The 54987-nt window shown below is 65.4% G+C and carries 61 protein-coding genes (2 of these 61 running past the window's edge); 33 read left to right on the top strand and 28 right to left on the bottom strand.

The features are described 5' to 3' along the window. From ACFB49_RS09540 to ACFB49_RS09515, 6 genes are all read left to right on the top strand, one after another. On the top strand, positions 1–590 hold the 3' portion of the coding sequence (locus ACFB49_RS09540) for a nucleotidyltransferase family protein (RefSeq protein WP_380878843.1). 175 nt of this gene lie to the left of the window's left edge; the window shows 590 of its 765 coding nt (coding positions 176–765); the start codon falls outside the window, past its left edge; its stop codon occupies positions 588–590. Further along, positions 587–3571 (top strand): double-strand break repair protein AddB, encoded by a 2985-nt coding sequence (gene addB, locus ACFB49_RS09535; protein WP_380878841.1) that lies wholly within the window; start codon positions 587–589, stop codon positions 3569–3571. The genes ACFB49_RS09540 and addB overlap by 4 nt, the downstream gene beginning before the upstream one ends. Further along, positions 3571–6966: a double-strand break repair helicase AddA gene (gene addA, locus ACFB49_RS09530; protein ID WP_380878839.1), complete on the top strand. Its 3396-nt coding sequence runs from the start codon at positions 3571–3573 to the stop codon at positions 6964–6966. The genes addB and addA overlap by 1 nt, the downstream gene beginning before the upstream one ends. 80 nt (positions 6967–7046) lie before the next feature. Then, entirely contained in the window at positions 7047–7367 is a 321-nt protein-coding gene (gene trxA, locus ACFB49_RS09525) for a thioredoxin TrxA (protein ID WP_380878837.1), read from the top strand. A 198-nt stretch (positions 7368–7565) separates the two neighbouring features. Then, entirely contained in the window at positions 7566–8072 is a 507-nt protein-coding gene (locus ACFB49_RS09520) for a PEGA domain-containing protein (protein WP_380878835.1), read from the top strand. 95 nt (positions 8073–8167) lie between these two features. Continuing rightward, complete coding sequence (locus ACFB49_RS09515) at positions 8168–8524, top strand: thioredoxin family protein (protein WP_380878833.1); 357 nt, start codon at positions 8168–8170, stop codon at positions 8522–8524. A gap of 3 nt (positions 8525–8527) precedes the next feature. On the opposite strand, the gene ACFB49_RS09510 is transcribed toward ACFB49_RS09515, so the two are convergent. Together ACFB49_RS09510 and argJ are read right to left on the bottom strand one after the other, a co-directional pair. Continuing rightward, entirely contained in the window at positions 8528–9139 is a 612-nt protein-coding gene (locus ACFB49_RS09510; protein ID WP_380878831.1) for a glutathione S-transferase family protein, read from the bottom strand. A 4-nt stretch (positions 9140–9143) separates the two neighbouring features. After that, positions 9144–10367, bottom strand: a complete 1224-nt coding sequence (argJ, locus tag ACFB49_RS09505) for a bifunctional glutamate N-acetyltransferase/amino-acid acetyltransferase ArgJ (protein ID WP_380879907.1) — start codon at positions 10365–10367, stop codon at positions 9144–9146. A 364-nt stretch (positions 10368–10731) separates the two neighbouring features. Here argJ and ACFB49_RS09500 point away from each other — a divergent pair, with 364 nt between their 5' ends. From ACFB49_RS09500 to secA, 3 genes are all read left to right on the top strand, one after another. Beyond that, complete coding sequence (locus tag ACFB49_RS09500; protein WP_380878828.1) at positions 10732–11418, top strand: pentapeptide repeat-containing protein; 687 nt, start codon at positions 10732–10734, stop codon at positions 11416–11418. 167 nt (positions 11419–11585) lie between these two features. Next, positions 11586–11978 (top strand): hypothetical protein, encoded by a 393-nt coding sequence (locus ACFB49_RS09495; protein ID WP_380878826.1) that lies wholly within the window; start codon positions 11586–11588, stop codon positions 11976–11978. Positions 11979–12097: 119 nt separating this feature from the next. Continuing rightward, entirely contained in the window at positions 12098–14833 is a 2736-nt protein-coding gene (gene secA / locus ACFB49_RS09490) for a preprotein translocase subunit SecA (RefSeq protein WP_380878824.1), read from the top strand. Between the two features lie 375 nt (positions 14834–15208). Here secA and ACFB49_RS09485 read toward each other — a convergent pair whose 3' ends face one another. The 4 genes from ACFB49_RS09485 to ACFB49_RS09470 are packed head-to-tail and all read right to left on the bottom strand — an operon-like array spanning position 15209 to position 18135. Continuing rightward, positions 15209–16222, bottom strand: coding sequence for a DUF2891 domain-containing protein (locus tag ACFB49_RS09485; RefSeq protein WP_380878822.1), 1014 nt, complete (start codon positions 16220–16222; stop codon positions 15209–15211). Continuing rightward, on the bottom strand, positions 16219–17175 hold the full coding sequence (locus ACFB49_RS09480; RefSeq protein ID WP_380878820.1) for a DUF979 domain-containing protein: 957 nt from the start codon (positions 17173–17175) through the stop codon (positions 16219–16221). Before ACFB49_RS09480 ends, ACFB49_RS09485 begins: the two co-directional genes overlap by 4 nt. After that, a complete protein-coding gene (locus ACFB49_RS09475; RefSeq protein ID WP_380878818.1) occupies positions 17172–17843 on the bottom strand; it encodes a DUF969 domain-containing protein in 672 nt (223 codons plus the stop codon). The genes ACFB49_RS09480 and ACFB49_RS09475 overlap by 4 nt, the downstream gene beginning before the upstream one ends. A gap of 58 nt (positions 17844–17901) precedes the next feature. Next, complete coding sequence (locus ACFB49_RS09470) at positions 17902–18135, bottom strand: PilZ domain-containing protein (protein ID WP_380878816.1); 234 nt, start codon at positions 18133–18135, stop codon at positions 17902–17904. Between the two features lie 263 nt (positions 18136–18398). Between ACFB49_RS09470 and fghA the strand changes: the two genes are divergently transcribed. Both fghA and ACFB49_RS09460 read left to right on the top strand, forming a co-directional pair. After that, positions 18399–19244, top strand: coding sequence for an S-formylglutathione hydrolase (gene fghA, locus ACFB49_RS09465; RefSeq protein WP_380878814.1), 846 nt, complete (start codon positions 18399–18401; stop codon positions 19242–19244). A 268-nt stretch (positions 19245–19512) separates the two neighbouring features. After that, positions 19513–20418, top strand: coding sequence for an alpha/beta hydrolase (locus tag ACFB49_RS09460; protein WP_380878812.1), 906 nt, complete (start codon positions 19513–19515; stop codon positions 20416–20418). A gap of 516 nt (positions 20419–20934) precedes the next feature. Here ACFB49_RS09460 and ACFB49_RS09455 read toward each other — a convergent pair. The 5 genes from ACFB49_RS09455 to ACFB49_RS09435 all read right to left on the bottom strand — a co-directional run bounded on the left by ACFB49_RS09455 (position 20935) and on the right by ACFB49_RS09435 (position 26914). Further along, entirely contained in the window at positions 20935–22344 is a 1410-nt protein-coding gene (locus ACFB49_RS09455) for a cytochrome P450 (protein ID WP_380878810.1), read from the bottom strand. Between the two features lie 23 nt (positions 22345–22367). Continuing rightward, positions 22368–23780 carry a cytochrome P450 gene (locus tag ACFB49_RS09450; protein WP_380878808.1) on the bottom strand — a complete coding sequence of 471 codons (1413 nt, stop codon included), beginning with the start codon at positions 23778–23780 and terminating at the stop codon, positions 22368–22370. 83 nt (positions 23781–23863) lie between these two features. After that, positions 23864–25288 carry an aldehyde dehydrogenase family protein gene (locus ACFB49_RS09445; protein WP_380878806.1) on the bottom strand — a complete coding sequence of 475 codons (1425 nt, stop codon included), beginning with the start codon at positions 25286–25288 and terminating at the stop codon, positions 23864–23866. Positions 25289–25301: 13 nt separating this feature from the next. Then, complete coding sequence (locus ACFB49_RS09440) at positions 25302–26180, bottom strand: SDR family NAD(P)-dependent oxidoreductase (protein ID WP_380878804.1); 879 nt, start codon at positions 26178–26180, stop codon at positions 25302–25304. 65 nt (positions 26181–26245) lie between these two features. After that, positions 26246–26914, bottom strand: a complete 669-nt coding sequence (locus tag ACFB49_RS09435; protein ID WP_380878802.1) for a TetR/AcrR family transcriptional regulator — start codon at positions 26912–26914, stop codon at positions 26246–26248. Positions 26915–27208: 294 nt separating this feature from the next. Between ACFB49_RS09435 and ACFB49_RS09430 the strand changes: the two genes are divergently transcribed. Both ACFB49_RS09430 and ACFB49_RS09425 read left to right on the top strand, forming a co-directional pair. Next, complete coding sequence (locus ACFB49_RS09430; RefSeq protein ID WP_380878800.1) at positions 27209–27589, top strand: hypothetical protein; 381 nt, start codon at positions 27209–27211, stop codon at positions 27587–27589. Positions 27590–27629: 40 nt separating this feature from the next. After that, a complete protein-coding gene (locus tag ACFB49_RS09425) occupies positions 27630–27881 on the top strand; it encodes a hypothetical protein (RefSeq protein WP_380878798.1) in 252 nt (83 codons plus the stop codon). A 48-nt stretch (positions 27882–27929) separates the two neighbouring features. Here the strand turns inward: ACFB49_RS09425 and ACFB49_RS09420 are convergent, their stop codons facing one another. Further along, complete coding sequence (locus tag ACFB49_RS09420) at positions 27930–29147, bottom strand: NADP-dependent isocitrate dehydrogenase (RefSeq protein WP_380878796.1); 1218 nt, start codon at positions 29145–29147, stop codon at positions 27930–27932. A gap of 299 nt (positions 29148–29446) precedes the next feature. Between ACFB49_RS09420 and ACFB49_RS09415 the strand changes: the two genes are divergently transcribed. Then, complete coding sequence (locus ACFB49_RS09415) at positions 29447–30256, top strand: TorF family putative porin (protein ID WP_380878794.1); 810 nt, start codon at positions 29447–29449, stop codon at positions 30254–30256. 51 nt (positions 30257–30307) lie between these two features. Here the strand turns inward: ACFB49_RS09415 and ACFB49_RS09410 are convergent, their stop codons facing one another. Continuing rightward, on the bottom strand, positions 30308–30607 hold the full coding sequence (locus ACFB49_RS09410) for a hypothetical protein (protein WP_380878792.1): 300 nt from the start codon (positions 30605–30607) through the stop codon (positions 30308–30310). A gap of 219 nt (positions 30608–30826) precedes the next feature. On the opposite strand from ACFB49_RS09410, the gene ACFB49_RS09405 reads away from it, so the two are divergent. Further along, on the top strand, positions 30827–31582 hold the full coding sequence (locus tag ACFB49_RS09405) for an SDR family oxidoreductase (RefSeq protein ID WP_380878790.1): 756 nt from the start codon (positions 30827–30829) through the stop codon (positions 31580–31582). A gap of 8 nt (positions 31583–31590) precedes the next feature. Further along, positions 31591–31998 (top strand): hypothetical protein, encoded by a 408-nt coding sequence (locus tag ACFB49_RS09400; RefSeq protein ID WP_380878788.1) that lies wholly within the window; start codon positions 31591–31593, stop codon positions 31996–31998. Positions 31999–32022: 24 nt separating this feature from the next. Here ACFB49_RS09400 and ACFB49_RS09395 read toward each other — a convergent pair whose 3' ends face one another. Next, a complete protein-coding gene (locus ACFB49_RS09395) occupies positions 32023–33585 on the bottom strand; it encodes a murein L,D-transpeptidase (protein WP_380878786.1) in 1563 nt (520 codons plus the stop codon). Positions 33586–33593: 8 nt separating this feature from the next. Continuing rightward, positions 33594–33857, bottom strand: coding sequence for a hypothetical protein (locus ACFB49_RS09390; RefSeq protein ID WP_380878784.1), 264 nt, complete (start codon positions 33855–33857; stop codon positions 33594–33596). A 214-nt stretch (positions 33858–34071) separates the two neighbouring features. Here ACFB49_RS09390 and ACFB49_RS09385 point away from each other — a divergent pair, with 214 nt between their 5' ends. Continuing rightward, entirely contained in the window at positions 34072–34806 is a 735-nt protein-coding gene (locus ACFB49_RS09385) for a phosphatidylserine decarboxylase (RefSeq protein WP_380878782.1), read from the top strand. Continuing rightward, complete coding sequence (locus ACFB49_RS09380; RefSeq protein WP_380878780.1) at positions 34803–35603, top strand: CDP-alcohol phosphatidyltransferase family protein; 801 nt, start codon at positions 34803–34805, stop codon at positions 35601–35603. Before ACFB49_RS09385 ends, ACFB49_RS09380 begins: the two co-directional genes overlap by 4 nt. Here the strand turns inward: ACFB49_RS09380 and ACFB49_RS09375 are convergent. Further along, complete coding sequence (locus ACFB49_RS09375) at positions 35542–35760, bottom strand: hypothetical protein (protein ID WP_380878778.1); 219 nt, start codon at positions 35758–35760, stop codon at positions 35542–35544. The genes ACFB49_RS09380 and ACFB49_RS09375 overlap by 62 nt on opposite strands. 246 nt (positions 35761–36006) lie before the next feature. Between ACFB49_RS09375 and rpsB the strand changes: the two genes are divergently transcribed. The 11 genes from rpsB (at position 36007) to fabZ (ending at position 46881) form a co-directional block, all read left to right on the top strand. Next, positions 36007–36762, top strand: a complete 756-nt coding sequence (gene rpsB / locus ACFB49_RS09370; protein WP_380878776.1) for a 30S ribosomal protein S2 — start codon at positions 36007–36009, stop codon at positions 36760–36762. 99 nt (positions 36763–36861) lie between these two features. Further along, positions 36862–37785, top strand: a complete 924-nt coding sequence (gene tsf / locus ACFB49_RS09365; protein ID WP_380878774.1) for a translation elongation factor Ts — start codon at positions 36862–36864, stop codon at positions 37783–37785. Positions 37786–37906: 121 nt separating this feature from the next. Further along, a complete protein-coding gene (gene pyrH / locus ACFB49_RS09360; RefSeq protein ID WP_380878772.1) occupies positions 37907–38629 on the top strand; it encodes a UMP kinase in 723 nt (240 codons plus the stop codon). A 2-nt stretch (positions 38630–38631) separates the two neighbouring features. Beyond that, positions 38632–39189, top strand: coding sequence for a ribosome recycling factor (gene frr / locus ACFB49_RS09355; protein WP_380878770.1), 558 nt, complete (start codon positions 38632–38634; stop codon positions 39187–39189). After that, positions 39186–39929 carry an isoprenyl transferase gene (locus ACFB49_RS09350; RefSeq protein ID WP_380878768.1) on the top strand — a complete coding sequence of 248 codons (744 nt, stop codon included), beginning with the start codon at positions 39186–39188 and terminating at the stop codon, positions 39927–39929. Before frr ends, ACFB49_RS09350 begins: the two co-directional genes overlap by 4 nt. Further along, complete coding sequence (locus ACFB49_RS09345) at positions 39926–40759, top strand: phosphatidate cytidylyltransferase (RefSeq protein ID WP_380878766.1); 834 nt, start codon at positions 39926–39928, stop codon at positions 40757–40759. The genes ACFB49_RS09350 and ACFB49_RS09345 overlap by 4 nt, the downstream gene beginning before the upstream one ends. Beyond that, a complete protein-coding gene (locus ACFB49_RS09340) occupies positions 40756–41916 on the top strand; it encodes a 1-deoxy-D-xylulose-5-phosphate reductoisomerase (protein WP_380878764.1) in 1161 nt (386 codons plus the stop codon). The genes ACFB49_RS09345 and ACFB49_RS09340 overlap by 4 nt, the downstream gene beginning before the upstream one ends. After that, positions 41913–43052 (top strand): M50 family metallopeptidase, encoded by a 1140-nt coding sequence (locus ACFB49_RS09335; protein WP_380878762.1) that lies wholly within the window; start codon positions 41913–41915, stop codon positions 43050–43052. The genes ACFB49_RS09340 and ACFB49_RS09335 overlap by 4 nt, the downstream gene beginning before the upstream one ends. Before the next feature lie 157 nt (positions 43053–43209). Next, the gene (gene bamA / locus ACFB49_RS09330; RefSeq protein WP_380879905.1) at positions 43210–45822 is read left to right on the top strand and encodes an outer membrane protein assembly factor BamA; all 2613 of its coding nucleotides are present in this window, start codon (positions 43210–43212) and stop codon (positions 45820–45822) included. After that, a complete protein-coding gene (locus ACFB49_RS09325; RefSeq protein WP_380878760.1) occupies positions 45822–46394 on the top strand; it encodes an OmpH family outer membrane protein in 573 nt (190 codons plus the stop codon). The genes bamA and ACFB49_RS09325 overlap by 1 nt, the downstream gene beginning before the upstream one ends. A 16-nt stretch (positions 46395–46410) precedes the next feature. After that, positions 46411–46881: a 3-hydroxyacyl-ACP dehydratase FabZ gene (gene fabZ, locus ACFB49_RS09320; RefSeq protein WP_380878758.1), complete on the top strand. Its 471-nt coding sequence runs from the start codon at positions 46411–46413 to the stop codon at positions 46879–46881. Here the strand turns inward: fabZ and ACFB49_RS09315 are convergent. Next, positions 46847–47500, bottom strand: a complete 654-nt coding sequence (locus tag ACFB49_RS09315) for a molybdenum cofactor guanylyltransferase (RefSeq protein WP_380878756.1) — start codon at positions 47498–47500, stop codon at positions 46847–46849. The two genes, fabZ and ACFB49_RS09315, sit on opposite strands and share 35 nt — an antisense overlap. 15 nt (positions 47501–47515) lie before the next feature. On the opposite strand from ACFB49_RS09315, the gene rpmE reads away from it, so the two are divergent. Continuing rightward, positions 47516–47749 (top strand): 50S ribosomal protein L31, encoded by a 234-nt coding sequence (gene rpmE, locus ACFB49_RS09310; protein ID WP_380878754.1) that lies wholly within the window; start codon positions 47516–47518, stop codon positions 47747–47749. A gap of 49 nt (positions 47750–47798) precedes the next feature. Here the strand turns inward: rpmE and ACFB49_RS09305 are convergent, their stop codons facing one another. After that, positions 47799–48083: a hypothetical protein gene (locus ACFB49_RS09305; RefSeq protein WP_380878752.1), complete on the bottom strand. Its 285-nt coding sequence runs from the start codon at positions 48081–48083 to the stop codon at positions 47799–47801. Positions 48084–48140: 57 nt separating this feature from the next. Here ACFB49_RS09305 and ACFB49_RS09300 point away from each other — a divergent pair, with 57 nt between their 5' ends. Both ACFB49_RS09300 and ACFB49_RS09295 read left to right on the top strand, forming a co-directional pair. Next, on the top strand, positions 48141–48497 hold the full coding sequence (locus ACFB49_RS09300; protein ID WP_380878750.1) for a teicoplanin resistance protein VanZ: 357 nt from the start codon (positions 48141–48143) through the stop codon (positions 48495–48497). Positions 48498–48611: 114 nt separating this feature from the next. Then, a complete protein-coding gene (locus ACFB49_RS09295) occupies positions 48612–48803 on the top strand; it encodes a hypothetical protein (protein WP_380878748.1) in 192 nt (63 codons plus the stop codon). A 6-nt stretch (positions 48804–48809) separates the two neighbouring features. On the opposite strand, the gene ACFB49_RS09290 is transcribed toward ACFB49_RS09295, so the two are convergent. The 5 genes from ACFB49_RS09290 to ACFB49_RS09270 all read right to left on the bottom strand — a co-directional run bounded on the left by ACFB49_RS09290 (position 48810) and on the right by ACFB49_RS09270 (position 51950). Beyond that, on the bottom strand, positions 48810–49214 hold the full coding sequence (locus tag ACFB49_RS09290) for a hypothetical protein (RefSeq protein ID WP_380878747.1): 405 nt from the start codon (positions 49212–49214) through the stop codon (positions 48810–48812). Positions 49215–49217: 3 nt separating this feature from the next. Next, positions 49218–49601, bottom strand: coding sequence for a hypothetical protein (locus tag ACFB49_RS09285; RefSeq protein WP_380878745.1), 384 nt, complete (start codon positions 49599–49601; stop codon positions 49218–49220). Positions 49602–49663: 62 nt separating this feature from the next. Further along, a complete protein-coding gene (locus ACFB49_RS09280) occupies positions 49664–50206 on the bottom strand; it encodes a demethoxyubiquinone hydroxylase family protein (RefSeq protein WP_380878743.1) in 543 nt (180 codons plus the stop codon). Next, positions 50185–50646, bottom strand: coding sequence for a disulfide bond formation protein B (locus ACFB49_RS09275; protein WP_380878741.1), 462 nt, complete (start codon positions 50644–50646; stop codon positions 50185–50187). Before ACFB49_RS09275 ends, ACFB49_RS09280 begins: the two co-directional genes overlap by 22 nt. A 74-nt stretch (positions 50647–50720) precedes the next feature. Then, the gene (locus ACFB49_RS09270; protein WP_380878739.1) at positions 50721–51950 is read right to left on the bottom strand and encodes a S41 family peptidase; all 1230 of its coding nucleotides are present in this window, start codon (positions 51948–51950) and stop codon (positions 50721–50723) included. A gap of 28 nt (positions 51951–51978) precedes the next feature. Here ACFB49_RS09270 and ACFB49_RS09265 point away from each other — a divergent pair, with 28 nt between their 5' ends. Then, positions 51979–52128 (top strand): hypothetical protein, encoded by a 150-nt coding sequence (locus ACFB49_RS09265; RefSeq protein ID WP_380878737.1) that lies wholly within the window; start codon positions 51979–51981, stop codon positions 52126–52128. A gap of 71 nt (positions 52129–52199) precedes the next feature. Here ACFB49_RS09265 and ACFB49_RS09260 read toward each other — a convergent pair whose 3' ends face one another. The 5 genes in view from ACFB49_RS09260 to ACFB49_RS09240 are tightly spaced (at most 8 nt apart) and all read right to left on the bottom strand, a layout consistent with a single transcriptional unit that may run on beyond the window. Beyond that, positions 52200–53384 (bottom strand): murein hydrolase activator EnvC family protein, encoded by a 1185-nt coding sequence (locus ACFB49_RS09260; RefSeq protein ID WP_380878736.1) that lies wholly within the window; start codon positions 53382–53384, stop codon positions 52200–52202. A gap of 3 nt (positions 53385–53387) precedes the next feature. After that, positions 53388–53810, bottom strand: a complete 423-nt coding sequence (locus tag ACFB49_RS09255) for a 23S rRNA (pseudouridine(1915)-N(3))-methyltransferase RlmH (RefSeq protein WP_380878734.1) — start codon at positions 53808–53810, stop codon at positions 53388–53390. A 5-nt stretch (positions 53811–53815) separates the two neighbouring features. Beyond that, on the bottom strand, positions 53816–54232 hold the full coding sequence (gene rsfS, locus ACFB49_RS09250; protein ID WP_380878732.1) for a ribosome silencing factor: 417 nt from the start codon (positions 54230–54232) through the stop codon (positions 53816–53818). An 8-nt stretch (positions 54233–54240) separates the two neighbouring features. After that, positions 54241–54885 (bottom strand): nicotinate-nucleotide adenylyltransferase, encoded by a 645-nt coding sequence (locus ACFB49_RS09245; protein WP_380878730.1) that lies wholly within the window; start codon positions 54883–54885, stop codon positions 54241–54243. Continuing rightward, on the bottom strand, positions 54882–54987 hold the final stretch of the coding sequence (locus ACFB49_RS09240) for a glutamate-5-semialdehyde dehydrogenase (protein WP_380878728.1). 1184 nt of this gene lie beyond the right edge of the window; 106 of the gene's 1290 nt are visible here — the last part of the coding sequence; its start codon lies beyond the right edge, outside the window; it ends in the stop codon at positions 54882–54884. The genes ACFB49_RS09245 and ACFB49_RS09240 overlap by 4 nt, the downstream gene beginning before the upstream one ends.

Raw genomic sequence — 54987 nt, 5'->3', positions numbered from 1 at the left:
ATCTGCGCGCGGCCGGCATCCAGCGCGCGGTGGTCAATGTGCATTATCTGGCGGACGCGCTGGAGGCGCATATCAAGCGTAAGTCGTCGCCGGGCATGGAGATCATCATCTCCGACGAGCGCGATCTGCTGCTGGAAACCGGCGGCGGCGTCACCAGGGCCTTGCCGCTGATCGAGGACGATCATTTCCTGGTCGTCAACAGCGACAATCTGTGGGTCGATGGCCCGGTCGATGCGATCCGCCTGCTCGGCCAGCGTTGGGACGATGCGAAGATGGATGCGCTGTTGCTGCTGGTGCCGCAGGCGCGCGCCAACTGCCATTCGGGGCCGGGCGATTTCCATATGGATGCGAATGGGGTGCTGGCGCGGCGGCGGCCGGGCAAGGTCGCGCCCTTCGTCTTCACCGGGGTTCAGCTCGTTTCCCGGCGGCTGTTCGCCGATGCGCCCGAAGGGCCGTTTTCGACCAATATCCTGTGGGATCGAGCGATTGCGGCAGGCCGCGCCTTCGGCGTAGTCCATCAGGGGCTGTGGTTCGATGTCGGTTCCCCGCCCGCGATCGCGCGGACCGAAGCGCTGCTGGCGACGGAGTGACCGCGGCCCCGGCTCCCGCCGTCTTCACCATCCCGCCGCATCGCGGCTTCGCCGACGCGCTCGCCGCCGGGCTGATCGCGCGCCATGGCGGCGATCCGCTGGAACTGGCGCGCGGCATCATCCTGCTGCCCAACAACCGCGCCGTCCGCGCGATGACCGACGCGTTCGTGCGTCGGGCAGAAGGGGGCCTGCTACTGCCCCGGCTGGTCGCGATCGGCGATCCCGAGCTGGGCGAGAAGCTGGCGGGCCTGCTCGACCCCGCCGATAGCGATCCCGTGCCGCCCGCGATCGAGCCGATGGAGCGGCTGATGATCCTGGCGCGGCTCGTGGCCGACGTCCGCGCTGCCGCCGGCGATCCTGCGCCCACGGCCGAGGCGGTGCGGCTGGCGGCCGAACTCGCCCGGACGCTCGACCAGCTTCTGGTCGAGGAGATCGCGCCGGGGCGGCTGGCGCAACTCATCGACCCGGCGGTCGACCCCAATCTTGCGCGCCACTGGCAGACATCGCTGGCGACGTTCGAGACGGTGCTGGCGCGCTGGCCGGCGGAACTCGCCGCCCGTGGGAGGCTGGACGCGACCGATCGCCGCAACCGGCTGATCGATCGGGCCGCGCGGCGTTGGGCCGATGCGCCACCGGCGGCGGGGTTCGTCGTCGCGGCCGGCATGACCACGTCGGCGCCGGCCATCGCGCGGCTGTTGCGCGTGATCGCCACCCTGCCGGGCGGGGCGGTGGTGTTCCCTGGTCTCGACCTGCAGATGCCGCAGGACGCGTGGGATCTGCTCGGCCCGCACGATCCCGATCCCGAAACCGGTCGGCGGCCGCGTGCCATCGAAACCCATCCGCAATTTCATCTGAAGCTGCTGCTCGATCGCATGGGCGTGGGCCGGGGCGAGGTGCAGCTATGGCGGCGTGGTGGCGGCCATGATGCGCCGGCCGCGCGCACCCGCGCGATCGGCCATGCGATGACGCCCGCCGCCTTCACCGGAAGCTGGGCGACGCTGAAACCTGCCGAGCGCCGGCTGACCGGTGTGCGCGGACTCGAACTGGATGGCCCCGCCGAGGAAGCACAGGCCATCGCCATCGCGCTACGACAGGCGATCGAGACGCCGGGGCGGACGGCCGCCTTGGTAACGCCGGATCGGGTGCTGGCGCAGCGCGTGTCCGCCCATCTCCGCCGCTGGGGGATCGAGGCGGACGATTCCGCCGGCCGCCCGCTCAGCGCCACGCCCGCTGGCGGGCTGCTGCTGGCGCTGGCCGAGGCGGCGGCTGAGGGTTTCGCGCCGGTGCCGCTGCTGGCGCTCGTCAAGCATCCGCTGGTGCAAGCGGGCGAACAAAGGCTGGCGTGGTTGGACGGCGCACGCCGGCTCGATCGCGCGCTGCGTGGGCCGCGCCCGGCGGCCGGCCTCTCCGGGACCACGCGCCATTTGCAGGAAGGCGAGGGCCGGGAACGCAAGGTGCGCCTGCCCGCGCTCGAATGGTGGGAGGGAGCAGCGGCGCTGCTCGCGCCGCTGGAGACCGCCTTTGCCGAAAGCGCGACGCCTGCCGCGATGGTGGCGGCCGTGCGCGACGCGGCAACGGCGCTGGGCGGCGATGCGGCCTGGAGCGGACCCGACGGCCGCGCCGCCGCCGACCTGATCGCCGCGCTGGAGGAAGCGCTTGCCGCCGGCCCGCAGAGCGCCACCGCGGACGACATCTATCGCATCCTGCGCCAGTTGATGGAGAGCGAAGCCGTACGGCCGCCGCAAGGCGGGCATCCGCGCATCTCCATCTGGGGGCTGCTCGAAGCGCGGTTGCAGCAGGCCGGGCTCGTCATCCTTGGCGGGTTGAACGAGGGGACATGGCCCGCCGCCCCGTCGCCCGATCCCTGGCTGGCGCCCGCCGCGCGCGCGGCGCTGGGCCTGCCGGGGCTGGAGCGGCGGATCGGCCTTGCGTCCCATGATTTCGCGCAGGCGCTCGGCGCGCCGCACGTGCTGGTGACGCGCGCGCGGCGCGATGCACGGGCACCCGCCATTGCCTCGCGGCTATGGCTGCGGCTGGAGGCGATGACCGGCGGCATCACCCGCGCGCCGCGTTTCAAGGGCTGGGCGCGGGCGCTCGATCGGCCGGCCGGACCGACCACGCCCGCCGATCGTCCCGCGCCAAGCCCGCCCGTCGCCGATCGCCCGAAGAAGATCGCGGTCACCCGGCTCGATCGGCTGAAGGCGGACCCCTTCGCTTTTTATGCCGATGCGATGCTGGGCCTGTCGCGGCTCGACCCGGTGGATGCCGATCCCGGCCCGGCGTGGCGTGGCAGTGCCGTTCACCGCATCTTCGATGCCTGGTTGAAAGAGGATGGCTGCGACCCCGCGACCCTGCTGCCGCGCGCGCGGGCCATGCTCGATGCGACCGCCGCGCACCCCGTGCTGCGCGCGCTGTGGACGCCGCGGCTGATGGAGGCGGTGGATTGGGTCGGTAGGACGGTTGCCGAAAATCGCGCTGACGGGCGCGAGCCGATCGCCGCGGAAATCTATGGCGAGACCGAGTTGGACGGGATCACGCTCTACGGCACCGCCGACCGGATCGACCGGCTAGCTGACGGCAGCCTTGCCATCGTCGATTACAAGACCGGCAAGCCGCCCGGATCGGCACAGGTGGCGGCGGGCTTCGCCATGCAATTGGGTCTGCTCGGCGTGATCGCCGAGATGGGCGGGTTCAAGGATGTGGACGGCGTGCCGGCCGCATTCGAATATTGGTCGCTGGCCGCGAAGGCCGGCGAACTTGGCCACGTCGCCAGCCCCACGACCGGCCGCGCTGCCAAGATCGATCCGGCGGACTTCACCGGCGTCGCCGCGGGCGTTTTCCATGACGCGGCTTTGCGCTGGTTGATCGGGGACGAGCCGTTCGTGGCTAAGCTCCACCCTGAACATGCGCCTTATGCCGATTATGACCAGTTGATGCGGCTCGACGAATGGCAGGGCCGCGATAGCGGGGCGGCGGACTGATGGCCAACCGCCTGAAACCGTTCAGCGAATTGCGCGGCGAACAGCGCATCGCATCGGACCCGCGCGAGCTTGTCTGGCTCTCCGCCTCGGCCGGCACCGGCAAGACGCATGTGCTGAGCGCGCGTGTGCTGCGCCTGCTGCTGAGCGGTGTGCGGCCGGAAACGATTCTCTGCCTCACCTTCACCAAGGCGGGGGCGGCCGAGATGGCCGAGCGCGTTCATGCCCGGCTCGCCTGGTGGGTGCGGCTCGACGAAAATGCGCTGAAGAAGGAATTGTTCGCGCTCGGTGCCGCGCATGATGCCGATGCGGTGGCCGCGGCGCGATCCTTGTTCGCCGCCGTACTCGACGCGCCGGGCGGCGGCCTGCGCATCCAGACGATCCACGCTTTCTGCCAGACCCTGCTGGCGGGCTTTCCCGACGAAGCGGGCCTTGCCCCCGGCTTCCGCCCGCTCGAAGGGCGTGAGGAAGCGGCGCTCGCGCGGCGGACCTTGGGCGACCTCCTCGAACGCGCGGAGCGAGGTGGCGAGCTTGGCCTGATCGCCGACATCCAGGCACTGAGCCGGCGGTTGGGCGAGGGGGAGGCCGAAAGCTATCTCGTCGCCTGCGCTCGCGCGCCCGAGGAAATGGAGGCGCTGGGGCCGGGCATCGCCGCCAAGGTGCGCACCGCGCTCGATGTGCCGCTGGGCGATGTCGAGGCGATCATCGCGGAACGATGCGGCGATGCCTTGTTCGATGTGGCGGCGGTGTTAGCGATCTCCCGCGCGAATGCGGCGTGGGGCACGGCGACAGGGTTGAAGGCGGCCGATGTCTGCGCGGCATTTCTGGCCGCCGCGCCCGCATCACGCGCGGCGATGCTGGATGATCTGGCCGGGCTGGTGCTCACCAAGACGGGCGAACCGCGCAAGGCGTCTGCCAAGCTGGTCGGTGCGGAGCCAGCTTATGAAGCGTTCGCGGCGCGTGTGGCAGAGGCCTGCTCCGCATTGACGGGCCTGCGGCTGCGTGCCGCGCTCGCCGATCTGCTCGCCGCCGGCTTGCGGGCAGGGCAGGCTTATGCGCGCGCTTACGTCGATGCCAAGCGCGTCGCCGGCGTCGTCGATTTCGACGATCTGATCCGCTCGACCGTCCGCTTGCTCCAGACCGAGCACATGGGCGATTGGGTGCGCTACAAGCTCGATCAGGCGATCGACCATATCCTGGTGGACGAGGCGCAGGACACCAATGTCGATCAATGGGCGATCGTCGCTGCCCTCGCCGGAGAGTTCTTTGCGGGTGCCGGCGCGCGGCATCCGGCGCATCGCACGATCTTCACCGTCGGCGATTTCAAGCAGGCGATCTTCGGCTTTCAGGGGACGGACCCCGCGGCATTCCTTGCCGCCGCGCAGGTTTTCGACGTCCGGGCGCGTGATGCACAGCGGGAGTTCTTGCAACTCTCGCTCGATCGCTCCTTCCGGTCGACGCCGCCGGTGCTGGAACTGGTTGACCGGCTGATCGCAGACCTCGGCCACGATGCGATGGGCCTGGCCGAGCCGCCGCCGCGCCATGTGAGCGCCAAGGAAGGGCGGCTGGGCGCCGTCACGCTCTGGCCGCCGATTGCCGCCGGCACGACGGACGATGCGGATGCCGAGGAAGGCTGGATCGACGACGCCACCCGCGCCTTCGCCACCAAGCTCGCGAAACAAGTCCGCGCGTGGATGGACGATCCCTTCTGGGTCGATGGGCGCGGACGCCCGTTCCGGCCGGAGGATCTGCTGATCCTGGTGCGCAAGCGCGGCGATCTGGCGGCTTTGATCGTCGCCCGCCTCCACGCCGAAGGCGTGCCGGTGGCGGGCGTCGATCGCCTGCGGCTGACCGCGCCGCTCGCCGTGCGTGATCTGCTGGCGACCGTCCGCTTCGTCCTCCAACCCGAGGATGACCTTAACCTTGCGGGGCTGCTGGTTTCGCCGCTGATCGGGCTTTCGCAGGACGATCTTTATGCGATCGGCTTCGGCCGGAAGGCGAGTCTGTGGCAGGCGCTGCGCATGCATGGCGGCTTCGCCGAGGCGCGCGATGCGCTCGCCGGGCTGCTGGCGATGGCGGACCTGACGACGCCCTATCGTTTCCTCGAAACCATCGTGTCGGGTGCGATGGACGGCCGGCGCCGGTTGCTCGCGCGGCTGGGGCAGGAGGCGCGCGATCCGATCGAGGAACTGCTCAACGCCGCGCTCCAGTTCGAAAGTGACAGCACGCCCTCGCTCCAGCGCTTCATCGACTGGTTCGATCGCGGCGATGTGGATATCAAGCGCGATCCCTCCGCGCCGCTCGATGCCGTGCGGGTGATGACGGTGCATGGATCGAAGGGGCTGCAGGCGCCGGTCGTCGTGTTGGCAGATGCCACGGGCGATCCCTCCGCATCGCCGGTGCGCGGGCTCGACTGGACGATCGAGGAGGGGGTGTCCGTCCCCGTCTTCCGCCCGCGCAAGGCCGAACTCGCCGGCGGCGGGCTGGTCGACGATATCGAGCGCGCCCGCCGCCGCGATCTCGAAGAGCATTGGCGGCTGCTCTATGTGGCCGCGACGCGGGCCGAGGAGCGGCTGGTGATCGGTGGCGCGCTGGGGCCGAAGGCGCGGGGCGTGCCGCCCGAAGCGAGCTGGTATCGCGCGATCCGCGGCGCGATGGACGCGCTGGGCGCGGCTGCGGAACCCGACGACCATTGGGGCGAGGCGCATCATCATCGCGGCGGCACCGCACGGGGTGCGTCAGCGCGGCAACCGCGCGCGGCCATCCCCTTCGCCGAGCCGAACTGGCTGCGCGTCGCCGCACCTGTTGAGGCGCGTCCGCCGCGTCCGCTCGCGCCCTCGTCGCTCGGCGTCGACGCCGTTGCCGATCCGCCGCCGACGCCGGCGATGCTGGAGGCCGCGCGGCGTGGCACTTTGCTCCACGCGCTGTTCGAGCGCCTGCCTGCGGTCGCCCCCGACCGGCGCGAGGCGACTGCGCTCGCCTGGCTCGAACATTCGGCGGGCGTGGCGGATGCGGCCGTCCGCACTGCGCTCGCGGCCGATGCCTGCGCGATCATCGCCGACCCTGTCTTCGCCGATCTGTTCGGCCCGCAGGCGCTGGCCGAAGCTCCCATCGCCGCGGTGGTGGAGGGCGCCGTCGTCGCCGGCACCGTCGATCGCCTGTTGGTCACCGACACCGCCGTCCGCATCGTCGATTTCAAGACCGGCCGCCGCGTTCCCGCCGGGCTGGGCCAGGTGCCCGATCATCATCTGCGGCAGATGGCGGCCTATGCCGCGGCGCTGGCGGTGATCTTTCCGGGCCGTTCGGTGGACGCCGCCTTGCTTTATACCGCCGGCCCCAGCCTGATCGTGCTGCCGGAAGATATGCTCCGCGCGCACAAGCCTAACTTGACAGGCTAGGAGCAAATCCTGCCTTTCGGCCGTTGAGCCGGACGAGGGCGCTGCCTACATCGTTCCGGAACACCAAGGAGTTTGCCATCATGGCCACCAAGACAGTTACCGACGCTTCGTTCCACGACGATGTCATCACCGCCGACGGCCCCGTGCTGGTCGATTTCTGGGCGGAATGGTGCGGCCCCTGCAAGATGATCGGGCCGTCGCTGGAGGAGTTGTCGGTCGAACTGGGCGAGAAGGTCACGATCGCCAAGCTCAACATCGACGACAATCCCGATGCTCCCGGCAAATATGGCGTGCGCGGCATCCCGACCATGATCCTGTTCAAGAACGGATCGCCCGCCGCCACCAAGGTCGGCGCCGCGCCCAAGAGCGCGCTCAAGGGCTGGCTGGAAAGCGAACTGTAAGCCGCATATCCCGGCGTCTGCGGAAGGCGCGGCGCCGGACCTTTTCGACTTATCCACAAGAAAATCACGGTCCAGCAGCGTGGGGAAGGTAACCGCTTTCCCCAGCCATCTTTTCCGATTGAATCGGGTTCAGCGTCGAACTAGCCGATAGGGCAGGGGCGCCGGGGGGCGCTCCTTTCTTTAGGGGGACGTCTGATAATGATTGGAATGCGTTTGGGCGCGGTGTTGACCGCCGCGCTGCTGCTGTCTGCGTGCGCCACCGTGACTCGCGGAACCAAGCAATCCTACGCGATCACTTCGAAGCCGGAAGGTGCCGCCGTCACGCTTACCACCGGCGAAACCTGCGTTACGCCCTGCAAGCTTAAGCTGAAGCGCAAGAACGAGTTCACCGCCCGCCTCACCAAGGAAGGCTATGAGCCGGCCGAGGCGAAGGTAGAGAGCAAGTTCAGCGGCGGCGGCGGTGCTGCTGCGGCGGGCAACATTCTGATCGGCGGCGTCATCGGCGCCGTGGTCGATGGCACCAACGGCTCGCTCAACAGCCTGTTTCCGAGCTCGCTCGATGTCGAGATGAAGCCGGTGGCGGTTGCCGCGGCGGAAGCCCCGGTCGCGGCCGTGGCCACTGAACAGCCGTCGACGACAGAACCGACGACGCAACAGCCGACGGCCGAAGCTCAGGCGCCGGCGCCGACGGGCTCGCCGAACTGATCGGTTGGCCGCCTCATGGCAGGCGGCTTGCTTTCGGGGCGGGGCTATGGCCAATAAAGGTCATGCTCCGCCTCTTTCTTTTTACGACTTTTCTGATGCTTGCGCCCGCCGCTCAGGCTCAGGCGATCCGCACCGTCAGTGAAAAATCGAGCTTCCAGATCGCGCTGGAAGGCAAGTTGCCGGTGATGGTGCTGTTCCAGGGCAAGAATTGCGCGGCCTGTCGCGCGGTCGAACAATGGATCGACCAACTATCGGGCGAACTGGACGGCAAGATCGATGTGGTCAGCCTCGACGTGGACGAAAATCCCTACACCAAGCAGGAATTCGGCGTCGAAGGCACGCCGACCCTGCTGATGTTCAAGGATGGCGAGCAGACCGGCGGCATGGTCGGCGCCACCGCGCGCGAGGATCTGCGCGCCTTCATCGCCAGGAGTGCGAAGATCACGCTCTGACATTCAACTCAGCGGAATCATCACCTGCGTCGCATAGCCGGGCCGAACCTTCAGCCGCTCATACCAATCGCCGACATGCGGCAACACCGGGCGTTCGATAGCGAGTGAAAACCAGGAGTAGGCATAGACGCCCATCGGGATGTCGCCGATGCCGAAGCTGTCGCCCGATAGCCAGGACTGCCGTGATAAGGCTTCGTCCAGGATCGCCATCATCTTCGCGCATTCGGCCGCCGATCGGGCGATGGCATCCGCGTCCCGCTGGTCAGCAGCGCGGCGAACGAGGTTCAGGAACGCGTCGCGCTGGGCGTCGGCATAGCTGAACTGCCAGTCCATCCACTTGTCCGCCTGCGCGCGGGCCGCCGGATCGGCCGGCCACAGCGCATCACCGCCGTGGCGCGCCGCCAGATAGCGCAGGATCGCGTTCGATTCCCACAGCAGCACATCGCCATCCTCGATCGTCGGGATCAGCGCATTGGGGTTCTTGGCGAGATAGGCGTCCGGCATGCCGAAGGCGCCGCCGACATCGTGGCGGACATAAGGAAGGCCGATTTCCTCGGCCAGCCAGACGACCTTCTTCACATTGTGCGAATTGAGCCGGCCCCAGACCGTCAGCATCGCGTCAGCTCCGATAGTCGGCGTTGATCGCAATATAGCCGTGGGTGAGGTCGCAGGTCCAAACCGTTGCGCGGCCTTCGCCCAGGCCGAGTTCGACGCCGATCTCGATCTCCTGGCCCTTCAGGTGAGCGGCGACAGGGGCCTCGTCATAGCCTTCCACCGCCAGGCCATCGCGTGCCACCTGCGTCGCGCCGAAACGGATCGCAAGCTTGTCGCGCTCGGCCGGTTCGCCCGCCTTGCCGACGGCCATGACGACGCGGCCCCAATTGGCGTCCTCGCCGGCGATCGCGGTCTTCACCAGCGGCGAATTGGCGATCGACAGGGCGATCGTCCGGGCGCTTTCGTCGGACACCGCACCTTCGACCGTGATGCCGATAAACTTCGACGCACCCTCGCCATCGCGGACAACGAGTTGGGCGAGTTGGGTGCAGAGATCGGTCAGCGCCGCCTGGAACGCATCCGCCCCGGCATCGTCGAACGATGTCAGGGGGGCGTTGCCCGCCTTGCCCGTCGCGAAGGCGAGAACCGTGTCCGACGTCGAGGTGTCGCCATCGACAGTGATGCAGGAGAAGCTGCGATTGTTGGCATGGGACAGCATAGTTTGCAGGAAGGCCGGCTCCACCGCCACGTCGGTGAAGATGAAACCCAGCATCGTCGCCATGTCCGGCGCGATCATGCCCGAGCCCTTGATGATGCCGACAATCTCCACCGTTTGGCCGCCGACCACGGCCTTCACGACGGCTGCCTTGGGGAAGGTGTCGGTGGTCATGATCGTCGCGGCGGCCTCCTCCCATGAGGCTTCCGGTGCCGCGAGCGCAGCTTCAACGCCGGTCTCGGCCTTGTCGATCGGCAGCGGCACGCCGATCACCCCGGTCGAGGCGACGAACACGTCAGAAGGCTCACAACTCATTGCACCCGCCACCTTGGCGGCGATCGCTTCCACCGCGGCACGCCCGCGATGGCCGGTGAAGGCGTTGCTGTTGCCGGCATTCACCACCAGCGCGCGGGCGCGGCCGAGCGGCAGCGCAGCGCGGCACCATTCCACCTCGGGCGAGGGGCAGAGGCTCTTGGTCGTGACGCCCGCGACCGCGGTGCCCTCGTCGAGCGCGACAAAGGTCAGGTCGCAACGATCCCACGCCTTGTATCGCGCGCGGGCCACCGCCGGGCGAACACCGGCAATCCTGGGCAGATCGGGGAAGGCGGCGGGGGCGAGGGGCGACTTTTCCATGGCCGGCGGATTAGCAATATTGCGTGACGGGTCAACGAAGTTGGGGCCGGGGACGATGATGATCACGACCCGCGGGCCGCCTACTCGACAATCCGCCTTAGCCGCCGTGCCTGACGTTCATGTCTGATCGCCGCCTCGCGCAGCCGGCGGGCAATGTCTGCATCGTCGCTCGCGGCGGCCTTGAGGCGCGCTATGCGAGCGAGTTGATCATAATAAATGGCGTCGCGAATCTCTTCCACTGTTCGCAGCCTAGCATGTAACGCTTGGTGTCGACCGCAAGTTAGGGGCCGGACGCTCGAACATTTTGTTTGATGGCTTCAACCATGATCTTGGCGTCAGGTGGCGGCCGGCTTACGAAAGCTCGATGGACGATCTTTTTGCCCATCAGCCGGTTTGCAACCGATCGCTATCGCGTGCCGATTTCGCCGTATGGGCTGGCAAGCCCCAATACCTGATCGACTGCGAGTTGGAGGAGGCCGATCTTTCCGGGCTCGACCTTTCGAACTGGACGTTCGAACGCTGCAGCTTCCGACGCGCGGACCTTGGCAACGCGATACTGGAAATGACCCTTTGGCAATCCTGCCGCGGGCCCTTTGCCAATTTCAGCAGCAGCCTTCTCGAGGGTGCGCGATTCGTCTCCAGCGACTTCAACAATGCGGTCTTCAGGCGGGCCAATCTCTCCACGACGCAATTTCACGGCTGCAAGCTGACGGGTGCCGATCTTTCGGATGCGAAAGGCATGGACACGGGCTTTGAGGAAACCTTGCTCATCAACGCCAGGTTGAACCGGCATTCGTTTCGCAACAAGACGTTGCGCCGAATCGATTTCTCGCAGGCCGATTTGCGTGACTGCGATTTCCGATCGACGACCTTCGATGAGTGCCTGCTGCGTGAAGCGATCATAACGGGCGCACGCTTCGCTGGCGCCGATCTTCGCGGCGCCGATCTTGGCGGACTCAGATTGAGCGACGCCAGTGTCTTCCGCGGCGCGGCCATCTCCCGCGATCAGGCCGGTCAACTCCTCTCGGAATTTGGCCTGCAAATTCTCTGATCATCAAGCCGATTCTGCTCGGCGAAGCCACCATGGCAGCTACTGTTGCATCGCTGTCGCCCTGTCCTACATCGCTTCGCAATGGTAATCAGAAGGGACGGTTTTCTGCCGCTCCGGGCTCTTTCCCCGCGTCCGATCATCACTTTGCAGAGAGATTGAAGAATGCGTTGGCAATCCTCAACTTCCTCAACTTCGGCATCTCTGCGCGCATCGGCCCGTGGTCCGTTCGATTTCGGTTGGACGGACGGCGCCCGAGCACCTATGTGAAACGCCTCGCAATACCGGGATCGTCCTTGCAACTGCTTTTGTTCCTTTCCGCGCTGCTGAGCGGCCTGACCGGGGTGATCTCCGGCGACCGCGTGGCTGCGCCGTCGAGCCTGGAGCGCGCGAGCGCCGAGGCTGCGGTGGCGGCGGAGGAACTGGCTGAGGCGGTTGCGCAGGCGTCGCTCGTGCCGTTCGTCCGGCCTGCACCCATCATGATGGCGTCCGCGCCGCACTTCGCGGTCGCGGCTGCGCCGCTGGCGGACATCCGCCGCATCAGCGAGCGCCGGCTCGAATAAGCCTTTTCGCGCGTAGCCAGGCCTTGGCCGGGGCTGCCGCCGATCATGCGCCGTGAAGGCGCCACGGGACCGGGCTGCCGGCTCCGCATCTACCCCAATATAACGAACAGGATAGCCCCATGCTCGGCGCCATCGCCAAGGCCATTTTCGGATCGTCCAACGATCGCTACGTCAAGTCGCTGCGCGGCATCGTCAACAAGATCAACGCGCTCGAACCGCAGATGCAGGCGCTCGACGATGAAGCGCTGAAGAATCAGACGCAGGTGCTGAAAGGCCGGCTCGCCGCGGGCGAGACGCTGGACGACATTCTGCCCGAAGCTTTCGCGACCGTACGCGAAGCGGCGACGCGCGTGCTCGGCCAGCGCCATTATGACGTGCAGATGATCGGCGGCATCGTCCTTCACCGCGGCGAAATCGCCGAGATGCGGACGGGCGAGGGCAAGACGCTGGTGGCTACGCTCGCCACCTATCTGAACGCGCTCGACGGCAAGGGCGTCCATGTCGTTACCGTCAACGACTATCTGGCCAGCCGCGACGCTGGTTGGATGGGCCAGGTCTATCGCTTCCTCGGCCTGACGGTGGGCGTGATCGTGCCCAATATCAGCGATGTGCAGCGCCGCGACGCTTATGCGGCGGACATCACTTACGGCACGAACAACGAGTTCGGCTTCGATTATCTGCGCGACAACATGAAGTATGAGCGCGCGATGATGGTGCAACGGCCCTTCGCCTACGCCATCGTCGATGAAGTGGATTCGATCCTGATCGACGAGGCCCGCACCCCGCTCATCATATCCGGCCCTACCGACGACAAGTCGGAACTGTACGTCGCCGTCGACGCGATCGTGACGCAGGTGGTGCCCGAGGATTATGAACTCGACGAGAAGCAGAAGTCGGTCACGCTGACCGAGGACGGCACCGAACGGATCGAGCGGCTGCTGGAAGGTGCGGGCCTGCTGGAAGGCGCTAACCTCTACGACATCGAGAACACCCAGGTCGTCCATCACCTCAATCAGGCGATGCGCGCGAACATCGTGTTCAAGCGCGACACCGACTATATCGTCAAGGACGGCAAGGTCGTCATCATCGACGAGTTCACCGGCCGCATGATGGACGGCCGCCGCTGGTCGGACGGCCTGCACCAGGCGGTCGAAGCCAAGGAAAAGGTGAAGATCGAGCCGGAGAACCAGACGCTCGCTTCGATCACCTTCCAAAACTATTTCCGCATGTATCCGAAGCTCGGCGGCATGACGGGCACTGCTGCCACCGAGGCGGGCGAGTTCTACCAGATCTACAAGATGAACGTCGTTTCGATCCCGACCAACGTGGTGGTCAAGCGGATCGACCAGGACGATGAATTCTACAAGAATATCACCGACAAGTTCGGCGCGATCGCTAAGGCGATCCGCGAGGCGGCCGAGCGTGGCCAGCCGGTGCTGGTCGGCACCGTCTCGATCGAGAAATCGGAACTGCTGTCCGAATATCTCCACAAGGAAGGCGTTGCCCATAATGTGCTGAACGCCCGCTATCACGAGCAGGAAGCGCATATCGTGGCGCAGGCCGGCCGGCTGAAGGCGGTGACGATCGCGACCAACATGGCGGGCCGCGGCACCGACATTCAGCTTGGCGGCAATCTCGAATTCCGGATGGCGGACGAGCATTCGCAGCTTGAGGAAGGCACGCCCGAATATGATGCGAAGGCGGAGCAGATCCGCGCCGAGATCGTGGTCGAAAAGCAGGCGGTGCTCGATGCCGGCGGCCTGTTCGTGCTCGGCACCGAACGGCATGAAAGCCGCCGCATTGACAACCAGCTTCGTGGCCGCTCGGGCCGTCAGGGCGATCCGGGTCTGAGCCGCTTCTACCTCAGCCTCGACGACGATCTGCTGCGCATCTTTGGCCCGCAGACGATGTTCGCCAAGATGATGAACAAGAACCTCGCCGATGGTGAGGCCATCGTTTCGCCCTGGATTTCCAAGGCGATCGAAACCGCGCAGAAGAAGGTCGAGGCGCGCAATTACGACATCCGCAAACAGGTCGTCGAATATGACGACGTGATGAACGACCAGCGCAAGGTCGTGTACGAGCAGCGCGCGGACATCATGGATGCCGAGACGGTGGACGATGTCGTCGCCGACATGCGCGCGGGGACGGTGAACGCCGTCGTCGCCGATGCCTGCCCGCCCAACTCCTATCCCGAGCAATGGGATGCGGCGGCGCTCAAGGAGCGGACCGCGATGCTGCTCGGCCTTGAGCCGCCGATCGACGATTGGGTGAAGGAAGAGGGCGTCGACCCCGAACTCATCGAAGAGCGGCTGCAGGCACTTTCGGAAGATCGCATTGCGGAGCGTTTCGCACCGGTCGAGGCCGATACCCGGCGTAGTGTCGAAAAGAGCGTGCTTCTCCAGTCGCTCGACCATCATTGGAAGGAGCATCTGTCGACGCTCGATGCGCTCCGCGCCGTGATCCACCTGCGCGCTTATGCGCAGAAGACGCCGATCAACGAATATAAGCAGGAAGCCTTCGCTCTGTTCGAGCGCATGCTGGTCGCGATCCGTGAGGATGTGACGCGAATGCTGAGCAACATCCAATTCGGCGCGCCGCCGGAACTGCCGCCGATGCCGGAAATCTTCACCAGCCATATCGACCCGTTGACGGGCGAGGATGACACCAGCGATTTCGACGGGAATCCGCTGGGATTGGTCACGACTCGGCTGGCGCCGCTGCAGTTCGCCACGGCCGCCGCGGCCGATGGCCTGGGCGACGATCCCGCCGAATGGGAAGGCAAGATCAGCCGCAATGCGCCCTGCCCGTGCGGCTCCGGCGAGAAATACAAGCACTGTCACGGTGCGCTCTGACACGGTGACCGATCGACAGGGCTGCCCCTGATCCGGGCAGCCCTGCCTCTATTTCGGGCAAATGCTGCGTTGCAGCGTGGGTTGACGCTACGGAATGCATGGGCTGGCAGTGCATTGCTGCGATGCGGTATATGCTCAATCTACGGGCAATTGATGCGTAGAATAAGGGAGCGATTGTTACGCATATGCGTACCACAATGGCGGTATATGATGATGTCATCACGTGACACCGCTATCAGTTGCAAAGGTTGCAATCGGAAACGCGTGTTTTGCACTTGCGTAAATCTGTTCGCAGGTGCAAAACGATCCTGCCTTTCAGGCATCCTCTCCTAAGACTTTCAAGGCCGGTCCTTCGGGATCGGCCCTTTTTTGTCTTCAGAAATCGAGCGCGAGCACCGCGAAGGTCGCCAGCCAATGCTCGCCCATATAATCGCCCGCGACATGGGGCAGGGCTGCTGAGAGATGGTCGGCAGCGGCATCCAGCATCACTGTGCGGCGCGGATCGCCTTCAGGCATTGCCAGAGCCAGGCTGCGCCAGCACCAGGCCCGGCTGAAGTTCACGCCGTCGAGATGCGCGATCTTCCCGTCGCTGCGATCGCTGACATGGGCAGGGGTGAACAGCGTCCGGGGCCGCCGATCGGCAATGTCCGGCAAGAATGCATCGAACCAGCCGCGAAACAGCTCCGGCGGCTGCGTGCGGCGCATGCACTCCGCCTCCATCAGCGTGGGCGAGAGAAATTCATCACCGCCGGGTTCCCATGCCTGCGCGCCCTGATCCGCAGCGAACCAGTCGCGCGCCCGGTCCGCGATCAGATCGCGAAGCGCGGCGTCGGCGGTGGCGTCGGCATAATCGCTTGCCAGGCGCAGCGCGAAGGCGGTGTTGAAATGGGTGCCGGTGCGGATCGGATAGGTCAGCGTCGGCAGATGGGCGCGGAAGCGATGGGCAAAGGCATCGGCTAGAGGTGTCAGCGCATCGGCCCAGCGTTGCGCATCCAGCCCATCGCTGAGGCGTAATTCCGCGGCCAGCATCAATAGCCAGGCCCAGCCGTAGGGTCGCTCGAAGGTGCCGCTCAACGGGCGATCGAGATAGGCGCGCTCGGCCTCGACCTTTGCTGGGGTGAAGGCGTCATCGAACAGGGACGCGATGCGCCGGGCCTGCGGGAGATCGGGGAAGCGACGGAGAAGCCGGGCGAGCAGCCAATAGCCGTGGACGCAGCTATGCCAGTCATAGCTGCCATAGAAGATGGGATGCAGCGCACGCGGCCCCAACGCGGCCTGCGGCCCATCGAGGACATGATCGAGCTTGTTCGGATATTCGCGGGTGACATGGCCCAGCGCGATCTCGGCAAAGCGGCCGGCGATGTCGATGGTAAGGGACGGCGGACTCATTTCGGATAGACCATCAACGCCATCAACGCGGTGTTGAACAGCAGCAGCAGTAAGGCCGTAGGCGCCTGCACCTTGATGACGGCGTTGCGATCCGGCAGCTCCAGGATGGCAGCGGGCACGATATTATAATTGGCCGCCATCGGCGTAAGCAGTGTGCCGCAGAAGCCGGACAGCATGCCGACCGCGGACATGATCACGGGATCGCCGCCGAACTGGCCGACGATGATCGGCAGGCCGATGCCCGCGGTCATCACCGGGAACGCGGCGAAGGCATTGCCCATGATGATCGTGAACAGCGCCATGCCGACGGTATAGACGACGACCGCGATCAGCGGCAGCGACATCGGCATATTTTCGGTCGCGAGGCGCGCCACGACCTCGCCGACGCCAGCCAGCGCGAACACGCCGCCGAGGGCCGCCAGCATCTGCGGCAGCACGATGGCCCAGCCGACCGCGTCGGCGAGGCGGCGTCCCTCGCTCGCCGGGGCGCCGACGGGTGGTTTCAGCAGCAGCATCGCCAGCGCGAGGCCAATCAGCGCGCCAGCGGCGAGACCGGCGAGCGTTACCTGTTTGGGATCGATCAGCGCATGGCCGGCGATCGTGCCGTCCTTCATCGCCAGCGATACGCCCAGCGTTACAGCCGGAATGGCGAGGGCCGGGATGAAGAGGCGGTTGCGGAGCAGGGTGGCGCTGGCCTCGCGCTGCTCGGGGCTTGTCGTGGCGGGTGACGCGCCGGGCTTGAGGCCCATGGCGGCGAGCCCGGCCATGACGAGCACCAGCATCCCGACGGCAAGATCGGAGAGCTGCGATCCGACGAGGAACACGGCGGCAAAACAGCCCCAGAAACCGGCGCTGCGCCAGCGTGCGGCATCGGTGCGGTGGAAGATGTGGCCCAGCGCGAAGGTGCCGAACATCAGGCCGACCAGGAGATAGAGCTGATCGAGCCCGATCATTTGGCGCCTCCTGCCGTGGCGCGGAGCCGGCGATCGAACAGCAGCAGCCGCGTGCCATGGATGCAGAAGGCCGCGATCGCGGTGGGGATCGCCCACACGGCGAGCTGAAGCGGCTGGACGAGGATGCCATATTGTTCGAGCACGCCGCGGATCAGCAGGATCGAGCCGATGGCGATGAACACATCCTCCCCGAAGAATAGCGCGATATTGTCCGTAGCGGCGGAGTGGGCACGGACATGGTTGCGGGTGGCGTCGTCGATGTCACCGCCCCGTTCCGCGGCGGCTTCTGCCATGGGCGCGACCAGGGGGCGGACCATCTGGACATGGCCGCCGAGCGAGGTGAGGCCGAGCGCGGCGGTGATCTGGCGGACGGCGAAATAGGTGATCAGCACCCGCCCGACGGTGGCGCCGTGGAGCTGCGCGATCAGGCTGCGGGCGCGTTCGCGGATGCCGGCGCGTTCGATCAGGCCGATGACGGGCAGGACGAGCCAGGCGACGGCGATGAAGCGGTTATCGCGGAACGCCTTGCCGATCGCGGCGATGGCCGCCAGCGGGTCCAGTCCGGCGGCAAGCGCAGTGACGATCCCGGCGACGGTGACGACGAGCAGCGGATTGAAGCGGAGGGCAAAGCCCAGGATGACGACGGCGATGCCGGAGAGGACGAGCATGGCGCATGTTAGCGCCGAGACAATGCAGGGAAAGGCCGAAAGCGTTGCGCGCTGCGGCCTATTCGGCGGCATCCTCGCAATGATCGAGCTGCTGGAGCAACGACCAATAATCCTCTGCGCTCAACGGCGCTTCGAGCTCGAGCCCCGAGCGGAACGAATCCTGCCACACGAAGCGCGCGGGCATCTTGCGGCCGGGCAGCGGTTCCAGCTGGATATCGCAGTCATCGGACAGGGAAGCGAGGCTGTCGATCACGATGCCGTGGCGGGAAATGTTGCAAATCGTGGCTGCCATCGGCGGCGCGCCGGCAACATGAAGAATTACATGTGCCCTGATGTCGTGACGAGGGCTTCGTCTGGTCGATTCATCCATGACTATTGTCCTGTTCGCCCTCTCATTTCATTACCGTGATCGCAGATGATGATGAAATTCGCGTAAATCACGCCGATCTTTTCCTCGCCGTTTCGTTTCGATGCGGCAGCGAGCCAGATGCACGTTTCCGGAATCGGCAAATCGCTCTACAGCGCCGGCAATTACCGACAGCGAGGCGACGGCCGATGACGATCGAGACGATTTCCACCAACCGCGCCTTCGGTGGCGTCCAGGGCGTCTATCGCCACGCTTCGGCGGAAACCGGCACGGACATGACCTTTTCCGTATTCGTGCCGCCGCAGGCCGAGGCGGGAAAGAAGCTGCCCGTGGTCTGGTATCTTTCGGGCCTGACCTGCACCCACGCCAATGTTACCGAAAAAGGCGAGTTCCGCCGCGCCTGCGCCGAGCTGGGGCTGATCTTCGTTGCGCCCGACACCAGCCCGCGGGGCGAGGGCGTGCCGGACGATGCCGAAGGCGCCTATGATTTCGGCCTGGGCGCGGGCTTCTATGTCGATGCGACCGAGGCGCCCTTTGCTGCCAACTACCGGATGCGCAGCTATATCGAGCGGGAATTGCCGGCACTGATCGCCGAGCATTTTCCGGCTGACATGGAGCGGCAGGGCATTACCGGCCACTCGATGGGCGGCCACGGCGCGCTGACGATCGCGCTGCGCAACCCCGGCCGCTATCGCAGCGTCTCCGCCTTCGCGCCGATCGTCTCGCCGCTGCGTTGTCCGTGGGGGGAGAAGGCGCTGACCGGCTATGTCGGCGCCGATCGCGCCGGCTGGCGGCAATATGATGCGACCGCATTGATCGAGGATGGCGCACGGCTGCCCGAACTGCTGGTCGATCAGGGTGAGGCCGACAATTTCCTGGAAGGCCAGTTGAAGCCGCAATTGCTGGCCGAAGCCTGCGCCGCGGCAGACATCCCGCTGACGCTGAGGATGCAGCCGGGCTATGACCACAGCTATTATTTCATCTCGACCTTCATGGAAGATCATCTGCGCTGGCACGCAGAACGGCTCGGCTGAGGCGAAGTTGAGGAAGTTGAGGGTTGTGAGCGCATTTTTCGACTTCCCGTGAAGGGGGGCCGGCTGCGAAAGCACATATGGGTTGAGAAAGAGCCGGAAGCCGAGGAAATCCCTGACTTCTGGCGTGTTATAGCATCGGCCGCGCCTTGTAGGACAGCAGTCGCGTATCTGGCGCGTCGCGGTGGCCGGGGTGTGCGATCGTGTGACCCGGATGTGATCTTTGTGTGACCTTGCTGTCGCGCGGGTGTGGTTTGAGTGGGGACTTAGCTTGAAACAGTCGATCCTGATGGCGGTTGCAGCGATGACCGGGGTGCTCATGGCAGGCAACGCCGACGCCCAGACGGCGGCTGTTCCGCCGGAGTTTGCGCGGGCAATCCCGCTCGGCACCGGCGTCGTGCCCAATCCCAACGGTCCGGAAATGTGGTTCGGCACGCCGGGCAATCTGGGCGTGCGCAACACCACCGAAGCATCGCTGGTGCCGGTGTTGCCCGATCCCGCCAAGGCGACGGGCAGCGCGATGGTGGTGGCGCCCGGCGGCGGGCTGATGTCGCTTTCCTGGGATGCGGAAGGGATGAAGGTCGCCCGCGCCCTGGCCGACCGTGGCATCGCGGCCTTCGTGCTGAAATATCGGTTGGACCCTACCCCGCGCGACGCTGCGGCGTTCACCAGATTTGCCGCGGCGCGGATGAGCAACTGGATCAGCAAGCCCGCCGAAGGCCTGCGGATCACGCCGCAACCCTATTCCATCGCCGATGGGACGGCGGCGCTGAAGCTGGTGCGTCGGCGCGCCGGGGAGTGGCGGATCGATCCGGCGCGGGTGGGGATGATCGGTTTCTCGTCGGGATCGCGCATCACCTTGCGGATCACGGTGGATGCTCCGCTCGCGGATCGCCCGGCGCTGACGGCGCTCGTCTATCCACCGATGGAGAGCGTTTTCGTGCCCGTGGATGCGCCGCCCCTGTTCGTGGCGATGGCGGTCGACGATCCGCTGTCGGGCCGGGCCGGATACGACCTGATCGAAAGCTGGATCGCGGCGCGGCGCCCGATCGAATTCCACGCCTATCAGCGCGGCGGCCACGGCTTCGCGACGGGCATCCCCGGTACGACCACGGAAGGTTGGATCGAGGGGCTGGTGCGCTGGCTGGAGATGAACGGGTTCGGAAAGAGGAAGTGAGGTAAGGGGCGGGGCAGTCGATCAGGCGGCCGTGACGGAGAAGGGCGGCAAGAGATCCTGACTGTCAGGACACGCGGACTTTGCGGACATCCATCCCCCTTTCCGTCACCCCGGACTTGTTCCGGGGTCCACCGCCCGGCTGGGCGCATTGCTAACGGTTCAGGTCTTGGCAGCGTCGCCTGATTCTAGATGCAGCGCCGGTACTCGATCATCAATGCCAGTGCGTGCGTAACGGTGGACCCCGGAACAAGTCCGGGGTGACGAAAAGGTGGTGTCCACTTCCCCGACTTTTCAGCCGCGTCGCGCTCCTGATGGGCTTCCCGAAATCAGACGTTCATTCATGGTCGGGATATATTTCCGGCCAATGCCCCGCCCGTCAGGCTGACGAAGGACTTGCCGGCATCGTAGGAAATGCCGCTGGTCCCAAACGAAAACCGGGGCCCATGGCTGTGGCGTCCCCGTTCGTCGCCATCGCCATGGACCCCGGTCCATGCTGCCCTGAGAGTATAAGCGGGGTTATTTGACCCCGCTCGGGCGGCGTTCGCCGAGCACCTTGACCGCAAAGTCCATCGCCGGTCCGGGCGTGGGGGCGGTCTTGGTCTTGAGCGTGTAGGTGGGTGTCGGCAGTGCCAGATCGAGGCGGTGGAAGATGCGGGCGATGCTCATCGCCATCAGCACTTCGGCGAGCCCCTGGCCGAGGCAGCTATGCGGGCCGCGGCCGAAGGGGGAATAAGCGCCCTTCTGCAGATGCTCGGCGCGTGGCCGCTGGTAGCGATCGACGTCGAACTTGTTCACGTCGGGGAAGAATTCTTCCATGAAGTGCGGCACGCTGGTGCCGATATACATCATCTCGTCCTTGGGAATGGTATAGCCGGCATATTCGAAATCGAAATTGGCGACGCGCATTTGCGCCACCGCGATCGGCCAGAGGCGCATGGCTTCCATGCAGGCGCCGTTGATGACGGGGAGCTTGCGGATATCCTCCTCGTTCAGCGTCTCCTTGGCGAACAGCTCGTCCGCCTCGGCCTGGACGCGGGCGAGCGTCTCGGGATCCTTGAGGATGCCGTAGATACAGGCGGCCATGGTGTTCGCCGCGGTGTCGAGACCCGCGACATAGGGACCGGTCACCGTCAGGATCAAATTCTGATCCGGCATGATGTCCTTGTCGTTCATGTTCGCGGTGATGATGTCGGTGATCAGGTTCTTGGGCGCGGTTCCATCCGCCACCTTCTTCTGGAAATCGGCGATCATCGTGTGGCCGAGTTCCTCGACGCGGGCCCGCGCCTTCTTGAAGCGGGGATCGTGCAGCATGATGCGCGGCCGCTGGCGGGTGACGAGGACGTTCAGGATGGTCAGGATCGCGAAGCGGATGTCCTTCACATAATCGAGCGGCGCCTGGCCGGTCATGATCATGCCGAGCTGTTCGACGACCATATATTGCATCGCCTCGACCACGGGGATGCTGGTGCCGACATCCCAGCGGCGATCGATCGCGCGATCGGTGATGTCGCGCAGATTGTCATACTGGCCCTGCACCGCCTCTCGCGAGAAGCCTTCGCGCATCAGGGTGCGGAGCTTGATGTGGCGCTCGCCGTCGGCCGAGGTGATCGTCTCGGTCGCGCCATATTCGTTGACGAGGCCTTCCCAGAACTCCTTGGAGCGCAGCGCATCGCGGCCTTCGCGCGTCGTCATGAAGGTGGCCGATTCCGGGCCGGCGATAACGATGGATTCGCGGCCGAACACCTTGATCCGGTAGACCGGGCCATAGTCCCGATAGCAGCGGAGGAAGAAGGCGGCAGGGTCCTTCGCCATTTCCAGCGTGTTGCCCAGGAAGGGCAGGCCGGGAACGACGGGGATTTCGCTGGCCGGTTTCGCCTTGGGCTTGGGAGCCGCGCCCTCGGCGGGCTTTTCGAGAACGGTAGCCATGATGCGCTCCTTCAGTATCTCGTTCAGTTGGTGCCGGGACGGCGTTCACCGTTGATGCGGACGGCGAAGCTCATCGCGGGGCCGGGCGTGGGTGATGTCTTGGTTTTCAGGACATAATCGGGCGAGGTCAGCGCCAGATCGAAGCGGTGGAAGATGCGCGAGATGCACATCGCCATCAGCACTTCGGCGAGGCCCTGGCCGAGACAGCTATGCGGGCCGCGGCCGAAGGGCGAGTAAGCGCCCTTCTGGAGATGTTCGGCGCGCGGCCGCTGGTAGCGGTCGATATCGAACCGCATCGCTTCCGGATAATATTCGTCCATGAAATGCGGGACGCTGGTGCCGACATAGAGCAGGCTGTCGCTCGGGATCGTGTAGCCGCCATAGACAAAGTCGTAATTGGCGACCCGCATCTGCGCGACGGCGATCGGCCAGAGTCGCATCGCTTCCATGATCGCGCCGTTGATGACGGGGAGCTTGCGGAAATCATCCTCGGTCAGCGTCTCCCTGGCGAACAGTTCGTCCGCCTCGGCCTGGACGCGTTCCAGCACGCCAGGCGTCTTGAGGATGCCGTAGACGCAAGCGGCGATGGTGTTGGCGGCGGTATCGAGCCCGGCGACATAGGGGCCGGTGACCGTCAGGATCAGGTTCTGATCCGGCATCAGATCCTTGTCGTCGCGGTTGGCGCGAATGATGTCGGTGATCAGATTGTCCGGCGCGGTGCCGTCCGCCAGCTTCCGCTGGGAATCGGCGATCATCTGCAGCCCAAGCTCATCGACGCGGGCGCGGGCGCGCTTGTAGCGCGGATCCTTCAACATGAATTCCGGCCGCTGGCGGGTGACGAGGACGTTCAGGATCGTCAGGATCGCGAAGCGGATGTCCTTCACATAATCGAGCGGCGCCTGGCCGGTGAGGATCATGCCGAGCTGCTCGACAATCATATACTGGATCGCCTCGACCACGGGCAGCCGCGTGCCGACATCCCATTTGCGGGCGATCGCATTGTCGGTGATCGCCACGAGATCGTCATACTGGCCGTGGACGGCTTCGCGCGAGAAGCCGGCGCGCATCAGCGTGCGCAGCCGCACATGGCGCTCGCCATCGACGCCGTTGATCACCTCGGTCGCGCCGTAGGAGTCGGCGACGCCCTGATTATATTCCTTGGAGCGCAGCGCATCGCGGCCCTCGCGCGTCGTCATGAACAGGGCCGATTCCGGTCCGGCGATGACGATGGATTCGCGGCCGAAAACGCGGACCCGGAAGACCGGGCCATATTGGCGGTAGCAGCGCACGAAGAAGGATGCGGGGTCCTTCGCCATTTCCAGCGTGTTGCCCAGGAAGGGCAGGCCGGAAACGAGCGGAATTTCACTGGCTGGCCGCGGCGCAGCGGTGTCGTTCGCCGCGTCGTTCGCAGCCGATCTTTCAAGAACCGTGGCCAAGATAGCCTCCTGTTCCGTCTGCTGAATGCTTCCATTCGCCCCGCGCGCCCGATCGGCGGGCGGGGCGAATGGCCATGCAGGCCTCAGCTCGGCGTCAGCATGAAATCGACATACATCGCCGCTTCGGCGGGGAAGGGCGGGTAGAACATCGGTGCGCCCTGCGACGGGTCCAGCGCATCCTCGACGACCGCGCGGCCGTTCGAGAATTCCTGGAAACCCGCCTTGCCGCCCAGACGGCCGATGCCGCTATGGTTGGACCCGCCGAAAGGCAGGGTGGCAATGTTCGCCTGCACCGCGGCGTTATTGACCGCCGCCGAGCCCGACCGGGTATTGTCGATATACCAGTCCGCCGTGTCGCGATCCTGGGTGAAGACATAGAGGCCGAGTGGCTTGGGCCGCTTGGCGATCTCCTTCACCGCTTCCTCACGCGTGGAGAAGGGGTGGATGGTCAGCACCGGGCCGAACACCTCTTCCTGAAAAATCTCCATATCCTCGGTCACATTGTCGAGGATGGTGGGCGACACGAAGCGCGCCGCCGGATCGACCTCGCCACCCATCAGCACGCGCGCGCCCTTGGACACGGCATCGTCGATCAGGCCCTTCACGCGCAGCGTGTGCCGCTCGTTGATGATCCGCGGCAGATCGGCCGAATTCTGGAAGCCGGCGCCGGTGGGATCGTAGAAGGCGGTGATCTTCTCCTTCAGCTTGTCGACATAGGCATCCTTGATGCTTTCGTGGACCATCAGATAATCCGGGCACAGGCAGACCTGGCCGGCGATCAGGTGGCGCACGAAGGCGATCTTGGACGCCGCATCCTCGATATCGACATCGCGTTCGATGACGGCCGGGTTCTTGCCGCCCATCTCCAAGGTCACGCCCGCGAAATGCTCGGCCGCGGCCGCCATCACCAGCCGGCCGACGCGGTTGTTGCCGACATAGCAGATATGGTTGAACGGCAGCTTGAGCAGCGCGCCTGCCACCTCGGGACCGCCGGTGATGACCGCGACTTCATCGGCGAGGCCGGCCTTCTCGATCACCTGGCGCACCATCTCGGCAGAGAGCGGAGCGACCTCCGACGGCTTCAGCACCACTGCGTTGCCAGCGGCGATCATGCTGATCAGCGGTGAGAGGCTGATGAGGACGGGCGAGTTCCAGGTGGAGAGGTGCAGGATGACGCCCTTGGGCTCCCAATGGATATAAGCCTTGCGGCCCTGGAGTGCCGGTACGTCCTCGACCTCTTCATTGCCCATCCAGCTTTCCAGCCGTTCGCAGAAGAAGTCGATCTCGCCCTTGAGCGGGATCAGGTGGAGCTTGCCGTCCATGCCAAGCTCGTCATGCCCGGCCTGGCCAATCTCGGCGCGGAGCTCATAGACGGCCTGGTAAAGCGCGCGCAGCTTGGCGATGCGTTCGGCGGCGGTGGTGCGGGCGAGGGCCGGGGCCTTCGCCTGCAGCTTGTCGAAGATGGCCTGATAGGCGTTGGTATCGACGACGGGAGAATATTGGTTCATCGGACCCTGCTCCTTACAGCATGTTCGGAATGGCGGGCTGACGGCGCTCGATCATGTCGTCGTAGCGCTTGCGGATCGCATCCTTGGTCTTGTCGGTCAGCGGCAGGATGTAGAAATCGTCGCGCAGGATCGACTGATAGACCTCCTCGGCGAAATCCTCCGGCTGGGTCAGCGGCACTTCATGACCGATCAGCATCTTCATCGCCGCCTGGAATTCGTCGACATTGTTGATGCCGGCGCCCGACGCGATCGCGGGATCATCATATTCCTTCTGCAGGTTGCGATGCGAGCTGAACAGATTGGTGTCGACGACGTGCGGCCCGGGGAAGAGGATCGCGCCGCGGACCTTCGATCCCGCCATCTGGAGCTGATAGGCGAGCACTTCCATCAGCGCGATCAGCGCCGCCTTCGACGCCGAATAGGCCGCGCCGGAGGGCGGGAAGACGATGCCGGCACCCGACGAGGTGGAGGCCATCAGCGCTTCCTCGCCCTGGGCGATCAGGGTCGGCATGAAGGAGAGGATGCCGTTCAGCGGGCCGAAGAAGTTGACGTCCATCGCCCAGCGATAGGCCTTTTCCGGCGTGTCCCAGATGGTCGCGCCGCCACCGCCGCCGACGCCTGCATTGTTGATGACGATGTGGACCTTGCCATATTCGGCCAGCGCGCGATCACGCAGCGCATCGACGGCTTCACGCTTGGAAACGTCGGTGACGTGGCCGATGGCGGTGCCGCCCGCGGCCCTGATCTCGGCAACCGCCGCGTCGAGCGCGTTCGGTTCGATATCGGCCAGGACGACCTTCGCCCCCGCCTTTGCCAGACGCAACGCGACCTGCTTGCCGACGCCGCTGGCCGAACCGGTAATCACCGCTACCTTATTGTTGAAGTCCTGCATTTGCCTTCGTCCTCTCTCTCGATCTTATGTCTTGATCTTTCAGGGCAGGCAGGAGGTGTCGGGGCCTAATCCCCCGGCAATTCCTCCCCACGTTGACGTGCGATCCGTTCGATCAGCGGCGCGATGAGCCTGTCCAATATGGCTTCGGCCTCGATCGAATAATGCGATGCCTGCTGACGGATCAGCGGCAGCTCTTCCGGCCCGTAATGGGCGAGCGCGGCCTGGACGCGCGCCGTCGAGCTGCGGCCCCGCGCGCGGCTGGCGCGTTCGCGGCAGGTGGTGACGGCGCCGGCAATGGCGAGCGCGCCGAGATGGCTCTGTATCTCCAGCGCCTCGGCTCCCCCGAAGCCACGCGCGGTCATGGCCTGGAGGAAGCGTTCGGCGACTTCCAGCTCAACCTCCGGCCCAAGCCCGGCGTCGATGAACTGGACGATGATCTGCGGCTGCTGGACGAGCTGATCCTGGATCGCGCGGGCGAAGGCCACGCAATATCGCGACCAATGCAGGTCTTCCGTGCCCTCCATATCGAGCGACGAAACCTGGCGCTCGGCGGCGAGCTTGAGCAACTCATCCCGGCTGCCAACATATTGGTAGAGCGTCGCGGTGCCGACGCCGAGATGTTCGGCCAGCCGCTTCATGCTGATGGCGGCGAGGCCGATTTCGATCGCCGCGTCGATCACCAGCTCACGCGTGAGCAGGCGGGGACGGCCGATCGTGCGGCGCTGGGAAGGCATTTCTCGAATCACATTCGGATACTCGTTCGGAAAGCGGAAATCGTCAATCCCGCTTGATGGTTATTTGGGGTTCGGACGCTGGGAATGGACAAATTTCGGGAGGAATCAACGGCCGATTGCTGGAAACGGTTGCGTGGCGGCGAGTGGGCGAAATGTCGGGAGTGGGCGTTCTTTCCTCGTTACCCCGGGCTTGACCCGGGGGCCCGCTTTTGCGCGTGCGTGATGTAAAGAACAGAAGAAGCTGGACCCCGGGTGAAGCCCGGGGTGACGAGAAGATTTAGTGGAGGTCGCCCGGTGGCGTGGGCTCGCTTGCCGGTTCGCTGCGGCACCCGTAAAACGCCCGCCATGACGGCCGGCCGCTTCTTTGCCCTGACCATTGCCGCGATCATGATGATCGTGCGGGTTGGCCCCGGCTGTTATCCGGCGGCTGCGATGCCGAGCACGGCGATGGCGGCGACGCATGACGCGGATTGCCATGGCGACACGGCGCCCAAGGGTGCGAAGTCCGATGCGGCGTCGCAGATCTGCCTGATGGCGTGCGGGCTGGCGATGTCGGACGAACCGGCGCCGCTGATTGCCTCTGCATTGCGGGCCGGGATGCCGACTTCATCGCCGCCACGGCCGCTTTCCGGCATCGATGCCCGGCCTTCGATACCGCCGCCGCGTCTCGCCTGACCTTTCACAACAAGGTTCAAGCAAGACATGGAGTTATGAGATGAAGATCAAGACGATTGCGCTCGCCCTCGCGATGGCCGTCGCAATTCCGGCGCTCGCGCATGCGGCCGAAGAGGATTGCTGCAAGGGGAAGGACGGCAAGCCTGCGGCCTGCTGCGAGAAGAAGCCCGATGGGACGATGCCGGCTTGCTGCGACAAGCATAAGGGGCATGACCAGAAGGACGGCCAGGGCAAGACGCCCGAAAAGACCCCGGACCATAGCGGCCATACGGGCCATGAAGGTCATAACTAAGTAGAATGAAGTGGAGGCCGGGCGCGAACCCGGCCTCCATTTGTTTGCTTACCAGGTCGCCATTTCGGATTCGAGGTTGACGCGGATCTGTTCGAAGAACTGCTCGGTCGTCATCCAGGGCTGATCCGGGCCGATCAGGATCGCGAGATCCTTGGTCATGTGGCCCTTTTCCACCGTCTCGATGCAGACGCGCTCGAGCGTTTCGGCGAACTTCGTCACGTCCGGTGTGCCATCGAACTTGCCGCGGAAGGCGAGGCCCTGCGTCCAGGCGAAGATCGAGGCGATCGGGTTGGTCGAAGTCGCCTTGCCCTGCTGGTGCATGCGATAGTGGCGAGTGACGGTGCCGTGCGCGGCTTCCGCCTCGATCGTCTTGCCGTCCGGCGACATCAGCACCGACGTCATCAGGCCCAGCGAGCCGAAGCCTTGAGCGACGGTGTCTGACTGGACGTCGCCGTCATAATTCTTGCAGGCCCAGACGAACTTGCCCGACCACTTGAGCGCCGAGGCGACCATGTCGTCGATCAGGCGATGTTCGTAGACGATGCCCTTTTCCTTGAAGCTGGCAGCAAATTCGGCGTCGAACACTTCCTGGAACAGATCCTTGAAGCGGCCGTCATAGGCCTTGAGGATCGTGTTCTTGGTCGAGAGGTAGAGCGGCCAGCTGCGATCGGCGGCGTAGTTCATGCTCGCACGCGCGAAATCGCGGATCGATTCGTCGAGATTATACATGCCCATGGCGACGCCCGCGGCGGGGAAATCGAACACGTCACGTTCGATCTTCTGGCCGTCGGCGCCTTCGAACACCATCTTCAGCTTGCCGGCGCCCGGCACCTTGAAGTCGGTCGCGCGATACTGATCACCGAAGGCGTGACGGCCGATGACGATGGGATCGGTCCAGCCCGGAACCAGGCGGGGGACGTTCTTGATGACGATCGGTTCGCGGAACACGACGCCGCCCAGGATGTTACGGATCGTGCCGTTCGGCGACTTCCACATCTGCTTGAGGTTGAATTCCTCGACGCGGGCTTCGTCCGGGGTGATCGTCGCGCACTTCACGCCGACGCCATACTTCTGGATCGCCTTGGCGGAGTCGATGGTGATCTGGTCGCCGGTCTCGTCGCGCTTCTCGACCGAGAGATCGTAATATTCGAGCTTGAGGTCGAGATAGGGGAGGATCAGCCGCTCGCGAATCCATTGCCAGATGATCCGGGTCATTTCATCGCCGTCGAGCTCGACGACGGGGGTCTTCACGGTGATCTTGGCCATGGAGGTTCCGCTTTCTGTGGGGTGATAGAATCGCCGGTTCGCATAGGGAATGCCGGGGCCGCGATCAACCTTGCGGCGGAAGACCCGCGTCCGTTGACGCGTTGATGGTCAAGTCAGGCGGCGGATTGGCCGCCCCGGCGAGCCACATTTCCTTACAATCCAGCAAAACACCCCGCACGAACGCGATTTAAGCCGATGGCATCCCACGGGACGAAGGCACCGGCCGGCAGCGGCCGAGAGGCCAGCGGCCGGGGGATGCAGGAGGAACATTCCAACCCAGAAAAAAAGGGGAATGTTCCATGATTAATCGTCTCGCTGCCGCGGCCGCGGTGCTTTTGGCGACGACGCCCGCGATGGCGCAGGAAGCGCCTGCCGAACCGATCACGGTTTCGGGCAGCGTCGCGCTGGTTTCCGACTATCGCTTCCGCGGCGTTTCTCAATCCGACAAGGAAATGGCGATCCAGGGCGGCATCACCGTCGGCCACGAAAGCGGCCTTTATGCCGGCACCTGGGGTTCGAGCCTGTCCGGCTGGGGCACGTTCGGCGGCGGCAACATGGAACTCGACCTGTTCGCCGGCTACAAGCTGCCGGTCGGCGGTGCGACCGTCGACGTGGGCCTGACCTGGTATATGTATCCGGGCGGCGCGGATAATACCGACTTTGCCGAACCCTATGTGAAGGTCAGCGGCACCGCCGGCCCGGTGAGCCTGCTCGCCGGTATCGCCTACGCCCCGAAGCAGGAGGCGCTGGGCAACTTCTCCGCGACGCCGCAGAGCCGCGGGCAGAAGGAAGACAATCTCTATCTGTGGGGCGATGCGAGCGGCGCCATCCCCGGCACGCCGATCACGCTGAAGGGCCATATCGGCTATTCGGACGGCAATCCCGGCCTCGGCCCGAACGGCACCAGCATCGCGCCGACCGGCAAATATTGGGACTGGCTGGTCGGCGCCGATGTCGCGGTGGGGCCGGTGCTGCTGGGCGTCGCTTATGTCGATACCGACATCAGCAAGGCGGATTCCGCTTATCTGCTGCCCAACTTCTCCTCGACGAAAAATGGTTCGTCGATCGCGAGCGGCCGTATCGTCTTTTCGGCGACCGCCGCTTTCTGAGGCTTTGCAAGTGGGCCAGCGCGATCCCGTATCGCGCTGGCCTGCGCGTTTTTACGCCCGGCGCGTGCCTGTCATCTGCATCGTGCCGAACGGGCCGACCTTGGCCGAGCCGTTGAGCGTGTCGCCATCGACGGTCGCGGTCGCTTCCATCGTCAGCGGCGGCATCTTCATCTTCATCTTCCAGGTGAGCGTGTCGCCATCGACCGCGCCGTCCAGCACTTCCATCGCACCGGCGGGGCCATCATTGCTGCCGGTGAAGGTGCTGCCGTTGGTGACGATCGTGAAGACGGATTTCTGATCGCCCATCGGGGTCTTGGTCACGCAATCCCACACGCCATCGGCATTCGCCATCGTCTGATCCTCTCTCTATTATCGGGTGGACGCGAACAAAATGAATCGCGTTCAATATGATGCGTGTCCCGCGGCGTGGCAAGATGGCCGTCATCGACACCCCTTCGACAAAAATTCGGGCGGCATGTCACGCCCGAACATGGCCGCTCGTCATGCAACCGAAGCCATCGTCACCCGCAGCGGGCGGCGCTGGCGTCCGTCGTAGCAGGGAGAATGTGCATGAGGATCGTCGTCATCGGTGGCACCGGCCTGATCGGCCGCCAGCTTGTCGCCAATTTGCGGTTGCAGGGACATGAAGCGGTTGCCGCATCGCCCAAGTCGGGCGTCAACGCCGTGACGGGCGAGGGGCTGGCCGATGCGCTCCGCGGGGCGGACGTGGTGGTCGATGTCGCCAATTCGCCCTCGTTCGAGGATGCGGCGGTGCTGGCTTTCTTCGACGCATCGACCCGCAATCTGATCGCCGCGGAGAAAGCGGCGGGGGTGCGGCATCATGTCGCGCTATCGGTCGTCGGCACGGAGCGGCTGCAAGGATCGGGCTATTTCCGGGCCAAGCTGGTGCAGGAAGACCTGATCGCTGGCGCCGGCATTCCCTATTCGATCGTGCGCGCCACCCAATTCTTCGAGTTCATGGGCGCCATTGCCGCGACGAGCGCGAAGGATGATGTGGTGTGGCTGTCGCCGGCGCTGATGCAGCCGATTGCCTCTGCCGATGTCGCCGCAGCGCTGGCAGATGTCGTGACCGCAACACCGCTGAACGGGATGGTCGAGATTGCCGGGCCGGAGAAGCGGCCGCTGGCCGAGTTCGTCGGCACCTGGATGGCGGATAATGGCGATACCCGTCCGGTCGCGGTGGACCCGGCCGCGCCTTATTATGGCATCGAACTCGACGACCGTTCGCTGACGCCGGATGCAGATGTTCGCGTGCTTCCCACCCGGTTCGACGCCTGGCTCGCCCGGTCGCTCGTCAAGGCATGAGGTGGACCATGACGATCGAACGATTCTGCCTCGGGCTTGCCGTGCTGCTGGGGATCGGCGGCATCGCGAACGGCACTTTCATGCTCCTTTCACCGGCGAACTGGTATTTCGCCGTGCCGGGCGTGACGACCACCGGGCCATTCAACCAGCATTTCATCCGCGACATCGGCCTGATCTTCCTGCTGCTGGGCGCTGCTTTGATCTATGGCGCGGTCCAGCCCAGCGCCCGCATCTTCCTGTGGGGAGCGACCGCCTTGTGGCTGGCGGGCCATGCCCTGTTCCATTTCTGGGAAGTGGCGGTCGGCATTTGCGGACCATTGGCGCTGGCGCGTGATTTTCCGGCGGTCACGCTGCCGGCGATCTTGACGACATTGCTGTTTGTCTGGGCGGTTCGAATGCGGCGGGCGGTTGCCTGAGAACAAGAGAGCGGCGCGCCGGCTTCAGTTGCTGGCGTGCTGCTCCTCCCCATTGCCGTCGCGGCCATAGGCGTCGGCGCTGAAGGCGATGCCCTTTTCCGCCGGCGCGGCAGTGAGATAGGTGATGTAGACGGGCATCGGCTCGGGCAGCGACACGTTCTGCTCGGGTGCGTCCGATTCCGGTTCGAGCGGCTTGCCGAACAGCCAGGCGCCGAGCCGCTGGGCGTCCTCCAGCCGGATGCAGCCATTGCTGAAATGGCGTTCCTTGTCCTGGAACAGCTTCTTGTCCGGCGTGTCGTGCAGATAGATGCCGAGATCGTTGGGGAACATGAATTTCACGCGGCCCATCGCATTGCTCTTGCCCGGCAACTGGCGGACGCGGATCTCCTGCCGGCCATCGGCGACCGCCTGCCAATCGATCGTCGCGGGATCGAGGATCTGGGCTTCGTGGGTCCAGTCCGACAGCGCTTCATAGCCCATGCCGCTGAGCGAGGCGCCTTCGAGCATCTTCGGCGCGAGGCGCAGGCTGACGAGGTTGGTGGGCATGTTCCAATAGGGGTTGAGGATGGCGTAGCGCACCATCCCGACGAGCATCGGCGTCTGCGTTTCCGTGGTGCCGACGATGACCTTCATCGTATCGCGGACCTCGCCATTCTCATACATCCACAGCCGCGCGCTGCCGGCATCGACAACGATGTAGCGCTTGCGGCCGGAGGGCAAAGCGCGGGCGCGCTCGAGATTGAGGAGGAGCGTGCGCTCATAATATTCGGGCGGGCGGTTGAGCGCGGCGAGCGTCATCGGCCCGGCGACGGCATCGGACGGGAGACCGTGCGCGGACTGGAAGGCGCGGAGTGCGGCGGCGAGCGGCTTATCGAATACCGCGCCCTCCGCGAGACCGAGCCGTTCGCGCAGCAGCCGCACGCGATCGCCCTTGTTGCCGGGACGCAGGGTCGCGCCGGGCAGGATTTCGACTGCGGGCAGCGCCGCCCAGCTTGTCCGATAGTCGGCCAGCGCGTTGCGGAGACGGCCGTAGATCGGGTTCATCCAGCCGACAGTGCCGAGATAGCTGGCGAGCGACGGGGCCACCGCAGCGCTGCGCAGCACGGCCATCTCGGTCGGCAGCACCGGCTGCAATTCCTTGTCGAGATAGGTCATCTCGACCGTGGGCGCGCGACGGCTGTCGCGTACATAATCGACGAGCGTGCGCGACAGCTTGAGTTCGGCGCGCGCAAGATCCCGCGGTGTGCCCTGTCGCGCGGACGCGATCAGATCCTTGAGGTCTTGCGGGTCGTAGCGGCGCGGATCGAGCCCATCGAGGTCGGCGCTTTCGAGAATGGCGACGAAAGTGTCGGCTTCGGACCCGAGCGCGCCATCGCGCACCCACATCGGCCAATAACCGCGGGTGCGATAAAAGGCCTTCAGCTTGCCGCCGACGGCGGAGCGTATCTCAACCGCAATCGCCTCGTCCGGCCCGTTGTCGCCGATCGTCTCGTCTTCGGTGGCTTGTTCAGTTTGCGCGAGCACAGGCCCGGGGAGTACGGCGAGCAGCAGTGCCGCCGCAACAACCCGGAACCTGAACCCGCTCACGCAGTCGATCAGCCGCGCTCACCCGACGGCCGCGGGGGCGGTGGGGGCGGCGGCGGCGGCGGGCAGGGCGGCGCCTGGAAGGGATGGTAGATGCCGTCGGCGGTGTAATAGCCGTCGACAATGCCATCGCCGTTACGGTCGGCCGCCACGGTGCCGACAATCGCGCCCGGACCGACCGGCGGCGGCGGAGCGACAGGTTCGGGTGGAGGGGTGGTGCAGGCTGCCAGTCCCATCGTGCCTGCCATCATAACCGCGAGATATTTGGCCTTCATATCACTCTCCCGGGATGGCGACGGAGGCCCTTCTGCCCCGTGCCTTCAATTGCGGAAACGGCAATCATGACTTTTCGTTCCGTTGCGGTAACAGCATTTGAAGACCGTGTTCCGCCGATTAGCCTGCCAAAAGGGCAACCTGACCGGTGGGATCGCGCAACCGAGGCCGCATTGCATCGTTGTCTTGAACCATGGGCGACCGTAAGAACGCATTATGACTTCATTGGAAAAGCCGGACATCGGCACATCGACCGTCCGTTGGCGTTGGCCCACGGTTCATCCCGAAGGCCGCAAGTTCGCGCTGATCGGCGCGGCGATCACGCTCATCTTCGCAGTCATGGCGTGGGAGACGCTCGCCTGGCCGATGGCCGGCGTGACCATCTGGATCCTTGCTTTCTTCCGCGATCCGATCCGCACCTTCCCCAAGGGCGACGGCTTCATCGTCGCGCCCGCGGACGGGCTGGTGACGATGATCGCGACGGTGCCGCCGCCCCGCGAGATGGCCGGGCCGGACGGGCTGGGCGATGAGCCGATGACGCGCGTCTCGATCTTCATGAGTGTGTTCGACGTCCACATCAATCGCAGCCCGATCGCCGGCACCATCCGCCGCGTGGTCTATATCTCGGGCAAGTTCCTCAACGCCGATCTCGACAAGGCGAGCGAGGAGAATGAGCGTCAGCACATCCTGGTCGAAGGATCGGACGGCACGCGGATCGGCTTCACGCAGATTGCGGGCCTAGTCGCGCGGCGCATCGTGCCCTTCGTCAAGCCGGGCGATATCGTTGCCGGCGGCCAGCGTGTCGGCCTGATCCGCTTCGGGAGCCGCGTCGACGTCTATCTGCCGGCCGGCACCCAGCCGCGCATCGCGCTCGGCCAGCGCTCCATCGCGGGTGAGACGGTGCTGGCGAAGATCGGCGAAGGTGAACGGGTGTATGGGACGGCCTTGTGACGTCGGCACGGCCCGATCGCCCGCGACGCGGAATCCCGCTCAGGGCGCTTGCGCCCAATGCGGTGACGGCGCTGGCCTTGTGCTTCGGGCTGACCGGGGTGCGCTTCGCGATCGCTGGCGAATGGGAGAAGGCGGTCGCCTCCATCATCGTCGCCGGCATACTCGACGGGCTTGACGGCCGCATCGCCCGGTTGCTGAAGGGCGAGAGCCGCTTCGGGGCCGAGCTGGACTCTCTGTCCGACGTGATCGCGTTCGGCGTGTCGCCAGCCATCATCATCTATCTCTGGTCGCTGCAGACCCTGCCGCGCTTCGGCTGGCTGTTCGCGCTGGCCCATGCAGTGTGCTGCGCGCTCCGCCTCGCCCGTTTCAATGCGCGGATCGATGCGGACGAGCAGCCGCATAAATCGGCGGGATTCCTGACTGGCGTGCCCGCGCCGGCGGGAGCGGGGCTGATGCTGCTGCCGGTCTATATCTGGCTGGTGACCGGCGAGGAGATATTGCGCCAGCCCTGGCTGGTGGCGCCCTGGGCGGCCTTCGTCGCCTTCCTGATGGTTTCCAACGTCGCGACCTTCAGCTGGTCGTCGATGAAACTTAGGCAGGGCATGCGGCTCGGTGCGCTGGTCGTGATCGCATTGGTGGGCGGGGCGCTGATCAGTGCGCCCTGGCACACGCTTTCGGTGATATCGATCCTGTATGTGCTGGCGATCCCGTTCGGGATGCGCAGCTATGCCCGCGTCAAGCGGCAGCGCGCAGCCGGGCTTCGGCCCGCACCAGCACCGGACGCGCCTGCGCCCTGACGCGCGGTGCGCGCAGCGGGGGAAGGGCGCTCACCGGCTGATGCATGCGGAGGGCCGCCACGATCCTGTCCGCATATTCGGCAACCATGCCCGCGATGATGCCGAGCGCAATGCCGCCGGCGGCGAGGAACATGAGGATCGTCATCAGGTGAGCCATAACTGTCTCCACTCTTGTCTCTGCCGCCCCGTCCGATCGCCCTCGAATCACGCGATCAACCCGATGGCCATGTGATGCGTTCCTTATGTTCCTGTTTTGTTCTTGTCGTCAAGACTTGATTTCCTAGCGATCAGCGGCTAGGTGCGCCGCCATTCCACATCCGGGGCTCATAAACCGGTGCCAGCGCGGACATCATGTTCGTGCGGTCACTGCCCCGGAGAGGTTCAACCGGAAGGAGACTATCCCATGGCGGTTCCCACCGTCTCGATGCAGGCTTTGCTCGACGCAGGCGCCCACTTTGGCCACCAGACCCACCGCTGGAACCCGAAGATGAAGCCTTACATCTTCGGCGACCGTAACGGCGTCCACATCATCGATCTTTCGCAGACCGTTCCGCTCTTCGCGCGCGCTCTCGACTTCATCAGCCAGACCGTCGCGCACGGTGGCAAGGTCCTGTTCGTCGGCACCAAGCGCCAGGCGCAGGAGCCGATCGCCGAGGCCGCCCGTCGTTCGGGCCAGCATTATGTCAACCACCGCTGGCTGGGCGGCATGCTCACCAACTGGAAGACGATCTCGGGTTCGATCAAGCGCTTCAAGTCGATGGAAGAGCAGCTTTCGGGTGACATCCACGGCCTGACCAAGAAGGAAATCCTTCAGCTCACCCGTGAGCGCGACAAGTTCGAGCTGTCGCTCGGCGGCATCCGCGACATGGGCGGCATCCCGGACGTGATGTTCGTGATCGACGCCAACAAGGAAGAGCTGGCGATCAAGGAAGCCAACACGCTGGGTATCCCGGTCGTCGCGATCCTCGATTCGAACGTCAGCCCCGACGGCATCGCCTTCCCGATCCCGGCCAATGACGACGCGGCCCGCGCCATCCGTCTCTACTGCGATGCGATCGCGGCGGCGGCGACCCGTGGCGACCAGGGCGGCCGCGCTGCCCGTGGCGAAGACCTCGGCGCGGCGGTCGAGCCGGCTGCCGAAGAGGCGCTGGGCGCCTGACATGACCTGCGCCCCGATGTGCGGGGCGCGCGTCATAACAAGATCACGGGGCGGGCCTATCGGCTCGCCCCGACCCGTTCATAACGAAAGGACAAGGACATGGCGGAGATCACTGCCAAGACCGTCAAGGAACTGCGCGACCGCACCGGCGCCGGCATGATGGACTGCAAGAAGGCGCTGGCCGAAACCAATGGCGACATGGAAGCCGCGGTCGATTGGCTGCGCACCAAGGGCCTTGCCGCTGCCGCCAAGAAGGCCGGCCGTCAGGCTGCCGAAGGTCTCGTCGGCGTGACCGTGAAGGGCACCAAGGGCGCGGTCGTCGAAGTCAATTCGGAAACCGACTTCGTCGCCAAGAACGATCAGTTCCAGGCGTTCGTGAAGGCCGTGACCGAGCTGGCGCTCGACACCGGCGATTCGATCGACGCGCTCGCCGCGGCGAACCATCCGGAAGGCGGCACCGTCGCCGAAAAGCTGACCGCCAACATCGCCACCATCGGTGAGCAGCAGGCGCTGCGCCGTGCGCGCACCATTGCGGTCGACCAGGGCGCGATCGTGTCCTACGTCCACAATGCCGCGGCCCCGGGCCTCGGCAAGATCGGCGTGCTGGTCGCGCTTGAGAGTGCGGCCGCGGCCGACAAGCTGGAAGCGCTGGGCAAGCAACTGGCGATGCACATCGCCGCCGCCAACCCGTTGGCGCTGACCGCCGACGGCCTCGACGCCGAAGTGATCGAGCGTGAGCGCGCGATCGCTGCCGAGAAGGCCGCCGAGTCGGGCAAGCCGGCCGAGATCGTCGCGAAGATGGTCGATGGCGCGATCGCCAAGTACCGCAAGGAAAACGCGCTCGTCAGCCAGCCCTTCGTGATGGACGGCAAGACCCCGGTCGCCGACGTCGTCGCTGCCGCCGGCAAGGAAGCCGGTTCGCCGATCGTGCTGAAGGACTATGTCCGCTTCCAGCTCGGCGAAGGCATCGAGAAGAAGGAAAGCGACTTCGCTGCCGAAGTGGCGGCTGCGGCGGGCGTCTGACCTTCCATAACCCTCCCTGCAAAGGGAGGTAAAAGGGCGCATCCTCGCCCTTGGCATCGGCGCGCACCCAGACTAGGGTGCGCGCCGTTTCCCCATCCAGCGTAAGTGAGATTTCCACGGCATGACCAGGCCGCGCTTCAACCGCATCCTCCTGAAGCTGTCTGGCGAAGTGCTGATGGGTTCCGGGCAATTCGGCATCGATTCCGAAACCGTGGCCCGCGTCGCCCAGGAAATTGCCGATGTGGCGCGTGACCATGAGCTGTGCGTCGTCGTCGGCGGCGGCAATATCTTCCGCGGCCTGGCCGCTGCAGCCAAGGGCTTCGAGCGGACCAGCGCCGATTATATGGGCATGCTGGCAACGGTGATGAACGCGCTTGCCGTGCAGAACGCGCTGGAACAGATCGGCGTCGACACGCGCGTGCAATCCGCCATTCCGATGAGCACGGTCTGCGAGCCCTTCATCCGCCGCCGCGCCGAACGGCATATGGAGAAGGGCCGGATCGTCATCTTCGCGGCGGGCACGGGCAATCCCTATTTCACCACCGACAGCGCAGCAGCCTTGCGCGCGGCCGAGATGAACTGCGACGCGCTGTTCAAGGGCACGTCGGTGGATGGCGTCTATGATGCCGATCCCAAGAAGGTGCCGAGCGCCAAGCGCTATGATACCGTCACCTTCAACAAGGTCCTCTCCGACGACCTGAAGGTGATGGACGCGAGTGCGGTGGCGCTGTGCCGTGACAATAATATTCCGATCGTCGTCTTCAACATCCGCGAACGGGGCAATCTGGCCCGCGTTCTGGCCGGTGAAGGCATTGCGACGATCGTTCAGAACGAGGGAGTGTGACGATGCCCGCCTATAACAAGGCCGATCTCGAACGCCGGATGCACGGTGCGGTGGAATCGCTGAAGGGCGATCTTGGCGGTCTGCGCACGGGCCGCGCCTCGACTTCGCTGCTCGATCCGGTGACCGTCGAGGTTTATGGTTCGCACATGCCGCTGAACCAGGTCGCAACCGTTACCGTGCCTGAGCCGCGCCTGCTTTCGGTGCAGGTGTGGGACAAGTCGAACGTGACGCCGGTCGACAAGGCGATCCGCTCGGCGGGGCTCGGCCTCAATCCGATCGTCGACGGCCAGACGCTGCGTCTGCCGATTCCGGATCTGACCGAGGAACGCCGCAAGGAACTGGCGAAGCTCGCCGGCCAATATGCCGAGAAGGCGAAGATCGCGGTGCGCAACGTGCGGCGCGATGGCAATGACGCGCTGAAGACCGACGAGAACAAGAAGGAAATCAGCGAGGACGAGCGCAAGCGCGCCGAAGCCGAGGTGCAGAAGCTGACCGACGCCACGATCGCCGAGATCGACGCGGCGGCGGCGGCCAAGGAAAAGGAAATCCTCAACAAGTGAGCGCGGCGCCGGCCTCGACACTGCAAGTCGGTGATGGCGGAGCGGGCATCCCCCGCCACGTCGCCATCATCATGGACGGTAATGGTCGCTGGGCGAAGGCGCGGCACCTGCCGCGCGTCGCCGGCCACCGCAAGGGCGCGGAGGCGGTGCGGGCAACGATCCGCGCGGCGGGCGAACTCGGCATCGAAGTCCTCACGCTCTACGCCTTCTCGTCCGAGAACTGGCGGCGGCCGGAGGAGGAAGTGGCGGACCTGAAGGGGTTGCTGCGTCACTATCTGCTGGCCGAGCTCGACGAACTGGCGGCAAACGGCATCCGCTTGCGCGTGATCGGCGATTATAGCCGCTTCGGGCCGGAACTGACGCGGATGCTGGAGGATGCGGTCGCGCGGACGGCGCAGAACCAGTCCACGACGCTGGTGATCGCGCTCAATTACGGATCGCAGGGCGAAATCGTCCGCGCGGCCCAGGCATTGGCCGAGGAAGTCCGCGCAGGGACGATCGACCCTGCCAGCATCGATACGGCGGCGATCGAGGCGCGGCTCGATACCGCCGATCTGCCGGCGCTCGACCTGTTGATCCGCACGTCGGGTGAGCATCGCCTGTCCAATTTCCTGTTGTGGCAGGCGGCTTATGCCGAGTTGCTGTTCGTCGATACGCTGTGGCCCGATTTCGGCCGGGACGAGCTGTTCGCTGCCGTTGCCGATTATGGCCGGCGCAATCGACGCTTTGGAGGCCTATGAACGACACGGCCGCCGCGCCTCGTTCCACCTCTGCCGCGCGCTCGCCTGACCTCGGTACGCGGATTGCCAGTGGCGCGGTGATGATGGTCGTGGCGCTCGGCTGCCTTTGGGCAGGCGGGCTTCCCTTCCGCCTGCTGGTGACCGGGGCCGCGGTGCTGATGATGGCGGAATGGGCGGGGCTGGTTCACGCCACGCGCTGGCGGCAATGGCTGGCCGCTCTTTTCGCCTTCGGGCTGGTCATCGCGCTGGGCGAAATTGCTGCGACCCCCGAATATTGGCTGGGTGGATCGCCGAGCGCGTTGCGCCCGATCCTCGTCTTTTCGGTGGGCGCGACATTGCTGCTGGCGCTCGTAACGCTGCATGTGCGGCTGGCGATCGGCCTGCTCTATGCGGCGCTGCCGGCGCTGGCCCTGATCTATCTGCGGGACCAGCAGGGGCTGGTGCTGACGGTGTGGGCGATGGCGTTGGTGTGGGCGACGGATATCGGTGCCTTCTTCGCCGGCCGCGCGATCGGTGGGCCGAAGCTCGCGCCGCGGGTGAGCCCGAACAAGACCTGGGCGGGCCTGATCGGCGGCGTGATTGCGGCGGAAGTGCTGAGCCTGGTCTTCGCCTTCGGCTTCGGCCTGTCGTGGGCAGCGGTTTATTATGCGACCTTCCTGGCGATCATGGCGCAGGTCGGTGATCTGTTTGAAAGCTGGTTGAAGCGGCGTGCCGGCGTGAAGGATTCCGGCCGGCTGCTGCCCGGCCATGGCGGTGCGCTCGACCGGCTCGACGGGCTGGTGCCGGTGGCGTTGATCGTTGCCGGACTGGCGATCGCGGGCCAGCTATGACGCGCAGCATCAGCATTCTCGGCGCGACAGGATCGGTCGGCACCTCGACGCTCGATCTGATCGAGCGCAACCGTGACGCCTTCGCGATCGAGGCGCTGACGGCGCATAGCGATGTTGCAGGTCTTGCTGCAGCCGCGCGGCGCACCGGCGCGCGTTTCGCGGCCATTGGCGACGCACAGCTGGGTCAGGCCTTGGCCGAGGCGCTTGCGGGCACGGGCATCGGAACCGGGGCGGGCGAGGCGGCGCTGGTGGACGCGGCCGCGCGCGAGGCCGACTGGACGATGGCGGCGATCGTCGGCTGCGCAGGGCTAAAGCCGGTGATGGCGGCGCTCACCCGCGGCGGGACGGTGGCGCTCGCGAACAAGGAATCGCTGGTATCCGCTGGCGACGTGATGACGCACGCGGCCAAGGAGCACGGCGCGACGCTGCTGCCCGTCGATTCCGAGCATAATGCGATCTTCCAGTGCCTCGATCGCACCCAGGTCGATCGGGTCGCGCGGATCATCCTGACGGCGAGTGGCGGCCCGTTCCGCACCTGGAGCCGCAGCGAGATGGCGGCGGTAACGCCCGAGCGCGCGGTGCAGCATCCCAACTGGTCGATGGGCGCGAAAATCTCGATCGATTCGGCGACGATGATGAACAAGGGCCTCGAACTGATCGAGGCGCATCACCTTTTCCCGGTCGGGCATGACAGGATCGAAATCCTCGTCCACCCGCAATCGGTGATCCATTCGATGGTCGAATATGTCGACGGGTCGACACTGGCCCAACTCGGCACGCCCGATATGCGGACCCCGATCGCCCATGCGCTTGCCTGGCCGGCGCGGATGGCGGCGCCTGCCGAACGGCTCGATCTGGCGAAGATCGGGTCGCTGAGTTTCGAGGCGCCGGACCTGGTGCGCTTCCCCGCATTGGCGCTCGCCCGCGCAGCGGTGGAGGCGGGCGGAGCACGTCCGGCCATTCTGAACGCCGCGAACGAGCAAGCGGTCGCCGCATTTCTCGGGCGCCGGATCGCTTTTCTCGATATCGCAGCAATCGTGGCGAAAGTATTGGATTGCTATGACCCACCATCGCCGTCCAGTCTGGATGATGTGTTCGCGGTAGATGCGCAGGCGCGCCGGCTGGCGACGGAGATGATGGAGGTAAAGGCGGCGTGATCGAAACCCCGGGCATCCTGCTGACTGTCGTCGCATTTCTGCTCGTCATCGGGCCGCTGATCTTCATCCATGAGCTCGGCCATTATTTCGCTGGGCGCGCGTTCGGCGTGAAGGCGGAAGCTTTCTCGATCGGCTTTGGGCGGGAATTGTTCGGCTGGACTGACAAGCGCGGCACGCGGTGGCGCGTCGCGGCCTTGCCGCTGGGCGGCTATGTCCGCTTCGCCGGCGACATGAACCCCGCGAGCGCCCATACTCCTACCGCCGAATGGCTGGCGCTGCCGGCCGAGGAGCGCAACAAGACCTTTCAGGCGAAGCCCTTGTGGCAACGCTTCATCATCGTCGCCGCAGGACCGCTGACCAATTTCCTGTTCGCGATCCTTGTGTTCATGGCGGTGTTCGCCGTCCATGGGCAGGCGCGGACGCCGGCCATGGTTTCGGTAGTGGAGGCGGGATCGGCTGCGGCGAAGGCGGGCATCCAGCCCGGCGATCGCATCACCATGGTTGCCGGCCAGACGATCGAGCGGTTCGAGGATATCCCCCAGATCGTCTCGATCCGTCCGGGCGAAACGCTGAAGCTGGACGTGGTGCGCGATGGGCAGCAGCGCGCCTTGAACGCGACCATCGGCGTGCAGGTGGAGCGCGATCGCTTCGGCAACGAATTCCGCCGGGGGTTGCTCGGCATCCGTCCGGGTCAGCCGGTCTGGGTAGATGTGCCCTTCTGGCAATTGCCGGGCGCAGCGGTCGGGCAGACGGCGACGATCGTGCGAATGATGGTCGACACGCTCGGCCAGATCATCACCGGCCGCCGATCGGTGAGCGAACTGGGCGGTCCGCTGAAGATTGCGCAGATTTCCGGTCAGCAGGCGACGCTGGGCTGGTTCGATTTCGTGATCTTCATGACGATGATCTCGATTAATCTGGGATTCATCAACTTGTTGCCAATCCCTCTGCTCGATGGTGGCCATCTGTTGTTCTACACACTCGAGGGGATTGTCCGTCGGCCGCTGAACCCGGCCGTCCAGGAATGGGCTTTCCGGACGGGCCTGGCCGTACTGCTGGCCTTCATGATCTTCGTTACCGTAAATGATCTGACTTCATTTGGCGTGTGGCAAAGTCTTGCTGGCTTGATCGGCTGACGGCGATCGGGCAGGGCTGCTGCGGGAGAGGCGTCGTCCGGCCGGACGGCGCCAAATTTGGAAATAAGGGCGGGTGCGCGTGACGGCTGACAAGGGACGGACGATCGGAAGCGAAGGGGAAGCCGTGAGGTCGCTCCGCCGGATCGCGCCATTGCTGATGGTCGGCACCATCCTGGGTGGCCTGCCGGTAGCGGCGGTCGCGCAGGAGCCGGCAGCGCCGGCCGCGACATCGACGCCTCCGGCCGCCTTGCCGGGCAGCGGCACGATCCGTTCGATCGACGTGGCGGGATCGCAGCGACTGGAGCCGGATACCGTCCGTTCCTACATCAAGCTGAAGCCGGGCGATGCCTATACGCGCGAGGCGCTGGACCAGGCGCTCAAGGATCTTTACGCGACCGAATTGTTCGCCGACGTCCAGATCCGCGACAATCAGGGTGCGTTGACCATCCAGGTCCGCGAGAACCCGGTCATCAACCGCATCGTGCTAGAAGGCAATAAGCGGTTGAAGGAAGACAAGATCCGGCCGGAAATCCGGCTGGCGCCGCGCCAGATATTCACGCGATCCAAAGCGCGCGCGGATGTCGCCCGGATCATCGAGCTCTACCGCCGCCAGGGCCGCTTCGCCGCGACCGTCGAGCCGAAGATGGTCCAGCTCGACCAGAACCGCGTCGACATCGTGTTCGAGATCAACGAAGGCGCGAAGTCCAAGGTTCGCCAGATCAACATCATCGGGAACCAGGCTTTTTCCGGCGGCGACCTGCGCAGCGAAATGGCGACCAAGGTCGCGAGCTGGTACAATATCTTCTCGTCGGGCGACAGCTACGACCCGGACAAGCTGGCCTATGACCAGCAGAAGCTCCGTCAATTCTACCTGACCCAGGGCTATGCCGATTTCCGCGTGATCTCGGCCGTCGCGGAACTGACCCCGGACAAGCGCGATTTCATCATCACCTATGTGATCGAGGAAGGGCAGCGCTACAAATTCGGCCCGGTCGACGTGGAAAGCGAAATCCGCGACATCAAGCCGGAGACGCTGAAATATCTCGTCAGGATGAAGGAAGGCGACTGGTATAACGCCAAGGCGGTCGAAGACACCGTCGATTCCATCACCGAGACGACGGGCCTGCTGGGCTTCAGCCCGGACGTGAGCCCGGATTTCGTGCGCGACAAGGACGCGCTGACGATGACCGTCACCTTCCGGGTGAACGATGCGCCGCGGCGTTATGTCGAAGCGATCAACATCAACGGCAACACGCACACGAAGGACAAGGTGATCCGCCGCGAATTCCGCTTGTCGGAAGGCGATGCGTTCAACAGCTTCCGGGTGAAGCGCTCGCGCGACCGCATCCAGTCGCTCGGCTTCTTCCAGGAAAAGTTCGAGATCGAGGAAAAGCCGGGGTCGGCGCCCGACCGCGTCGTCCTCGAGGCCAATGTCGAGGAAAAGTCGACGGGCGAGCTGCAGGTCTCGGCGGGCTTTTCGAGCCTCGAGAAGTTCATCGTCGATCTTTCGATCCGCGAACGCAACTTCATGGGCAAGGGCCAGGAATTGCGCGCGGGCGTCAATTATTCGAGCTATTCGAAGTCGATCGAACTGGGCTTCACCGAGCCCTATCTGATGGACAAGAACATCGCGATCGGCGGCGATATTTTCCGGCGCGATTACAACTCGTTCAACTATGTCGGCAACGATCGTAACACGACCTACGAGCAGACGACGACCGGCTTCCAGATCCGCGCCGGCGTGCCGCTGACCGAATATATCAGCCTTGCGCTGCGTTATGGTCTGAGCTTCGACGACGTGTCGCTCGACAAGGACACCTTCTATTACGATATCGACGGCGACGGCGATTTGGACTGCGATCCGCTGCTCGCCGGCCGTTACCTTTGCGATGCCGTGGGCAAGCGTACCACCTCGTCGGTCGGCTACAGCATCGTCTTCGACAATCTGAACAACCGCCTGCGCCCGAGCCGCGGTCAGCGCGCCGTGCTGAGCCAGGATTTCGCCGGCCTGGGCGGCGACGTGAAATATATCCGCACGCGCATTGATGCCGACAAATATTGGGGGCTGGGCAGCGGCTTCATCTTCTCGATCGGCTTGGAAGGTGGCGCGATCTTCCCGTTGGAGAGCAATCCCGCCCCCGGCACCGACGCGGTGCGGTTGACCGATCGCTTCTTCCTGGGCGAGCCGCAGCTTCGCGGTTTCGACATCCGCGGCGTGGGACCGCGCGTGCTGCGCGTGCCCTACGATGCGGAGGGCAATCTCGTCACCGACAGCAGCCAGATTCAGGACGATGCGCTCGGCGGGCGTTATTATTACCTGACCCGCGCCGAGTTGGAGATTCCGCTGAGCTCGGGCCTTCGTGAAATGGGCATCCGTCCGTCGATCTTCGTCGATATGGGCGCGGTCTGGGGGATCGAGAATCCGATCACCGAAACCTATGCGCCGGGTGATCCGCGCCTCACCCGGCCGATCCTCGACGCCAATGGCGGTCAACAGTGCACCACGACCGGCACCGGTACGCCGACGATTACGCCCAAGCCGCCGGGCGGAAACTGTCCGACGGGTACGGTCGACTATACCTTCCAAGTTTCGGCGCCATTCCAGGAGGTCTATCTCGGCGATACCTGGAAGCCGCGTCTTTCGGTCGGCATTGGCGTCAACTGGAACTCGCCTTTCGGCCCGTTCCGGATCGACGTCGCCAAGGCGCTGATCAAGCGCGATGGCGATGATACAAAACTCTTCACCTTCAACGTAGGGACACAGTTCTGATGAAGACCATTCTCAAGGCGGTGGCGCTGACTGCCGCGATTGCCACCGTTCCCACCGCAGCCTTCGCACAGAAGGCGCCCGGCGCCGTTATCGTGACCGTCGACACGCGCCGCATTTCGGCCGAGTGCAACGCCTGCAAGACCGCGGCGACCCAGCTCCAGAGCCAGGCGCAGCAGCTCCAGCAGTTCGCCCAGGGCCTTGGCCAGCCGATCCAGACCGAAGCCGACGCCATCCAGAAGGCGCTGGCTGGCAAGGCGCCCGACGCCGCCATGCAGACGCGCATCCAGGCGCTGCAGACCAAGCAGAACCAGGCCAACCAGCAGCTTCAGCAGCGCGAGCAGACGCTGCGCCGCAACCAGGCCTATGTCTCGCAGCAGATCAACGACAAGCTGCGCCCGATCCTGACGCAGGTGATGAATGCGCGCGGCGCCAACCTGGTCGTCGATCGTGGCGACGTGCTCGACGCTTCGTCGACGCTGGACGTCACCACCGACGTGCTGACCCAGCTCAACACGGCGCTGCCGAGCGTGAGCACCACTGCGCCTGCGCAGGCCGCCCCGGCGAGCCGCTGATCCGGTGAGCGAGGGCGTGGAAACGGCCGCCGTCAATCTGGGCCCGCTGGATATCCGGCGGGTTCTGGCGGCGCTGCCGCATCGCTACCCGATGCTGCTGGTCGATCGCGTCGAGGAACTGATCCCCGACCGCTCGATCGCCGCGATCAAGGCGGTGACGATCAACGAGCCCTTCTTCCAGGGGCACTTCCCCGGCCGGCCGATCATGCCGGGCGTGCTGATCGTCGAGGCGCTGGCGCAGGCGGCGGGCGTATTGGCGGTCGAATCGCTCGGCCTCGCGGGGACCGGCAAGCTCGTCTACTTCATGGCGATCGACGAGGCGAAGTTCCGCTCCCCCGTCGAGCCGGGCGTGCTGCTGCGGCTGGAGGTGGAGTTCGTGCAGAAGCGCGCGTCGGTATGCAAGTTCGCCGGCCGCGCGCTGATCGACGGGAAGGTGGCCGCGCAGGCCAACTTCACCGCGATGATCGCGGACCCGCCGGCGGCGTAAGGCTTGCGCGGTAGCGATCGAGCTCCGCGACTGTATTGATGTTCGCCGGGTCGGCCTTGAGCGCCACCCGGCGAACATTGTTTTGGGCGATCCACGATCGCATCGCCCGGTCACCATCCTGTTCCAGCCAGGCGACAAGCGGTCCTGCCATGCTGGCGGGCCACAGCCCGAGCAGGGGCTGGCCCTGTATCACTGCGGGTGCCGGCGCGAGCAGGGCGGCCAGATCCAGAGGCAGATCGGGCAGGTCGCAGCCGCTGGTCAACACGAGATCATGGCCTGCGGCCAATGCGTAATGCATTGCGCCTGCGAGGGCGCCAAGCGGGCCGAGGCCGGGCAGGGGGGCATCCTCGACGCACAGGAAGCCGGGCCATATACGACCGATGACGACCAGTTCCGCACATTGCGGGCGCAGCCGATCCGCGACATGATCGATCATCGCACGCCCGTCGATCGGGGCGGCATGCTTGTCACCACCGAAGCGCCGGGCTGCGCCGCCGGCAAAGATTGCGCCCAATATCGTCATGGCTGCGGGATCGGCCGCGGGCGCGGCCTTGTCAATTGCGCCATCGGCGTCTATGGCCGCGCCTTGTTTTGCCCCGGCTGGTCGGAAACCAGCCATTCAAGGAGCCGAGTAATGAAGAAAGACATTCACCCCGACTATCACATGATCAAGGTCCAGATGACGGACGGCACCGTCTTCGAGACCCGTTCGGTCTGGGGCAAGGAAGGCGATACGCTGCAGCTCGACATCGACCCGACCGTCCACCCGGCGTGGACCGGCGGCAAGTCGACCCTGCTCGATGCCGGCGGCCAGGTGGCACGCTTCAACAAGCGCTTCGGCGGCCTCACGCTCGGCGGCAAGAAGTAAGCAAATTCAAGGCGGCGGGGCATTGCTCCGCCGCTTTTCTATTGGGGAATCAAAACTCCCCAGCGATCGGATCGAAGAAGGCCGCAGGCACCTGATGCTCGCCGGCGACCGGATCGACCAGCATCCAGGCCGATGCGCCTTCCGCCCACACGAAGAAGCCGGTTTCGACGACGCGAAAGACCGCGATGTCGCCCGTGGGCCGTCCAAACACGATCGACTGGCCGACCGTAGGCAGGCAGGGGAAGATGCGGCTGTGCGATCCTTCTATCGCCGCATCCTTCGTGCCAGCCCCGCCGTTGAAGAAGATGCGGATCTCGATCCCGTCTTGCGCCAAGACCAGTTCCCCTTTTCCCACTCGACCTTGTCACCGTGCTTCGGTTAAGTGGCAGGGATGATCTTGTTCGACCGAATTCTCAAGCCGTTGTTCTGGGCGGCGCTTATCTTCGCATATGTCGCGGCGATCCTGCCGCAGGCCGATGTGCCGCGTATCGCCCCATCGGACAAGGTGGAGCATATGATCGCCTTCTTCACGCTTTCGTTGCTGGCCGGCCTGGCCTGGCGGCGGACGGCGCCGTGGCGGATTGCGGCGGCTTTGGCGGCATTTGGCGCCGCGATCGAGTTTACTCAGGCGATTCCGGTGCTGCACCGTGATGCCAGCGCAGCCGATTTTGCTGCCGACGCGCTGGCCATCATCGTCGGTCTGGGCATTGCGACGCTCGTGCGCAACCGGTCGCCGCGCGAAGCTTGACTCTGAAGAAATCACTTGTTCGCGATTCGTTAACCATGCCAAAGTAGCCCTAACAAGCGGGCGCTTGTCTGAAGGCGTGGGGACGCCGGTTGGCAAGCGGTTAAGGGGGTTGCGATGTCCTTGCTCTGCCGGATCGGCCACCACCGGAGCGACGTGCCCGGTGTCTGGAATGACGGACTTTATTTCGGAAGCTGCGACCGGTGCGAAGCGCCGCTTATCCGCCGTCCGGACAGGTCCTGGACGCGGGTTCCCGACAATTATGTCGTCGTTTGGAGCGACAGCCGGCCGCAACAGCCGGCGCGCTGAGCGCTTTCAGGGCCGCCCGATGCTTTCGCGACGGGCCTGTTCCCGTTCATCGCGAGCCTGCCGTAGCAGTTGATTGTAGCAACCGGTCTGACCGCCGCTGCCGACGGGCGAACAACTGTTGGGTGTGCCGGCGCGGCTGACCCATTCGAGCTGCTGGACCCGATCCGACCAAGCGCGCGTGCTCGTATCGACCTTCTTCTCGCGCAGCGCCTTCGGCACGCGATAGCGCTCGTTTTCCGGCTCGCGGCCGCAGACGACGATCTCCTGCTCGGTGCTCTGCGGGCAAGGGTCTTTGCCGTAAACCACCAGCGTCGATATCTTTTCCGGTGGTTGGCTGGGCTGATCCTGGGCCAATAGCGGAGACGCGCCGAGGGTTAGGGCGATCAGCGCCCAGCTTGCCCGAAAATGCATGGATCAGAACTCTACAGCGGGCTTGTCGCCTCGGGCCGCGCGTTCCGCACGCGCCTTGTTCGCCAGCTCGCGATAGCAGCCGCTCGCGCCGCCCGGGCCGGTGGGCGAGCAGCTCATCGTGCCGGACGCGCCGACATATTCGAGGCTCTTGGCGCGATCACCCCAGCGTGCCGCCGCAGCTTCGCCATCCTCGCCACGCAATTCCTGGGGAATGCGGTAGCGCTCATTTTCCGGAGCGCGCACGCAGATCGTGTCGCGAGGACATGGATCGGTGCCGAACACGGTGACCAGGCGATCGCTTCCCTGCGCGGCGACCGGCAGCGTCGGCACTGCCAGGGTAAACGCCGTTCCTGCCAGCCCCAGCGCCAGTGCCAGGAAGGTTTTCATAAGCCACGGCCTCCTGCCCGATCGACGGGACAACACGCCGCCGCCCGTTGAATGTATCACCCTCAGAACCGTTTCGACAGTGCGATTGCCGCACGACAGCCCAGCCTGATCGCACCCGAAAGCAGTGGGTAAGCGGGGGCTTCCTCTGCACCTTCGGCCAGAGCGAGCTCGCGATGCTCCACTTCCTCGGCGCGGAAATCGGCGATGGCTTCGGACAGTTCGGGATCGCTTTCCCCCAACTCTTCGAGCTGTTCGCCATAATGACGGTCGATCTCGGTCTCGATCGCGGCGGTGCAGGCCATGGCGGCCTTGGGGCCGATCAACGCCGTTGCCGCGCCGAGCGCAAACCCAGCGATATTCCACAGCGGCTGCAGCATCGTCGGCCGCACCCCGCGTGTCGCCATCATCGCATCGAAATGCGCGCGGTGACGCTCCTCCTGCGCGGCCATGCGGGATATCAGCCGCACACCGGGGCCGTGATCGCCCATCACCGCGATCTGGCCGGCATAGATGCGCGTGGCGCCATATTCGCCGGCCTGATCGACGCGCAGCATCGACGTGCGGGCCTTCTCGCGGGCGGGCATCAGCGGGGGCGTTTCAGACATAGGGCCAATATAGTCGCTCCGCCGGCGAGCGAAATGAGTGCGTTCCACCCGGCGAGTGAAATTCCGAACAGCGACCATTGCACCTCGTCGCAGCGGACCAGCGGCGCGGACATGATATCGGCGAGCACGTCACCCGAGCTGCCGATGGTGCTGCAGCGGGTGAGGCCTTCCCACCAGCCATATTCGACGCCGGCATGGAAACCGCCGATCGCGCCGCTGACCAGGATGGCGATGGCGGCGAGGATCGTCAGCGGGCGGGCAGCGGGCCGGATGAGGAAAGCGAGGATGGCGAGCGCGATCGCCGCATAATGTGGCCAGCGCTGCCAGTGGCACATCTCGCAAGGGTAGAGGCCGCCAACATACTGAGAGCCCAGGGCCCCAGCCATCAGGGCAGCGGGAAGGGCCAGCGCAAGCAGGCGGGCAGTCGCGAGATTGGTCATGAGGCGGGCGATATCCTTGCAACGATCAACCGTCACCCCGGATTTCGCCGGGATGACGGCCGAAAGAAAGGATTTTATCGCGTTCCACCTTTGGCCGAACCGCCTGCCGTGGCGGTGACGACCGGAGACTTGCCGAGGCGGGAGATCGTCTTGACCGCATAATCGAGCTGGAAGTCCTCAATACCCTGCTTTTCGAGCTGGGTGGCGGTCAGGATGAAGCGCGGATCGGCCTTGGTGTCGTCCTCGAGCACGCTGTCGTCGACCTTGGCCTCGTTGATGAGGTGGCGACGCAGATCGGCTTCGCGCAGGCGCGGGCGATCCTTGAAGTCGGGGTCCGAAAGCTGCGGCACCTTGATATCCGGCTGGATGCCGCCTTCCTGCACCGAGCGGCCGGACGGCGTGAAGTAACGCGCGGTGGTCAGGCGGAGAGCGCTCTCCTCCGACAGCGGCAACAGGGTCTGCACCGAACCCTTGCCAAAGCTGCGTTCGCCCAGCACGAGGCCGCGGCGATGATCCTGCAGCGCACCGGCGACGATTTCCGCCGCCGAAGCCGAGCCGGCGTCGATCAGCACGACGATCGGCAGGCCATGGGCGAAATCGCCCGGACGGGCATACCAGCGTTCGATGTCGGACTTCTCACGGCCGCGCTGCGAGACGATCTCGCCGCGATCGAGGAAGGCATCCGACACCTCGATGGCCTGATCGAGCAGGCCGCCCGGGTTGGAACGCAGATCGACGACATAGCCGAGCGGCTGGCCGCCGACTGCCTTGTCGATCGAAACCAGCGCCGCGCGCACGGCTTCACCGGTTTGCTTGTTGAAGGTGTTGATATTGATGATACCAACCTTGTCCTTCACTTCCCATTTGACCGGCTTCAGCGTGATGATCTCACGCGTCAGCGACACGTCGAACGGCTTGTCGCGGCCGGGGCGGACGATGGTGAGCTTGACCTGCGTGCCCGGCTTGCCACGCATCTGATCGACCGCTTCGTCGAGCGTGCCGCCATAGATCAGCTTGCCGTCGAGGTGCGTGATATAGTCGCCAGCCTTGAGGCCGGCCTTGAAGGCGGGCGTGTCTTCGGTCGGCGTGATGATCTTGACCGCGCCATCCTCCAGCGAGACCGTCAGGCCGAGGCCGCCATAGGCGCCGTCGGTCTGCGTCCGCAGATTCTGATAGTCGCGCGAATCGAGATAGGAGCTGTGCGGATCGAGGCTGGCGAGCATGCCATCGATCGCGCCCTTGATGAGCGTCTTGTCATCGACCTTGTCGACATATTCCGACCGCACGCGATCGAAAACGCTCATGAATTGATCCATTTCACGGAAAGTTTCCGTGTCGGCCGCGGCGATCGCCGATGTAACCGCAGGAACCAGCGCAACGGCGCTGACAAGCAGGGCAGAACGCAACAATAATTTCGCCATCGACGAGGTGCCTTCGCTGAATGTGGTGGCCACGTTACCGTTTTTCCGGGATCGGCAATAGGGCCGTCGGTCGAAACATATGGGCGGCCGGAAGATCACCGATTCGGGATGAAGTGGGGATGAACGGCATCGTCATCCCCGCCCCAGCAGGGGAACGATGTCGATCGGCTGGCCGCCGCGGCGCAGTTCGACGGTGACGCCGGAGGTGCCGCCATGGGCGCGGCCGACGGGGCTGCCCTGGTCCACCGCCTCGCCCACTTCGGCGCGCAAGGTGGACAGGCCGGTGACCAAGCTGGTCCAGCCGCCGCCATGTTCGATGATCACGATATTACCGTAGCCGCGGAACGGCCCGGCATAAGCGATGCGACCTCGGGCCGGGGCGACGACCAGCGCGTCGGCGCGTGCCCCGATGGTGAGGCCGCGGGCGCGGATGCCGGCCTCGGAGATCTCGCCCAGCCCGCGCAGCAGCTTGCCATTGACGGGGAGGCGGTAGGTGAGGCGGGTTTCCGACGCCGTCTCGGCTTGTGGTGGCGGCGGGCTGTGGCCGGGCACCGGCGGGCGCAGCACGGGACCGGGCAGCGCCGCCAGTCGATCGCGCGTGCCGGCCTGGGCATCAAGCCGGCCGATCAGATCGCTGAGGTTGCGGGCTTCCTCGCCCAGCGCCAGCGCGCGATCGGATTGGTCGAGCGAATCATCGGTGAGCGCCTGGGCGCGGATCTGCTGTTGCGCCTCGACCTTGGCGAGTTGCGTGCGTTCGTCCTGCATTCGCTGGCGGCTGGTGCGGAGTTCGCCGGCGGCAAGATCGGCCTGGTGCTGCAACTGGAGGCCGCGGGAGACCTCCTGACGCAAGCCGGCGGTCCGCTGGCCGATGGCGGGCAATTGCGCGTCGAGGAGCGCACGGACATGGACGACATCGCTGAGCGAGCCCGGCTGGACCAACGCGAGCGCGGGCGGACGCCGCGCCATCGTTTGCAGCGCGGCGGTAAGGCGGATGATCGGTGCCTGCTGATCGGCCAGCCGCGCGCGCTGGGTGGCGCGCAATTGGGCGATGCGGCGGACCTCGACCTCGGCCGTGGCGATTTCCGCTTCGGTGGCGAGAACGCGGGTGGCGAGCGCGGCTTCGGCAGCGCGGGCCTTCGCCGCTTCATCGACGGCGCGGGCGGCGGCATTTTCAAGCTCGGTCGAGCGCCGGGCGGCGTCGGCCGCTTCGCGCTGGACGCTTTCGACGCTGGGGGCGGCCGGTTGCGACTGAGCGACCGCCAGCGCGGCGCTTGCCGTGGCGGCGAGCGTGGCAAGGATCAGCAGCGGCCGCGCCATATGTCAGCCTTCGCGATGATAAGGGTGGCCGGCGAGGATGCTCGTCGCCCGCCACAATTGTTCGGCCAGCATCGCACGGGCCAGCATATGCGGCCAGGTGGCCTGACCAAAGGCCAGTAGCAGATCGGCACGATCGCGATCGGCGGCTTCGTGCCCGTCGGCGGCGCCGATCAGGAAGCGCGCCTCGCGCCGGCCATCATCCCGCCAGCGGCCGAGCTTTTCCGCAAAGGCCAGCGAACCCATCTGCTGGCCCTTCTCGTCGAGCGCGACGAGGATGGCGTCATTATCGAGCGCAGGCGCACGGCCGCCCTTGTCGGGCAACTCGGTTACGCGGGTCGGCCAGGCGATCCGCTTCAGATAACGATCGACAAGCTCGCCTTCCGGGCTACGGCCGATCTTGCCCCGGGCGACAATGTGCAACAGCAACGAGGTCAGGCTTCGCCGATTGGGCGGCGCTCTTCCTCCCCAGCCGGACGGCGCTCTTCCTCGAAGCCCCACATCCGTTCGAGATTGTAGAAGCTACGCACCTCGGGACGGAAAAGATGGACGATCACGTCGCCGGCATCGATCAGCACCCAATCAGCCGTCGGCAGCCCTTCGATACGGGCGGAACGGCCGGTTTCCTGCTTGATGCGCTCGGCAAGCTTCTGCGCCATCGACGCCACTTGGCGCGATGAACGGCCGCTCGCGATCACCATGTGATCAGCGATGCTGCTTTTGCCAGCAAGCGGGATGGTGACGGTTTCGACGGCCTGGTCGTCGTCGAGCGAGCTGAGGACGAGCTGGTGAAGCGCGGCGGACGGCTCGGATTCGTTGGTGCCCCTAAGGGCGGCGGTACTGGCGGGCAAAGGGCCTCCTAGATGATGATCCGGCGCGTCACGGGGTCGCGCAGGGCCTGGTGCTGAAATGCGTGAAACCAACGCGGGTCTTCTGCCCGCAAGCGCGTGGCGGAACCGGGATCAGGGCGAAAGCGCAACAGCACGAGCGCCGGCGGTCTCCACGTCGTCCAGTTTCTCGCTTGGCCTGCGGGCCGGACGAAACGCCGCAGCCAGCCCATCGCCCTCGTAGCGTGGGCGGTCGCATCATAGCCCGGACGGGCGACAACGGCAATCGGAACCGTGCGGGCGATCTTCCGCCAGTCGCGCCAGCGGTGGAACTGGGCGAGATTGTCCGAGCCCATCAGCCAGATGAAGTGGCGATTGGGGTAGCGGCGGACCAGCTTCGCCAGCGTCTCGGCCGTGTAGCGGGTGCCCAGGTGTCGTTCGATCACGGTGGCGCGGATCGGGGCGCGGCGGGCCATGAGGCGGGCGCTCGCGAGGCGGGCGGGGAGGGGGGCCATGTCGGCGGCTCCGTCCTTTAGCGGATTGCCGGGGGAGACCAGCCACCAGGCTTCGTCCAGCCCCAGCGCTGCGATCGCCGACAGGGTGATGCGGCGATGGGCGCGGTGGGCAGGGTTGAACGATCCGCCGAGCAGGCCGGTCGCGATCCGGGCCTTGCTCAAGGACGGATTTGTCCCGTGCCGCGGACGATCCACTTGTAGGTCGTCAGCCCTTCGAGCGCGACCGGGCCGCGGGCGTGGAGGCGGCCGGTGGAGATGCCGATT

This window comes from Sphingomonas sp. DBB INV C78 (assembly GCF_042693015.1).
Lineage (GTDB): Bacteria > Pseudomonadota > Alphaproteobacteria > Sphingomonadales > Sphingomonadaceae > Sphingomonas_E.
Note: the sequence above shows the minus strand (reverse complement) of the source record. Positions and strands in the feature narration are given on the sequence as shown.

Excerpts from the sequence above, each read along its gene's own strand:
- addA (WP_380878839.1), top strand. The coding sequence starts at position 3,571 with ATGGCCAACCGCCTGAAACCGTTCAGCGAATTGCGCGGCGAACAGCGC.
- trxA (WP_380878837.1), top strand. The coding sequence starts at position 7,047 with ATGGCCACCAAGACAGTTACCGACGCTTCGTTCCACGACGATGTCATC.
- ACFB49_RS09520 (WP_380878835.1), top strand. The coding sequence starts at position 7,566 with ATGATTGGAATGCGTTTGGGCGCGGTGTTGACCGCCGCGCTGCTGCTG.
- ACFB49_RS09515 (WP_380878833.1), top strand. The coding sequence starts at position 8,168 with ATGCTTGCGCCCGCCGCTCAGGCTCAGGCGATCCGCACCGTCAGTGAA.
- ACFB49_RS09510 (WP_380878831.1), bottom strand. The coding sequence starts at position 9,139 with ATGCTGACGGTCTGGGGCCGGCTCAATTCGCACAATGTGAAGAAGGTC.
- argJ (WP_380879907.1), bottom strand. The coding sequence starts at position 10,367 with ATGGAAAAGTCGCCCCTCGCCCCCGCCGCCTTCCCCGATCTGCCCAGG.
- ACFB49_RS09500 (WP_380878828.1), top strand. The coding sequence starts at position 10,732 with ATGGACGATCTTTTTGCCCATCAGCCGGTTTGCAACCGATCGCTATCG.
- secA (WP_380878824.1), top strand. The coding sequence starts at position 12,098 with ATGCTCGGCGCCATCGCCAAGGCCATTTTCGGATCGTCCAACGATCGC.
- ACFB49_RS09485 (WP_380878822.1), bottom strand. The coding sequence starts at position 16,222 with ATGAGTCCGCCGTCCCTTACCATCGACATCGCCGGCCGCTTTGCCGAG.
- ACFB49_RS09480 (WP_380878820.1), bottom strand. The coding sequence starts at position 17,175 with ATGATCGGGCTCGATCAGCTCTATCTCCTGGTCGGCCTGATGTTCGGC.
- ACFB49_RS09475 (WP_380878818.1), bottom strand. The coding sequence starts at position 17,843 with ATGCTCGTCCTCTCCGGCATCGCCGTCGTCATCCTGGGCTTTGCCCTC.
- ACFB49_RS09470 (WP_380878816.1), bottom strand. The coding sequence starts at position 18,135 with ATGGCAGCCACGATTTGCAACATTTCCCGCCACGGCATCGTGATCGAC.
- fghA (WP_380878814.1), top strand. The coding sequence starts at position 18,399 with ATGACGATCGAGACGATTTCCACCAACCGCGCCTTCGGTGGCGTCCAG.
- ACFB49_RS09455 (WP_380878810.1), bottom strand. The coding sequence starts at position 22,344 with ATGGCTACCGTTCTCGAAAAGCCCGCCGAGGGCGCGGCTCCCAAGCCC.
- ACFB49_RS09445 (WP_380878806.1), bottom strand. The coding sequence starts at position 25,288 with ATGAACCAATATTCTCCCGTCGTCGATACCAACGCCTATCAGGCCATC.
- ACFB49_RS09440 (WP_380878804.1), bottom strand. The coding sequence starts at position 26,180 with ATGCAGGACTTCAACAATAAGGTAGCGGTGATTACCGGTTCGGCCAGC.
- ACFB49_RS09435 (WP_380878802.1), bottom strand. The coding sequence starts at position 26,914 with ATGCCTTCCCAGCGCCGCACGATCGGCCGTCCCCGCCTGCTCACGCGT.
- ACFB49_RS09425 (WP_380878798.1), top strand. The coding sequence starts at position 27,630 with ATGAAGATCAAGACGATTGCGCTCGCCCTCGCGATGGCCGTCGCAATT.
- ACFB49_RS09420 (WP_380878796.1), bottom strand. The coding sequence starts at position 29,147 with ATGGCCAAGATCACCGTGAAGACCCCCGTCGTCGAGCTCGACGGCGAT.
- ACFB49_RS09415 (WP_380878794.1), top strand. The coding sequence starts at position 29,447 with ATGATTAATCGTCTCGCTGCCGCGGCCGCGGTGCTTTTGGCGACGACG.
- ACFB49_RS09410 (WP_380878792.1), bottom strand. The coding sequence starts at position 30,607 with ATGGCGAATGCCGATGGCGTGTGGGATTGCGTGACCAAGACCCCGATG.
- ACFB49_RS09405 (WP_380878790.1), top strand. The coding sequence starts at position 30,827 with ATGAGGATCGTCGTCATCGGTGGCACCGGCCTGATCGGCCGCCAGCTT.
- ACFB49_RS09400 (WP_380878788.1), top strand. The coding sequence starts at position 31,591 with ATGACGATCGAACGATTCTGCCTCGGGCTTGCCGTGCTGCTGGGGATC.
- ACFB49_RS09390 (WP_380878784.1), bottom strand. The coding sequence starts at position 33,857 with ATGAAGGCCAAATATCTCGCGGTTATGATGGCAGGCACGATGGGACTG.
- ACFB49_RS09385 (WP_380878782.1), top strand. The coding sequence starts at position 34,072 with ATGACTTCATTGGAAAAGCCGGACATCGGCACATCGACCGTCCGTTGG.
- ACFB49_RS09375 (WP_380878778.1), bottom strand. The coding sequence starts at position 35,760 with ATGGCTCACCTGATGACGATCCTCATGTTCCTCGCCGCCGGCGGCATT.
- rpsB (WP_380878776.1), top strand. The coding sequence starts at position 36,007 with ATGGCGGTTCCCACCGTCTCGATGCAGGCTTTGCTCGACGCAGGCGCC.
- tsf (WP_380878774.1), top strand. The coding sequence starts at position 36,862 with ATGGCGGAGATCACTGCCAAGACCGTCAAGGAACTGCGCGACCGCACC.
- pyrH (WP_380878772.1), top strand. The coding sequence starts at position 37,907 with ATGACCAGGCCGCGCTTCAACCGCATCCTCCTGAAGCTGTCTGGCGAA.
- frr (WP_380878770.1), top strand. The coding sequence starts at position 38,632 with ATGCCCGCCTATAACAAGGCCGATCTCGAACGCCGGATGCACGGTGCG.
- ACFB49_RS09345 (WP_380878766.1), top strand. The coding sequence starts at position 39,926 with ATGAACGACACGGCCGCCGCGCCTCGTTCCACCTCTGCCGCGCGCTCG.
- ACFB49_RS09340 (WP_380878764.1), top strand. The coding sequence starts at position 40,756 with ATGACGCGCAGCATCAGCATTCTCGGCGCGACAGGATCGGTCGGCACC.
- bamA (WP_380879905.1), top strand. The coding sequence starts at position 43,210 with ATGGTCGGCACCATCCTGGGTGGCCTGCCGGTAGCGGCGGTCGCGCAG.
- ACFB49_RS09325 (WP_380878760.1), top strand. The coding sequence starts at position 45,822 with ATGAAGACCATTCTCAAGGCGGTGGCGCTGACTGCCGCGATTGCCACC.
- ACFB49_RS09315 (WP_380878756.1), bottom strand. The coding sequence starts at position 47,500 with ATGGCTGGTTTCCGACCAGCCGGGGCAAAACAAGGCGCGGCCATAGAC.
- rpmE (WP_380878754.1), top strand. The coding sequence starts at position 47,516 with ATGAAGAAAGACATTCACCCCGACTATCACATGATCAAGGTCCAGATG.
- ACFB49_RS09300 (WP_380878750.1), top strand. The coding sequence starts at position 48,141 with ATGATCTTGTTCGACCGAATTCTCAAGCCGTTGTTCTGGGCGGCGCTT.
- ACFB49_RS09295 (WP_380878748.1), top strand. The coding sequence starts at position 48,612 with ATGTCCTTGCTCTGCCGGATCGGCCACCACCGGAGCGACGTGCCCGGT.
- ACFB49_RS09290 (WP_380878747.1), bottom strand. The coding sequence starts at position 49,214 with ATGCATTTTCGGGCAAGCTGGGCGCTGATCGCCCTAACCCTCGGCGCG.
- ACFB49_RS09285 (WP_380878745.1), bottom strand. The coding sequence starts at position 49,601 with ATGAAAACCTTCCTGGCACTGGCGCTGGGGCTGGCAGGAACGGCGTTT.
- ACFB49_RS09280 (WP_380878743.1), bottom strand. The coding sequence starts at position 50,206 with ATGTCTGAAACGCCCCCGCTGATGCCCGCCCGCGAGAAGGCCCGCACG.
- ACFB49_RS09275 (WP_380878741.1), bottom strand. The coding sequence starts at position 50,646 with ATGACCAATCTCGCGACTGCCCGCCTGCTTGCGCTGGCCCTTCCCGCT.
- ACFB49_RS09270 (WP_380878739.1), bottom strand. The coding sequence starts at position 51,950 with ATGAGCGTTTTCGATCGCGTGCGGTCGGAATATGTCGACAAGGTCGAT.
- ACFB49_RS09260 (WP_380878736.1), bottom strand. The coding sequence starts at position 53,384 with ATGGCGCGGCCGCTGCTGATCCTTGCCACGCTCGCCGCCACGGCAAGC.